We start from the raw sequence: 56,158 nt of genomic DNA, 5'->3' as shown, positions 1-56,158 counted from the left end.
CGGGGACGGTCACCTGCGCGGGCCGGTCGAGCGTCGGTTAACGTGACAGCGCCCACCCATCCCGATCGCCGGAGGTCCCGTGCCGCTGCTCTACACCCTCGGCCAGTACACCGTCGGTACCGCCATGCGGCTCGCCTGGCGCCCCAGGGTCGAGGGCCTGGAGAACATCCCGCCGACCGGCGGCGCGATCTTCGCCGGTAACCACCTCTCGGTCGCCGACGAACTCTTCCTCGGCTCGGTGGTGCCCCGGCACCTCGCCTTCTGGGCGAAGGCCGAGTACTTCACCGGCACCGGCGTACGGGGTTGGCTGACCAGGTCCGTGGTCACCGGGCTGGGCGCGATCCGGGTCGAGCGCGCCGGCGGACGAGCCGCACTGTCCGCGTTCGACGGGGCGATTCCGGTGCTCCGGGGTGGTGACCTCGTCGCCATCTACCCCGAGGGCACCCGGTCGCCGGACGGGCGGCTCTACCGGGGTCGGACCGGCGCGGCCCGGTTGGCACTGGCCGCCGAGGTGCCGGTGATCCCGGTCGGGATGATCGGTACGGAGCGGGTACAGCCGATCGGAGCCCGGCTGCCCCGGCTCGGCACCGGGGAGGTGATCGTGCGGTTCGGTAAGCCGCTCGATTTCGTCGGCCGACCGACCGACCGGACCTCGCTCCGCCGGATCACCGACGAGATCATGACGGAGATCCAGAAGCTGACCGGGCAGGAGTACGTGCCCCGGTACGCGCCGGCCCGGAACGCCGAGGAGAACGGAACGTAGCCACTGCCGGTCGCCCGGCGACCGGTAACGTCGGCGCCGGGCCCGGCGGTGGCTACGCGATGGGCTTGCGCTGGATCATTTCGGTCCGAAGCGTGGTGAGCAGGTCGGAGCTGTCCGCTATGGACAGTCTGGTGAACAGCGCGGTGGCGAGGCTGCCGTGGTCGGCCCAGGTGCAGACGACGACGGTGTCCCCGTCGGCCTGGCCGACGCCGCACCGGCGGAACTCGCCCCGGGCGACTCCGTCCCGCATCGGCTCGACCGTGGTGATCGCGTACTCCTCCTGGAGACGGGCGAACTCCTTCTCGACGTCCGATTCGGGGCTGAGTCGGAACCCGGTGCTGCCATAGATGACGACCCGCTTGCCGGCCCCGTCGCGGTAGACGGCGGCGAACGGCTCACCACCGAGCAGGTTCCGCGCCTGCACCTCCTGTTTCAACTGCTCGGCGGCCCGCTTGCCGTCCCGGTTGTCGAGCAGGTGGAGGTCCCGTACCTCGGCGGGCAGCGGGTCCTCCGGCGACGCCGGGTACTGGTCCCAGATCGGCTTCGCGAAGTACGCCGGCACACCGCAGCAGCAGGCGATGCTCAGCAGGGTCAGCGTGAGCATGACCCGGGGCCAGCGTCGACGTCGTCGTGCCGGAGGCGGAGGGTAGCCGCGCGGTGGCTTCTGCGGCGGACTGTCCGGGCGACCGCGTCGCTGCCGAGGCGGCCGGGGTGGAGCCACCGGTGGTGGTGGCGGCGGGGCTTTCCGCGCCGGTGGAGCCTTCTGCGGTGGCGGTGCGGGTGCCGTCCGCGCCGACGGCGGGGCCGGCGGTCGTGCCGACCGTGCCGGGGGTGACGGCGTCGGCCGCGCCGCGCGCGGCGGTGACGGCGATGACGGTGGCGGTCCCGTCGGCGCGGGGAAGCGCCGGGTCACCGGCAGTTGCCGGGCCGGGGGAGGACTGACCGGTGGGTCGTATCCGACCGACGCCGGGCCCGGTGCCGCCGGATGGCCGCCGGCCGGCGAGTACGGCTGGGGCATCGCCCAGGGGTCGTCGGCGGCACCCGCCCAGGGGTCGACCGGAGTGGGGATCTCAGCCTCGTCTGCCGGGGCGGCCGGCATCCGCAGGGTCGGGTCGGGCCGTGGCGTCGCCGGAGCGGTCGAACCGGGTCGGGCCGCCGCGTCGGCCGGGTGGGGCTCGGCGCCCCCGCCGAACCAGCGGCGCTTGCGTTGCCGGGGCGGCGGTACGGGCGCCGAACCCGTCCAGCGGGGTACGGCCACCCGGGTGGGGATCGGCGTGTCCTCGTCCTCGTCCACCTGCGCCGATGCGCCGGCACCACCGGGCGCCGGTGGCGGGCCGTCCTCGGCCGCCGCGGGCGACCTCTCCTCGACCGGTTCGACGACGGCCTCGACCGGTTCGACGACGGCCTCGGCGGGCTGGTCGACGCGGGTGGCGTCGGGCGGTGGCGGGTTCTCGGCGGGCTGGTCGACGCGGGTCGCGTCCGGTGGCGACGGGTCCTCGGCGGGCTGGTCGACGCGGGTCGCGTCCGGTGGCGGCAGGTCCTCGGCCGGCTGCTCCACTCGCCGGGTGGCGTCCGTCGCTGCGGGTTCGCCCTCCCCGGGCGCCTCGGCCGCTGCCGTGGCCGCTGGCGGTTGCTCTGCGCTGGACGAAGCGTCGGCGGGTGCCGGCTCCTCGGCGCGGGTGGCGTCGGGGTCCGGCTGCTGATCGACCGATGGTGGCGGCTCGGATGGAGCGGCTCGGCCCGCCGGTTCGGTCGCGTCCGGCTGCGGCTGCGGCATTGTTCGGGTCTCCTCTCGCGCCTGTTCGAGGTTAGTACCGCCTGACCAATTTTCCGGGCGACGTGTGGCCGTCCCGGGTGTCGGCGACGGCGCGGTGACCAGGCGTACTGGATAGGTGACCTGGGGTGATGGCTTCCTACCCGATCGGGCTGGTCCGGCAACGCGTACCCTGAATCGTTGGTCGGTTGTTCCAGCCAGATGTTCCCGGGAGGTTCCATGAGCGCCGCGTCGACCGCCGCGAGCAGGTCAGCGGCGGTGACCGTCTGGCCGCAGCTTGAGCCGCTGCTGCCCCAGGTGAGCAAGCCGATCCAGTACGTCGGTGGCGAACTGGGCGCGGTGGTGAAGGACTGGGACTCGGCGGTTGTCCGCTGGGCACTGATGTATCCGGACGCGTACGAGGTGGGCCTGCCCAACCAGGGCGTCCAGATTCTCTACGAGGTGCTCAACGAGCTGCCTGACGTGCTGGCCGAACGGACCTACGCGGTCTGGCCGGACCTGGAGGCGCTGATGCGGGCCGGCGGTGTGCCGCAGTTCACCGTCGAGGCGCACCGGCCGGTCGGGGCGTTCGACCTGTTCGGGATCTCGTTCGCCACCGAACTGGGTTACACCAACCTGCTGACCGCGATCGACCTGGCCGGCATTCCGCTCCTGGCCGCCGACCGTACCGACGAGCATCCGGTGATCGTGGCCGGTGGACATGCCGCGTTCAACCCCGAGCCGATCGCCGACTTCGTCGACGCGGCCGTGCTCGGTGACGGCGAGGAAGCCGTACTCGAGATCACCGAGATCGTCCGGGAGTGGAAGGCCGAGGGCAGCCCCGGTGGCCGGGACGAGCTGCTGCTGCGGCTGGCCCGTACCGAGAGCGTCTACGTGCCGCGCTTCTACGACGTCGACTACCTGCCCGACGGGCGGATCCAGCGGGTCGTGCCGAACCGGGCGGACGTGCCGTTCCGGGTGCACAAGCGGACGACGATGGACCTGGACGCCTGGCCGTACCCGAAGAGGCCGATCGTGCCGCTCGCCGAGACGGTGCACGAGCGGTACGCCGTGGAGATCTTCCGGGGTTGTACCCGGGGCTGCCGGTTCTGCCAGGCCGGCATGATCACCCGGCCGGTCCGGGAACGGTCGATCACCACCGTGGGACAGATGGTCAAGGAAGGGCTGGAGTACTCCGGCTTCCACGAGGTGGGCCTGCTGTCGCTGTCCTCGGCGGACCACTCCGAGATCGGCGACATGTGCTCCGGCCTGGCCCAGCAGTACGAGGGGACCAACGTCTCGCTCTCGCTGCCGTCGACCCGGGTCGACGCGTTCAACATCGAGCTGGCCCAGGAACTGTCCCGCAACGGCCGGCGGACCGGGCTCACCTTCGCCCCCGAGGGTGGCTCGGAGCGGATCCGCAAGGTGATCAACAAGATGGTGACGGAGGAGGACCTGATCCGCACCGTGGTCACCGCCTACACCAACGGGTGGCGGCAGGTGAAGCTCTACTTCATGTGCGGGCTGCCGACCGAGGAGGACGAGGATGTCCTGCAGATCGCCCGGCTCGCGCACGAGGTGATCAAGGCTGGTCGGGCGGCCACCGGTTCCAAGGACATCCGCTGCACCGTCTCGATCGGCGGGTTCGTACCCAAGCCGCACACCCCGTTCCAGTGGGCCAGGATGGAACGGCCCGAGGTGATCGACAACCGGCTTCGGCTGCTCAAGCAGGCGATCAACTCCGACCGTTCGCTCGGTCGGGCGATCGGCTACCGGTACCACGACGGTGAGCCGTCGCTGATCGAGGGACTGCTGAGCCGGGGCGACCGCCGGGTCGGCGCCGTGATCCGGCGGGTCTGGGAGAACGGCGGCCGGTTCGACGGCTGGAGCGAACACTTCTCCTACCAGCGCTGGATCGACGCCGCCGCGGAGGTGCTGCCGTCGTTCGGGGTGGACCTCGACTGGTACACCGTCCGGGAGCGGGAGCAGGCCGAGGTGCTGCCCTGGGACCACCTCGACTCCGGCCTGGACAAGGACTGGCTCTGGCAGGACTGGCAGGACTCGAAGTCGGAGTTCGAGCAGGACGACTGCCGGTGGACGCCGTGCTTCGACTGCGGCGTGTGCCCGTCCATGGACACCGAGATCCAGATCGGGCCGACCGGCCGGAAACTCCTGCCGCTGACCCCGGTCAATGCCGGCCTCCGGATGCCGGCCGACCCCGCACACACACACTGACCCGCGTTCGGGACAACCCGCCCGGTGTCGGAGCTGTGACCCGCCTCCGGGACAGTCGTCCCGATACCGGACACTGATCCCCGCCGCAGCGTGAAGCGGCTCGACGTCACCGGGGTGCACCACCGGCCCCGCCCACTACAGGAGCACCACGATCAGCAGGAAACCACAGCCGGAGGGCGGCCAGGCGCCGGTCGTGCAGCGGATCCGGATCAGGTACGCCAAGCGCGGCCCGTTGCGGTTCACCTCGCACCGTGACTTCGCCCGTGCCTTCGAGCGCGCGTTGCGGCGGGCCGGCGTACCGGTGGCCTTCTCCCAGGGCTTCACGCCGCATCCCAAGATCTCCTATGCCAGTGCGGCGCCCACCGGGGTCGCCAGCGAGGCCGAGTACCTGGAGATCGGACTCCAGGCGCCGGTGGAGCCGTCAGACCTGCGGACGGCGTTGGACTCGGCGCTGTCCCCGGGGCTCGACGTCCTCGACGCCGTCGTCGCGGGGAGCGGAAGCCTGGCGGACCGGATCGACGCGTCGCGGTGGCGGATAGAACTGCCCGGGATCGAGCCCGATGTCCTGCGCAACGCCGTGTCGGCCTTCCTGGCCGCCGCCGAGGTGATGGTCGAGCGGATGACCAAGCAGGGCCGACGCGTTTTCGACGCCCGTGCCGCCGTGAGCGGTATCGATGTGATCGAGAGGACCGGGGCACCTTCCGGGGTCGCGGGCGTACCGTGTGCGATACTCGAAATGGTCGTCCGGCAGGTCACCCCGTCCGTACGACCCGATGACGTCCTTTCTGGCCTCCGCGTGGTGGCCGACCTGGAGCCGCCGGTGCCGCCGAGGGCGACCCGGCTGGCGCAGGGCACGCTGACCGCGCAGGGGGAGATCGTGGATCCGTTGGAGGCGGACCGCGACGGGGCAGCCATCGGCGAACGCTAGTCGGAAATCCGGCCGGCGGCAGGTAGGCAGACTTCGGCGACCCGGTCACCTTGACGCGTCACCGGAAATACTTTGCGGCAACCCTGCGTGGCAGCGCTCACCCGCGCCCGGGGAAGCCAGAACTGGAGAACGTCCATGCTCGAGAACGAGCCAGAGGGCGGGGAACGGACCGGCGCACAGCCGGCCGACGCCGCCGAGAACACCGGCACCGAGGCGCCCGTGCGGCGTGTCCGCGCCACGCGTCGCCGTACGTCGGCGGCGAGCGAACCGACGCCGACCGGCGCGCCGATCGAGGCGCCCAGTACGGCCCGGTCGGGCAGCGGGGAGGCGGCCGACCCCGAGGTGCTGGCCCCGGTGGCCGGTGACACGGAGCCCGCACCGAAGACAACGCGCAGACGGCGAAAGGCCACTACGGCCGACAAGAAGGACGAAACCGGTCTTCGGCCGGCAGACGGCGCACCAACCGGTGACGCCGGTACGACCGCCAGCCCGACCGACGGTACCGAGGCGCCGGCTCCGGCCGTCGAATCCGTACCGCCGGTCGATTCCGTACCGCCGGTCAAGGTGACCCGGACGCGGCGGAAGAAGGCGGCTCCGGCGCCCGCCCCGCCGACCGAGGCCGTGGGCGAGCCGACCGAGGCGGCGGGCGAGCCGACCGGTGGTGCGATAGCGGCCGGTGCCCCGGCTGCGGCCCGTACCGGTGGCGACCCCGAGCCGACCGGCACCGTCGGCGCGCCTGGTGCCGTCGAGCCGACCGCCGGCGGCGGTCAGCCGGGTGCACAGCTCTCCGGCGGTGACGGCAGCGCGAGCCTGCTGGAGCCGGCCGACGTCCCCGAGGAGGCGCCGCGAGGCCGCCGACGGCGGGCCGCGCTCTCCGCGCCCACCGTGTTGTTCATGGCGCCGGAGCCGGAGACCCCGCCGACCCGGGCCGGCGCGCCGGTCGAGCCGGTCGCGGTCGTCCGGCCCGTGGAGGTAGAGGTCGAGGCCGAGCCGGGCGAGCCCGCCGAGACGCTCCGGAGGCGTCGTCGCGGGCGCCGGACCACCGAGCAGGCGGTCGAATCCGAGGTCGAGGTCGAGGCCGAGGCCGCCACGGACGAAGAGGCCCTCGACGCCACGGACCAGGACGAGGACGAGGAGACGGCGGCGGCCCGGCGCCGACGCCGCCGGGGTCGTCGGGGTCGGGGCCGGGGCAAGGGCACGGCGGACGACATCGAGGACGCCGAGGACGAGGAACCGGCGGCCGAAACCGAGGCCGAGGCCGAGGCGGAGGAAGACGAGGACGACGACGCGGAGGCCGGCGACGGGGTGACCCGGCGCCGCCGGCGGCGCCGCCGCAAGGGCGCCGGGGACGCCGACGGTGCCGCCGACGACGGCGTACACACCGTGATCAAGATCCGCGAGCCGCGTAAGACCGTCGACGAGGTGCAGGGCGTCTCCGGCTCGACCCGGCTGGAGGCCAAGCGCCAGCGCCGCCGGGACGGCCGTGAACAGCGGCGCACCCGGCCGCCGATCCTGAGCGAGTCCGAGTTCCTGGCCCGCCGCGAGGCCGTCGACCGGGTGATGGCGGTGCGCCAGCGCGGCGACCGGACCCAAATCGCCGTCCTGGAGGACGGGGTGCTCGTCGAGCACTACGTCACCCGCGCGTCGGCCGGCACCATGGCCGGCAACGTCTACCTGGGCAAGGTGCAGAACGTGCTGCCCAGCATGGAGGCGGCCTTCGTCGACGTCGGGCGCGGTCGGAACGCGGTGCTCTACGCCGGTGAGGTCAACTGGGACACCACCGGGCTGGAGGGACGGGCCCGGTCGATCGAGCACGCGCTGCGCTCCGGCGACTCGGTGCTGGTGCAGGTCACCAAGGACCCGATCGGCCACAAGGGTGCCCGGCTGACCAGCCACATCGCGCTCTCCGGCCGGCATCTGGTCTACGTGCCGCACGGCAACGCCTCCGGCATCAGCCGGAAGCTGCCCGACACCGAGCGCAAGCGGCTGCGGGACATCCTCAAGAAGCTGGTGCCGGACGGTGCCGGCGTGATCGTCCGGACCGCTGCCGAGGGCGCGAGCGAGGACGAGTTGGCCCGCGACGTCAAGCGGTTGCAGGCCCAGTGGGAGGACATCCAGGCCAAGGCCGCCGAGGGCGGCGCGCCGGTGCTCCTCTACGAGGAGCCCGACCTGGTCATCCGGGTCGTCCGGGACCTGTTCAACGAGGACTTCCGCGAGCTGGTGGTGCAGGGCGACGAGTCGTACGACATGGTCGAGTCGTACCTCTCGCACGTCTCGCCGGACCTGGTGCCCCGGCTGCGCCGGCACACGGGCAGCGCGGACGTCTTCGCCGAGCGGCGGATCGACGAGCAGATCCTCAAGGGCCTGGACCGGAAGGTCTTCCTGCCCTCCGGCGGTCACCTGGTGATCGACCGTACCGAGGCGATGACGGTCGTCGACGTCAACACCGGCAAGTACACCGGCGCCGGAGGCAACCTGGAGGAGACGGTCACCCGGAACAACCTGGAGGCGGCCGAGGAGATCGTCCGCCAGCTCCGGTTGCGCGACCTGGGCGGGATCGTCGTGATCGACTTCATCGACATGGTGCTGGAGTCGAACCGTGACCTGGTGCTGCGCCGGCTCACCGAATGCCTGGGCCGGGACCGGACCAAGCACCAGGTGACCGAGATCACCTCGCTCGGCCTGGTCCAGATGACCCGGAAGCGGATCGGCGCCGGGCTGCTGGAAGCGTTCAGCGAGACCTGCGACTGCTGCAAGGGCCGTGGCGTGATCATCCACACCGAGCCGGTGTCGGAGAAGTCCCGGCCGGCTGCCGCGGACAAGGTCAAGGCCGTCGCCTCGGCCACCTCCGCCGCCACCGCCACCGGGGCCCCGGCCCCGACGTCGGAGGCGCCGGCCGCCGGTGCGCGACGGCGTGGCCGGAAGGCCGCCGCACCGGAACGGGTCGTCGTCGAGGCCACCGACCTCGACGACACCATGGGGTACGACCTGTCCCGGTACGAGACGGAGCTCCCGGTGAGCGACGACGTCTCCGACGCGGAACCGACCGAGCCGATGCGGTTGGCCGGCGCGGGCGATCCCGATGGCATCGAGGACACCGGGGAGCTGGACGCGGAGACCGACCCGACGGAGGCCGGCGGCGGTCGGCGCCGGGCCCGGCGTGGGGGAACGCGACGGCGTACCCGCCCCTGAGACGCCGGAGCCGCCCTCGGGCGGCTCGGGAGCGTGCGGCCGGGAACGCGTTGACGAGCGGTCTTCGGCACGGGCTGCGATGATGGCGGGGGATGTGGCTAGGCTGGTCACTCCTTCGCGATCATCGATCGGCCGGCACCCGTGCCGGCCGATCGCGCGGAGGGCCACCCGTACCTCCCGGAGGAGAAGAACATGCGACGCCTGCTGGTGACCGCCGCCGCCATCGCCGTGCTGTTCACGGCCGCTGGCTGCTCGGCTGAGCGGGACCGCGCCGGCAGTCCCAACTCGTCCGGCGCCGAACCGTCGGGCCGTGTGCCGTCCTCGGGCGCCCCGTCACCCGGTGGCACCGCGCCGGGCCCGACCGGTTCGCCCGGCACGGACACCGGCCCGGCCGGGGGCAACGGCAAGGAGGTCTGCGAGGCCGCCACCAAGGCCAGTACGACCTCCGTGCAGACCTTCGTGGCGGAGTTGGGCAAGTCGTTGCAGGCTGCCGGCGCCAACGACACCGCAGGTGCCCAGGCCGCCCAGCGCAAGGCGGAAGCGGCGTTGCGGACCTGGGGTACGGCGATGCAGGAGCAGTCCGCCAAGGCCACAGACGCGCGGCTCAAGGCCGTACTGGCCGAGATCGCGACCGAGGTGGGCACCATGAAGGCCAGCGTCGACTCCGTCGACGAGAACAAGCTCGACCAGTTGCAGCAGCGGCTCGACCAGCTCTGCGGGACCTGACCGCCGCCTCTGCGGGACCCGACTGCCGCCTCCGTGGTGCCGACGGGAGGCCGTCCGCCGATCTGGTGACGGGGCCCGGTTTGGGCGCCGACCCCGACATGGCGTACGCTAACCTGCGGCGCGAATTACGTGCCAGGTTCTCCCGTGCCCGCCCCCGCACCTCGTGCGGTCGAGCGGGCCTCGCGAACACCATCAGCCTCAACGACAGGGAGTCCGCGTCCGATGTACGCGATCGTCAAGACCGGCGGCAAGCAGTACAAGGTTGCCGAGGGCGACGTGATCGAGGTCGAGAAGCTGGTCGGTCAGCCCGGCGACGCGGTCAAGCTCACCGCCGTACTTCTCGTCGACGGTGACGACCTGGTGACCGACGCGGCGAAGTTGGCCAACGTCGCGGTGGCCGGCGAGATCGCCGCCCACACGAAGGGTCCGAAGATCCGGATCCACAAGTTCAAGAACAAGACCGGCTACCACAAGCGCCAGGGTCACCGCCAGCCGCTGACCCAGGTCAAGGTGACCGGTATCACCAACGGTAAGTAAGCGTCCAGCGGAAAGTAAGGTCGTCCTCAGATGGCTCACAAAAAGGGTGCGTCCAGCTCGCGCAACGGTCGCGACTCCGCGGCGCAGCGGCTCGGCGTCAAGCGGTTCGGTGGGCAGGTGGTCAACGCCGGTGAGATCCTGATCCGGCAACGGGGTACGAAGTTCCACCCCGGTGACCTGGTCGGCCGGGGCAAAGACGACACGCTGTTCGCGCTGGCCGCCGGTGCGGTCCTGTTCGGCAACAAGCGCGGCCGCAAGGTCGTCAGCATCGTTCCGTCCGAGCGGTAACGTCAGCAACGTCAGCTTTCCGGCGGAGCGGGCCGCGGACCAGGTGTCCGGGCCCGCTCCGCCGTTTCATGTGCGGGGATCGTGGCCCTCCGGCCCTGGCCGGTCCGCGTCCGCTGTCCCCGGCTCGGTTTCTGGCACCGGTGCCCGGTGCCGATGAAAGGATTGGCAGCGTGACCACGTTCGTTGACCGGGTCGTACTGCACCTGCAGGCCGGTGACGGCGGGCACGGTTGCGTCTCGATCCACCGGGAGAAGTTCAAGCCGTTCGGCGGACCCGACGGGGGCGACGGCGGACACGGCGGAAGCGTGTCCCTGGTCGTCGACCCGCAGGTGCACACCCTGCTCGACTTCCACTTCCGGCCGCACGTCAAGGCCGAGAACGGACGCGGCGGCGCCGGCTCCAACCGGGACGGCGCGAACGGCGCCAACCTGGTGCTCAAGGTCCCGGACGGGACGGTCGTACACGCCGCGGACGGTACGGTGCTGGCCGACATGATCGGCCCCGGCACCACCGTCGAGGTGGCCCGGGGCGGTCGCGGTGGCCGGGGCAACGCCTCGCTGGCCAACGCCCGCCGTCGGGCCCCCGGCTTCGCCGAGTTGGGCGAGCCCGGCGACCAGCTCGACGTCGTACTCGAACTCAAGAGCGTGGCCGACGTCGGCCTGGTGGGGTTCCCGTCCGCCGGCAAGTCCTCGCTGATCTCGGTACTGTCCGCCGCCAAGCCGAAGATCGCGGACTACCCGTTCACCACGCTGGTGCCGAACCTCGGCGTGGTCCGGATCGACGAGCACACCTTCACCGTCGCCGACGTGCCCGGCCTGATCCCGGGAGCGGCCACCGGCAAGGGGCTCGGCCTGGAGTTCCTGCGCCACATCGAGCGGTGCGAGGTGCTGGTCCACGTGGTGGACGCGGCGACCATGGAACCCGGGCGGGACCCGCTCGCCGACATCGACGCCATCGAGGCCGAGTTGGCCGAGTACGGCGGTCTGGCCGATCGCCCCCGACTGGTCGTACTCAACAAGATCGACGTGCCGGACGGGCGTGACCTCGCCGACATCGTCCGACCCGACATCGAGGCGCGTGGCCTGCGGGTCTACGAGGTTTCGGCGGTGACCCGGGAAGGGCTGCGCGAGCTGACCTACGCGTTGGCCGAAATGGTCGCGGCGTCCCGGGCCGCGGCCCCGATCCTGGAGCCGACCCGGATCGTGATCCGCCCGACCGCGGTCGACGACGCCGGCTTCGTCATCGAGACGGCCCCGGACGGCGCGTTCGTGGTGCGCGGCCAGCGGCCGGAGCGCTGGGTGCTGCAGACCAACTTCGACAACGACGAGGCGGTCGGCTTCCTGGCCGACCGGTTGGCGCGGTTGGGCGTGGAGGACAAGCTCGCGAAGGCGGGCGCCGAGCCGGGCAGCCTGGTCCGGATCGGCCAGCGGGAATTCGACTGGCGCCCCACGCTGTACGCCGGAGCCGACTACGTGCCCAGCGCCCGGGGCACCGACAGCCGGCTGGAGGAGAAGATCACCCGGGCGTCGGCGGCGGAGCGGCTGGCGGCCCGGAAGGCCCGTCGGCAGCGTTCACCGGAGGAGACGGCCTCGGGAGCGCCGACCCTGGGGGACCCCGGCCTGGTAGAGCTGGACACGGACGAGTCGGCCCCGGCGGACCCGGCCCTGTGGGAGTCCGACCCTACCCTGGAGGAGTCGACCTCGGCGGAGCCGATCGACCCGGCCGTGGACGGGACGGCGGACCGAGGGGCCGGCAACGAGGCCCGGCGCGCGGAATAGTCCTCCACGCTCCGTATCGGGTCCACCCGGGCGAAACCTTGTTGAAACGCCCCCTGGTTAACGTCGGTAGGGTGCTGATTGAGTCACGTACGTCGTCGGATCCCGAGTTGGCCGCCCTGCTGGTGGCCCAGCAACGCGAACTCCGGGAGGCCGACGGCGGTCTCGACGGGCAGGTCTTCGTGCCGCACGACGACGCCCGCTACCTGGTAGGTGTGCTGGCCGGCAGGGCGGTCGCCTGCGGGGCCATCCAGGCGCTGGAGCGGGACACGGCGGAGATCAAACGGATGTACGTCCGTCCCGCCCACCGTGGTCAGGGCCTCGCCCGGCAGCTCCTCGGCGCCCTGGAGGAGATGGCCCTCCGGGCCGGGCACAGCGTGCTCCGGCTGGAGACCGGCAGCTACCTGCCCGCAGCGATCCAGCTGTACATCTCGTCGGGCTACGCCGAGATCCCGGTCTACGGCGAATACGTCGACAACCCGTACAGCGTCTGCTTCGAGAAGCGGCTGCCGGTCCTGGCCTGACCCGGACCTCCGTTCAGAGCAGCAGTCCCATGGCCCGCCTCGTCCGGTGCACCGTGTCGGCGGTGCTCTCCCGGGCCCGGTCGGCGCCGTCGGCGAGCACCCGTCGGACGTAGCCGGGGTCCCGGGCGAGTTCGTCGTGGCGGAGCCGGATCGGCCGGAGCATCGCCTCGACGGCCTCGATCACCGCCGCCTTGAGCTGGGCGTACGACCCGTAGTCGGCGGCCAGCGCGGTGGGCGAGGCGCCCAGGCAGGCCGCCAGGATGTCGAGCAGGTTCGCCACCCCGGGGCGCCGCTCGGGGTCGTACTCGACGGTCCGGCCCGGGTCCGTCACCGCCCGCTGCACCTTGCGGCGGATCACGTCGGGCGGGTCGAGCAGGAAGATCGTCCCGGCGTCGCTGTCGTTGGTCTTACCCATCTTGGCGGTCGGGTCGGTCAGGTCCATCACCCGGGCCGACACCGTCGGGTGCACCGCCCGGGGCACGGTGAAGGTGTCGCCGTAACGGGCGTTGAACCGGGTGGCGACGGCCCGGGTGAGTTCGAGGTGCTGGTTCTGGTCGTCGCCGACCGGCACCTCCTGGGCGTCGTGCAACAGGATGTCGGCGGCCATCAGCACCGGATAGCTGAGCAGGCTCAGCCGGACTTGTTGCTGGTTCGCGGATTTCTCCCGAAACTGGATCATCCGGCGTGCTTCCCCGTAACTGGTGCTGGATTCGAGCAGGTAGTGCAGTTCGGTGTGCTGGGGCACGTGGGACTGCACGTAGAGGAGCGCCCGGTCCGGGTCCAGCCCGGCGGCGAGCAGCACGGTGGCCTGTTCCAGGGTGAGCGCGCGGATCTGGGCCGGCTGGTGGGGCACGGTCAGTGCGTGCAGGTCGGCGAGGAAGACGATCGTCTCCGCCCGGTACTGGGTGGCGACGATCGGCCGGATGGCACCGATCAGGTTTCCCAACTGCAGATGTCCGGTCGGCTTGAGCCCGGTGATCCGGCGTACGCCGCCGGCCGGGGTGTGCGTGCCCACCGGGGTGGTCGTGCGGGTCGGGGTGGTCGTGCTGACCGGACCGGTCGTGCCGACCGGGGTGCGCGGGGTCATGGGATGTGCTCCTTACCGGGTACGGCGACCGCCTCCGGGTGAGCGCATGCGAAACGGCCGCCCCGGAGGGCGGCCGTTGCTGAATTCGGGTACGCGGATGCGATGGCCGCCCGTCAGGGCGCCCACCAACCGTTCAGGTGCGTCCGCATACCTCCACGGTAGCAGGGCGGTCGGCCCGCGCGGACGGTTGATCGACGGCTAGTCGGGCTGCTCGGTCGGGTGCTCGGCGTCCCAGCGCTGCCGCGCCGTGGCGATCGTGTCCTTGTGTGCGGCGGACCAGTCGGCGAGGCCGAACACGGTGTCGGCCAGGCTCCGCCCCACGGCGGTCAGCCGGTAGTCGACCTGGGGCGGGATGGTCGGGTAGGCGGTCCGCTCGACGAGGCCGTCCCGGCAGAGCCGGCGGGTCGTCAGGGTCAGCATCCGCTGCGAAATACCGGGGATCGCCCGCTGCAACTCGCGGAACCGTCGTACCCCCTTGGACAGCTCGACGAGGACCAGCACGGTCCACCGGTCGCCGATCCGGTCCAGGACGTCCCGGATCCCACAGTCGCCCTCGCCACAGGGCCCGACCGGTTCGGCCGTGCTGACCTGGGAGGTTATGCCGGTGTGCCCGACGGACATGAGAGTGCCTCCTTACGGCCGGGGTCAACGGTAGCGACGCTGGCGGGGTCAGCACACCGCAGCACAGCAGGGGGTACCTCCATGATTCTCGTCACCGGTGTCTCGGGCGCGCTCGGCGGCCTGATCCTCGACCGGCTCGCCGCGATCCCCGGCCTGCCGGTGGTGGGCGGTACCCGCGCGGCGGTCACCACCCGACCCGGCACCGTCCCCGTGCGGCGGGTCGACTTCGACGAGCCGGGGACCCTGGTCGACGCCTTCACCGGCGTCGACGTCCTGGTCTTCGTCTCCGCCGGTTTCGGCGAGGACGACGAGGTGCTCGCCCGGCACGGCGCGGTGGTCCGGGCTGCGGTCGAGGCCGGCGTCCGGCACGTGATCTACACCAGCCTGGTCGGCTCGGGCGGCCAACTCACCATCGCGCTGCCGCACCGCTGGACCGAGGCCCGCCTCGCCGAGTCTCCGCTCGACGTCACCATCCTGCGCAACGGGTTGTACGCGGAGCTGCTGGCCGGCTTGGCGCTGCCGGCCGTCGCCCAGACCGTCGCCAGCGGTGTCTTCGCGGCACCGTGGGGCCAGGGTCGGATGTCGGTCGTCGCCCGTGGAGACCTCGCCGACGTCGCGGTCCGGATCGCCGTCGAGGCCCACGCCGACCTGGCGGTGTCGTCCGGCGGCGGCACCGCGCCGGCCCGGCATGCGGGGCGTACGTACGAACTGGCCGGGGTCACCGCCGTCGGCGGGAACGAGATCGCGGCGTCGCTCACGGGTGTGCTCGGCACCGGGATCCGGTACGAGAGCACGTCGTTGGGGGCCGCCCGCGCGGCACTGACCGGGGCCGGTCTGCCGGCGTACCAGGTCACGCACACGCTTTCGATCTTCTCGAACCTCAACGCACAGTTGCTGGAGCAGCCGGAGACGGATCTGCCGGCCCTGCTCGGCACGGCGCCCCGCTCCGCCCCGGACCTGATCGCCGACGTGCTGCGGTCCGGCCGCCCGAGCCGGGGCGAGCCGGCCGGGTCCCGGTGACCAGGTAGTGGCGCTCCACCCACGAAGGCGTACTGCCTGGTCACCGGAATGCCGGTCAGGATCAGCCGGTGGGAACCACCCCGACGTTGAGTTCGGCGACCGAGGTCCAGCGGTTGCCGCCGACCTCGCCGAGGGCGCGCAGCCGGATGTACCGGCCACTCGTCGGCGGAATCGTCACCGTCTGCTCGGCCGCGCTGTTTGCGAAGGTGCCGGTCGCCACCGGATTACCCCAGGTGGTGCGGTTGGCGGAGACGTACACCTCGTATCCGGTGATCCGACCGCCGGTGTTGGAACCCTGCCGGGGCAGGTAGTACAGCCGGTTGACGGTCCGGGTGGTGGTCAGGTCGATGTCGATCCAGTGCGGGTGGGCCGGGTTGGACAGCAACCGCTGGGTGTGCCAGATCGACGACGAACTGCCGTCCCGGACGTTGTTGGCCCGGCCGTTGACCAGGAGCGTCTCCTGGCTGTCCGCCCCGGCCACGGACCACTGGGACTGCGGCAGTCGGGTGCTGCCCGACTGCGGGTTGTAGTTGGCGGTGTAGCTGGTGGGAGTGGCCGGGGCGGTGATCACGTGGGTCTGGGCCCCGCCGTCGGACCAGGAGCCGAAGACGTACGGGACGCCGCCGAGGCTCTGCGGGGTGACCGCACTGACCGTGTTGCTCGACCCCTGGATGACGGTACGGGTGAACGGCGTGGCCTGGGGCCCCGAGCCGAACACCAGTTGCAGGCCGGACGGGCTGGAGTTGAACGTCAGGTCCACGGTCTTCGGATCGAGTCGGACGCTGGTGCTGTGTGCCAGGCCGCCGCTGTCGGTGGCGGTCAGCACCAGCTCCAGATAGGACGGATACTCGTGGTCCGGGCCGAGCATGCTGCCGCTCGTACCGGTGAAGTCCTGGAGGCTGTGGGTGTGGCAGTTGTCCAGTGTGTAGCAGTGGTGCAGCAGCATCCGCCAGTGCAGCGCGCTGCCCGGCAGGGTGCCCTGGTCGGGGTCGGTCGCGTGCCCGGTGAAGCTGATCGGGTCGTTGACCGCCCAGGTGAAGCCCTCGGCCGGGGTGTCGATCACCGCGGTCGGCATGCTGTTGCCGGTCTGGATCGGCACCGTCTGGGTGGCGGAGGCGTTCAGGGTGTCGTAGACGGTCAGCCGGGCGGTGTAGGGGCCGCCGGCCGGATAGGTGTACGAGGCTGTGCCGGTGGTCGCGTCGACGGTGCCGTCGTTGGTGAAGTCCCACTCGTAGCGGAGTCGACCCTCGTCGGCCGGGTCCGCGTCGGAGGAGCCGGTGCCGTCGAAGTTCACGGTCAGCGGCGCCGTACCGGAGGTGGGGGAGGCGGCGATCGACGCGACCGGTGGCTGGTTGCCCGGGAAGTACCGGATCCGGCGTACCGATCCGGCGTGGTCGACGTAGTAGAGGTCCCCGCCCGGACCCATCGCCAGGTCGACCGGGTTGGCGGCGGCGCTGCCGAAGGTACGCCGGCTGGTCGCCACCGGCAGCCCACCCGGTGCGCTGGGCATCATCGCCCAGATGCAGTCCCGGCTGTAGTCGGAGAAGAACAGCGCGCCGGAGTACTCGGCCGGATAGCTGCCGCCGGAGGCGGGGTAGAACGCGGCCCCGGAGACGGAGGAGCTTCCGGTCGGGCAGGCCTCCCCGTCGACGACCCGGGCGGCGTGGTCGTACGTGTAGAACGGTGCCGTCTGCCCGGCGCCGGTGTAGAGGCTCTCGCAGAGGTCGAGGTTGGCGCCGTCGTACCCGCCCTGGCGGGCCGCGCCCTCGTAGCACGGCCAGCCGAAGTTGGCCACGCCGCCGGTCGGGTCGACCACCCGGTTGACCTCCTCCCAGCGGTTCCAGCCCACGTCACCGAGCCACACCTCGTTGGTGCCGGGTCGGATGGTGAAGCGGTACGGATTGCGTAGCCCCTGCGCGACGATCCGCTGGGTGTTGGGGTCGGCGCTGGCCGCGCCCGGGTTGCCCGGGGCGGCGGCGCCGGTCGCCGGGTCCAGCCGCAGCACCGTACCGTCCAGGCTGGTCGGGTCGGCGGTGGTCCGCAGGTCCTGGGAACGCAGCGCGCCGCCCTCGGCGGTCGGCGGCGTCATCGTCCCACCCGGAGGATCGGCACAGGGGTTGGCCGGGTTACCCAGCTGGCCATAGTCGACCAGGTCGTAGCTGGCCCCGTCCCCGGCGGTCGCGTAGAGCATGCCGTCGGCGCCGAACCGCAGGTCGCCGGTGGCGTGGCTGGCCCACTGCTGGCACCAGTCGGAGATGAACACCTGCTCCGTCCCGGTCATCGTGTTGCCGGCGGCGGTCAGCCGGGAGAGCCGACCGGTGACGATGCACCGGCCGCCGTTGGTGCCGCCGACCGAGGCACAGTTGTCGTTCCAGTACGGGGCGGTCTGACCGGGCGGCGCGTCGTAGGCGTAGAGCACGTAGACGTACGGCTGGGTGGGGAAGTTCGGGTGCAGGGCCAGTCCGAGCAGCCCTCGGTCGTGCTGGTTGTGCACGTTCGCCGACAGGTCGGCGAAGACGGTCGCGGTGGTGTCGGCGAGGTCGTCGTACACCTTGATCCGGCCGCCCTTCTCGGCGACGAAGACCCGGCCGTCCGGGGAGAACTCGATGTTGGTCGGCTGGTTGAGGCCGGTGAACACGACCTGTTCCTGGAATCCGGTGGGTAGCACCACCGCGGCGGCGGGTGTCGTACCGGAGATCGGCGCGGTCAGTGCCGCCAGCAGACCGACCACGAGACCGGTACGGAGAATAGATGTGATCGATGACGGTTGTGCGGGTGATGGCATGCCACTGTCCCCCAACTTGGCGCAGCTCCAAGTGCACAAAGGATCTGTCACGCTAGGGGGGCTGGCGACGGACGGCACTCCCGCCGCGTCCGGAGTGAGCATTCCGTAACTACGGGCTAACGGCACGTCGTGCATATCAATGGGGATGATGTCTCCCGGACCCCGACGCACCGCCTCGCCGGATCGTCGGAGAGTGGACGACCGGTCGGGCGAATCGGCCCTGCCCGACCGGTCGGATCTGCGATCGCCCCTTGACCGTCGCTGTCTCGGTCTCTGTCTCTGTCTCTAGTCCCGGTCGCTGTCTGTCGCCGTTCCGTTCCCGGCGTCAGCCCTTGACGGTCAGGATCGGCCGGAGTTCGACCACCGGTTCGGCGACGTCGGCCCGGCGCAGGCTGTCGACGACCGCGCCGACCTCCTTGTACGCCCACGGCGCCTCCTGCTTGAGGTCGCGCCGCCACGCGTCGACGATGTCCCGCCGGGCGGCCACCGCCGGATCGCGGTGGTCCAGCGGGGTCACCACCCGGAACTCCCGCAGGAACGCGTCCAGTTCGGCGTCGCCGCCGCGGGCCGCCGTACCCCGGGGGATGCTGCGTCCGGCGCCGTGGCAGGCGCTGGTCAGTGCGCGGGTGTTGCCGAGCCCCCGGAGCAGGTAACTGGGCGCGCCCATCGAGCCGGGCACGATGACCGGTTCGCCGTACAGGTCGATCGGGCGTTGACCGGCACCGTCGGCTCCGGCCGCCGGGGTGGCACCCTTGCGGTGCAGCACGGTGCCGTCCGGCTCCGGCCACATCAGGTTGTGCGGTGCGTCGTACACCTGCCGGGACCGGAGTTCGCCGACGATGTCGGCCAGACCGGCCCGCAGCATCAACGCCAGGAAGAACCGGTTGCCGAGGGCGAAGTTCGCGGCGTTGGCGAACGCGGTCAGGTACCGCTGCCGTCCGGGCGCGGACGCCTCGTCGAGCAGCATCGGCAGGATCCGGTTCCGGGGCGTCGGCACCGCGCGTGGCCAGGCCGCCTTCGCCTGGTCCCGGCCGGTGGCGTTGGCCTGGTGGCCGAGCGAGAGCGAACCGCTGTGCACCATCAGCACGACCTGGCCGGGAGCCAGACCCCAGGCGTACGCCGCCGCGCCGTCGTGCACCGCCGAGACGTACTGCAACTCGGCGAAGTGGTTGCCGCCGCCGACGCTGCCGATGATGCTGTCGTAGCTGGTTCCGCCGCCGCTGGTGATCCAGTCGCGGAACCCGTCGGCGGAGGAGACCGGATAACCGCTGGAGTGCAGCCGGCCGTCCAGGTCGGTCAGGTCGTCGGGACCGACCTGACGCCACGCGCCGCCAGCGACCCCGGCGCCGTCCCCGCTGGCCGCCCTGGACTCGGCCGGTACGCCGTCGGCGAGCAGGCCGGGGAGCCCTTCGCGGAGCAGCCCTTCGCGCTGCCGGGCGGTGAGTCCGATCCGCCGGCCACCCTCGAAGAAGAGGTGCCGCAGCCGCCGCTCCAGCCGGTCGAGGTGGGGACGGATCTGGTCGACGGTGACCGAGGTGGCCTCCACCCGCATCCCACAGTTGATGTCGTTTCCGACCGCCTGCGGGATCAGCGCGCCGGTCGTACGCAGCACGGTGCCGATCGGGATGCCGGCGCCCTTGTGGAAGTCCGGGGTGCAGACGACCCGGTCGATCCGGGGTTCGGTGTCGAGTCCCGGGGTGGCGCGGGCGAGGCTCCGCAGCGTGTCGGCGGTTTCCAGCACGGTGAGGAGTTCGTCGATCGCCACCGACTCGATCGGTACGTCCGGCCCGGCGCAGATGTCGACGGGTATTCCGGACGGGTTGGGCAGGGTGAGCCAGGAGTCGTCGACCCGGACCAGGCGTGGATCGGGCCGCTTGGCCGCTGGTGTGGGCATGGAGGGACCTTTCGGAGCTGCTGCGAGGAAGGGGCACGAGCCATCGACACGCGCGTCGGCGCGTGCGGGCGGGGGCGGGACGGGATCCCGCGATGTCCGGTTGTGTGCTCGACGGTTCAGCAGCCGCGAGGTCAAGATCAGCCTAGATGTCCGGTCGAGCGGGCGGCAACCGGATAAGCCCGCCGGGACCGGCGGCTGGCCGGTGCACCCGACAGCGGTCGCCGCCGGGCCGGCACTACACCGGGTGAACCCCCGGTCTACCAGGGGTTCCATCTTCCCCGTGTCGACGGCCATCGCTTGGTGCGGCGGAGCCAGCGGCCTAGGGTCGGCGGGTGAGTGCGAACCAGATTCGCGTCCCGGGGGTGGTGGCGGGGCATCCGACCAGCGGGGACGACGGCCCGGGCCGGCACGGTGACGGGCGGCCACGTGCGGGGGTGCTCCTGGTCGTCGTCACGGTACTGGTGGCGCTCCTCGCCGGCCTGACCGGCTGCCGTGGCGGCGGATCGGCACATCCGTCCGGCGGATCGGCACACCCGCCCGGCGGATCGCCGCACCCGTCCGGCGTCGAGGCTCCCGCCGCGCCGGACCTGCCCACCCCGACCGGCCCGTACGCGGCCCGGGTGCCAGGTTTCCCGGATGCCCCGACCCCGAAGCCGGTGACCGTGCCGGCCGGGCCGGAGGCGGGCTGGTACAGCCACATCCCCACCACCCAGCCGGTGGCGTTCCTGACCATCGACGACGGCTGGGTCAAGAAACCGGAGGCCCGGCAACTGCTCCTCGACGCCCACGTGCCGGTGACGCTCTTCCTCACCATCGACGCCGTCGAGGGCGACCCCGACTACTTCCGGCACCTCCCGGCCAACGTCGTCATCGAGGCGCACACCCTGACCCATCAGGTGTTGCGGGGTAAGCCGTACGCGACGCAGCGGCGGGAGATCTGCGGGTCGGCCGACCGGCTCGCGCAGTGGTACGGCCGACGCCCCGTACTGTTCCGGCCGCCGGGCGGCAGCAAGGACGCCACCACACTGCGGGCGACCCGGGACTGCGGCATGAAGGCGGCGTTCTTCTGGAAGGAGACCGTGGACAAGGGAAAGGTCCGCTACCAGGACGGCCCCGGGGTGCACGCCGGGGACATCATCCTGATGCACTTCCGGGAGCGGTTCGTCGACGACTTCATCGCCGCGTTGACCGCCATCCACGCCGCGGGGCTGACCCCGGCCCTGCTCGGGGACTACGTCCGCTGAGCGACTGGTCAACCGCCCCGCCACCGTCAACCGCCCCGCGACCGTCGGCCGCCACCAGGTGGGTGGCACCGGGCCGGGCCGGCCCGGTCAGTCGAGGTCGAACTCGCCGTCCTGGGCGCCGGCCACGAAGGCGTCCCACTCGGCCTGGGTGAAGACCAGCACCGGCCCGTCCGGCTCGGCGGAGTTGCGCATGCCGATCAGGTCGTCGACGAACGCGATCTCCACCGCGCCCTCCGAATCGTCGCCCTCGGCGCGTTGCCACACGGCGCGCGAAAGGTCGAAGTCGCCTTTGGGGTGCTGCGCCATCGTCGGTTCCTCCATACACAGATTCGGCCCGGAGCCCAGCCGCCCGCGGACCCATCGTGCAGGATATGCGGATGCCGAGCCTGACCCGGGTAGCTGCGACGGAACGCGCCGCACTGCTCACCGTCGAGTCGTACGACATCGAGTTGGATCTGACCGGCGGTGAGGTCGTGTTCCGATCCGTCACCCGCATCCGGTTCCGCTCCACCACCCCGGGCGCCGGCACGTTCGTCGAGGTCAGACCGACCAGACTCCTCGGCGTGCGGCTCAACGGCAGGGCACTGGATCCGGCCGCGCTGGACGACAACCAGTTCGCCCTGACCGGGCTGCTCGCCGACAACACGCTGGTCGTCGAGGCGGAGATGGCGTACTCGAACGCCGGGGAGGGGCTGCACCGGTTCGTCGACCCGGCCGACGGGAACACCTACCTCTACGCGATGTCGGGTATCGACAACGCCCAGCGCATCTTCGCCTGCTTCGACCAGCCCGACCTGAAGGCGCCGGTGGTCCTCTCGGTCGTCGCGCCGACGGACTGGACGGTGGCCGGCAACGGCGAACTCGCCGCCACACCGGCGCCGGGGAGGTGGGAGTTCGCCGCGACCCCGCCGCTGGCCACCTACCTCGTGTCGCTGATCGCCGGGCCGTACCACCTGCTGCGCGGCGAGCACGACGGCATTCCCCTCGGCGTCTACTGTCGCCGCTCGCTCGCCGAATACCTGGACCGGGACGCGGACGAGATCTTCACGGTCACCCGGCAGTGCCTCGACCGGCTGCACGAGCTGTTCGACGTGCGCTACCCGTTCGGCAAGTACGACCAGGCGTTCGTGCCGGAGTTCAACATGGGGGCGATGGAGAACCCCGGTCTGGTCACCTTCCGGGACGAGTTTCTGCACCGTTCCGCGGTCACCGACGCCGAACGGGAGCAGCGGGCGAACACCATCGCGCACGAGATGGCGCACATGTGGTTCGGCGACCTGGTCACCCTGCGCTGGTGGGACGACCTGTGGCTGAACGAGTCGTTCGCCGAGTACTTCGGGACCCGGGTGACGGCCGAGGCGACCAGGTTCGGCTCGGCGTGGACGACCTTCGCGCTCCGCCGCAAGGCCTGGGGGTACGCCGCCGACCAGCGTCCGTCCACCCATCCGGTGGCGCCGTCCGAGGTGCCCGATGCCGCCGAGGCGCTGTCCAACCTCGACGGGATCTCGTACGCCAAGGGTGCCTCGGTGCTCCGCCAACTCGTCGCGTGGCTCGGCGACGAGGCGTTCCTGGCGGGGCTGCGGGGCTTCTTCGCCACCCACCGGTTCGGCAACGCCACCCTGGCCGACCTGCTGGCGGCGCTCTCGGCAAGCAGCGGCCGGGACCTGACCGGCTGGGCCGAGGTCTGGCTGCGGCAGCCACAGTTGAACACTCTGCGTGCCGAGATACGGCTGCGCGACGACGGGCACTACGCCGAGGTCGCCGTGGTGCAGAGCGCGCCGTCGGGTCATCCGCTGCTGCGTCCGCACCGGATCGGTGTCGGACTCTACGACCTCGCCGACACCGCCGACGGCGATCCCGGTTCTGCCGGTGCCGGGCCGGGGGTTCGGGTGCGGCGTCGGATCGAGGTGGACCTCGCCCCGGTTGTCGACGGCGGGCGGACCGTGCTCGACGAGTTGACCGGCCAGCCGGCCGCCCGACTGCTGCTGTTGAACGACGGGGACCTGACCTTCGCCAAGGTGCGACTGGACGCCGGCTCGGCCGCCGCCGTACCGCTGGCCCTGCCCGGCCTGTCCGACCCGCTGGCCCGGGCCCTGCTCTGGAGCGAGACGCTGGACGCGGTGACCGACGGCGAGCGTCCGGTCTCGGACCTGGTGGCGTTGATCGTGGCGGCCCTGCCGGCCGAGCCGGAGCTGATCGTGGTGCAGGACGTGTTGAACCGGACCCGTCCGCTGCTGGACCGCTATCTCGACCCGGACGTCCGACCCGCCGCGCTGGAGCAGTTGGCGGGCGCCTGTGACCGGTTGCTGGCGACGGCGCCGCCCGGTGGCTCGCGCCAGCTCGCGGCGGCGCGGAGCCTGATCGGGGCCACCGTCGACACCGCCGTGCTGGCGGGATGGCTGGCCGGCGAGGACGTTCCGGACGGGCTCGTGGTCGACGCCGAACTGCGCTGGGCGGTGCTGCGCCGGCTGGCCGTACTCGGTGCCGTCGGCGAGCCCGAGATCGCCGCCGAGCAGGCCGCCGACCCGAGTGCCAGCGGGGCGGAGCGGGCGGCGACCTGTCGGGCCGCGCTGCCCGATCCGGAGGCCAAGGACCGCGCCTGGCAGGTCGTCACGCGCGACACGACGCTGTCCAATCGACTGCTGGAGGCCAACGCGGCCGGGTTCTGGCAACCCGAGCAGGTCGAGCTGACGGCCTCCTATGTGGAGCGCTACTTCGCCGAGATGCCGGAGGCGGCGGGTCGGCGTACCCCCTGGGTGGCCGACCAGGTGGCCGGGCTCGCCTATCCCCGGTACGCCGTGGCCGGGCGGACCCGGGAACTGGCCGCTGCCCTGCTGGCCCGCGACGACCTGCCGACCGGTCTGCGCCGGGTGGTCACCGACGCCGACGATGATCTACGCCGGGCCCTGCTGTCCCGGACCGCCGCCCGGTAGCCCGGCCGATCGGGCCGACGGTACTCCCACCCGCGGCGGGAAATGCGATCTGGCTCATGCTCGGGGGATCCGGGGGCGTGACCAGCCTACGATCAAGGAGTGGATGACGACATCCGGCGGATCGGGATCATGGGGGGTACCTTCGATCCGATCCACCACGGGCACCTTGTCGCGGCGAGCGAGGTGGCCGACCGGTTCGCGCTGGACGAGGTGGTCTTCGTGCCCACCGGACAGCCGTGGCAGAAGGCGGACGAACCGGTGAGTTCGGCCGAGGACCGCTACCTGATGACCGTCATCGCCACCGCCTCGAACCCGCGATTCCAGGTCAGCCGGGCCGACATCGACCGGGGCGGCCCGACCTACACCGTCGACACCCTCCGGGACCTGCATGCCGAGTACGGCCCGAAGGTCCAGTTGTTCTTCATCACCGGCGCCGACGCACTGGAGAAGATCCTCTCTTGGAAGGATCTCGACCAGATGTTCGAGTTGGCCCACTTCATCGGGGTGACCCGGCCCGGCTTCGAACTCTCCGCCGCGCACCTACCGGCCGACACGGTGAGCCTGGTGGAGGTGCCGGCGATGGCCATCTCGTCGACCAACTGCCGCAACCGGGTGGGCGCCGGGGAGCCGGTCTGGTACCTCGTGCCGGACGGTGTGGTGCAGTACATCGCCAAACGACGGCTGTACCAGGGGTGATTTCGACCGGTTTGGTGCTTGCCGTTCGTTAACCGCCAGGCCGTACCGTGCCGCCGTGTGAGAGGCTAGGAGGGTCCGACGGTTGATCGAAGGAGAATGGTGACAGCTTCCGAACGCGCCCGCGAGCTGGCAACGGTCGCCGCGCAGGCCGCCGCCGACAAGAAGGCGCAGGACATCGTCATCATCGACGTGGCGGACCAGCTCGTGATCACCGACGTGTTCCTGCTCGCCTCCGCACCGAACGAGCGCCAGGTGACCGCGATCGTGGACGCGATCGAGGAGGCGCTGGTCGGCCTGCCGGAAAAGGCGAAGCCGGTCCGTCGCGAGGGCGAGCGGGCGGGCCGCTGGGTGCTGCTCGACTACGTCGACCTGGTGGTCCACGTCCAACACACCGAGGAGCGCGAGTTCTACTCGCTGGACCGGCTGTGGAAGGACTGCCCGACGATCCCGTTCGTGGACCGGGACCTGGTGGAAGCCGAGGCGGGCATCGCCGAATGACCCGGCTGATCGTCTGGCGGCACGGCAACACCGACTGGAACGCCGTCAACCGGGTGCAGGGGCAGCTCGACGTGCCGCTGAACGACCTCGGCCGGGAGCAGGCCGCGAGCGCCGCGCCGTTGCTCGCCGCGCTGCGGCCCGACGCGATCGTCGCCAGTGACCTGCGCCGGGCCGCCGACACCGCCGCAGCCCTGGTCGCGCTGACCGGGCTGCCGGTCCGGACGGACCCCCGGCTGCGGGAGCGCTACTACGGGCGGTGGCAGGGACTCACCATGACCGAGGTGGCGCAGCGGTTCCCCGCCGAGCACGCCCGCTGGCGGGCCGGTGAGCAGGATCCCGGCTGCGAGGTGGAGAGCCTCGACGAACTCGGCAAGCGGGTCGGCACGGCGCTCCAGGAAGCCGCCGACGGCGTGCCGGGCGGCACGATCGTGGTGGCGACCCATGGCGGCGGTGCCCGGCAGGGCTGCGGCTATCTGCTCGGCTGGGACTCGACCGTGCTGCGCGCCGTCGGGTCGCTGAACAACTGCCACTGGACCGAACTGCGGCACGACGAGGTACGCGGCTGGCAGTTGCGCGGGCACAACGTCGGGCTGATCGCCCAGGGCCCGGGTGCCGGCCTCGACCACCCGCCGCCCGCCGCCATCTGACGCGCCGTCCTTCCGGGCGCGTGATCGGCTACCGTGCCGGCATGCCCGTCGCGGTCGTCACCGACTCCACCGCCTACCTGCCGACCGAGTTGGTCGATCGGTTCCGGCTCACCGTAGTGCCGCTCGCCGTCGTGCTGGACGGGGTCCAGGGCCAGGAGGGCGTCGACGTCTTCCCGGAAGACGCCGCCCGGGCGCTGAGTGGTCGGCGGGTGTCGGTGAGCACCTCCCGGCCGGCACCGGAACAGTTCGCCCGGACCTACCGGGAGTTGCTCGCCGGCGGTGCGACCGGGGTGCTCTCGGTGCACCTGTCGGCGGAGCTGTCCGGCACCGTGGAAGCCGCGCGGCTGGCAGCGGCAGAAGTGGGGGAGCGGGTCAGCGTCGTCGACGCCCGGTCGACCGGGATGGGTCTCGGCTTTCCGGCGCTGGCCGCCAGCGCGTCCGCCGCGCTGGGGGTCGGGCTGCCCGAGGTACGCCGGGCGGCGGTCGACGCCATCGAGCGGACCAGCACGTTCTTCTACGTGGACACGCTGGAGTTCCTGCGTCGGGGCGGCCGGATCAACGCCGCGGAGGCGCTGCTCGGCACGGCCCTGTCGGTGAAGCCGATCCTGCACGTCGTGGACGGCGCCATCGTGCTGCGGGACCGGGTCCGTACCTCCGGTCGAGGGCTCGCCCGGCTGGTCGACCTCGCCGTGGAGGCGGCCGGTGAGGACGAGGTCGACATTGCCCTGCACCACCTCGCCGTACCCCAGCGGGCGGCAGATCTCGCCGACGCGCTGCGCGTGCGGCTCGGCTCCCGGCTGCGTGCCTCGTACGTCACCGAGGCCGGTGCGGCGGTCGCCGCGCACGCCGGCCCCGGCCTCGCCTGTGTCGTCGTGCACCGGGTGTAAGGAAGGGCCCCCTGTTATCGCTTTTTGTATAGGAAGGGCCCCTTCTTAACACCTCAAGGCGTTGACTGAAGTCGATCTGGATGGTCCTATTGGTTAGGAAAGCTTCCTAAGAGTTGCTTTTCGGGAGCCCCAACATGCCCGAGCAGGAGGAGCGCTGTGTCCAGGTCACGTCTCCACGTCACGATGCCCCGGGTGGTCGCCCTCGGCGCACTGCTGCTGACCACCGTGGTCGTCCCGCAGTCGGATGCTGGCGCAACTACGGCGGTCGCCGTACCGGTAGCGCAGGTGGCGGAGCGGCAGATCGCCGCGCCCGCCACGTTCACCCATCCCGGCGTACTGGTCAGCCGTCCACAACTCGACTTCGTCCGATCCCGGGTGAACGCCGGAGCACAGCCCTGGAAGGGCGCCTACGACCAGATGATGGCGAGCGCCCTCGCCTCGCTGTCCCGTACGCCGAAGCCCCGCGCCATTGTGGAGTGCGGCTCGTACTCCAACCCCAACAACGGCTGTACGGACGAACGGCAGGACGCGCTGGCCGCGTACACCCTCGCGCTAACCTGGTACGTGGGCGGAGACAGCCGGTACGCGGAGAAGGCCATCCAGATCATGGATGCCTGGTCGGCGACGATCCGGGACCACACCAACAGCAACGCGCCGTTGCAGGCCGCGTGGGCGGCGTCGAGTTGGCCCAGGGCGGCGGAGATCATCCGCTACACGTACAGCGGTTGGTCCTCGACCGGCGTGAACCGGTTCGGCACCATGCTGCGCAACGTCTATCTGCCCGAGATCATCAACGGCAACGCGACCAGTAACGGTAACTGGGAACTGAGCATGATGGAGGCCACGCTCGGGATCTCGGTGTTCCTGGAGGACCGGGCCAGCTACGACCGGGCGGTGGCCAAGTTCCGCGACCGGTTGCCGGCCTTCCTCTACCTGACCACCGACGGTGCGTACCCGCGTGGCCCGGTCGGCAGCAGCATCGACACCCGGGCGGAGGTGGTGTCGTACTGGCATGGGCAGCAGCAGTTCTCCGACGGCCTGTCTCAGGAGACCTGCCGCGACTTCACCCACACCGGGTACGGCATATCGGCGATCTCCCACGTCGCGGAGACGCTCCGGCACCAGGGCCAGGACATCTATCCGGAGATCCAGGACCGACTGCGTCACGCGTTGGGCTTCCACGCGAAGTACGAACTGGGCGACGCCGTGCCGTCCTCGCTCTGCGGGGGCAGCCTGACCCTGGGGCTCGGCCCGGTCACAGAGGTCGCCTTCAACGCGCTGAGCAACCGGCGGGGCATCGCGATGACCAGGACCCAGCAGCTCACCGAGCGGCAGCGACCGGCCGGCACGAACTACCTCTTCGTGGCCTGGGAGACCCTGACCCACGCGGGCAACCCCAGCTGAGGCCGGTGGTGCCCGCCGGTCGGGGATCGGTGCCGGCCGGTCGGGGATCGGTGCGGGCCATAGCATAGACGGGCATGATCAGGGCGTTTTCCACACGAGGGCCGGTTGTCCACAGCCGTGGACTTCCGGCCCTCGTGCCACGTACGCCGTTGGCAAGCTTCGCCGCGTGTCCGACGAGGAAGCAGTGGTGCGGCAGCGGCTCTTCCGGCTGCTCGGTGGGCGCGCCTCGCAGGCAGTTGGCCGCGCTGGTGGCGCGTCCGGAAGCGACGCCCGCTCAACCGGAGGCCATGCATGGTCGGCTGGAAGCGATGTCTGGTCGGCTGGAGGCGATGTCCGCTCACCCGGAGGCGATGTCCCCTCCACCGGAAGCGGTATTCGGTCGATCGACGACGACGTGCTGTCGACTGAGGATGATGTTCCGGCGACCGACCTGGCTGCGCCGAATCGGTTGGCGGGGCCGGGCGCGTTCGACCCTGGGCGGCGCGGGGTCAAGGCGATGGCGGTGGTGGCCGTCGTGGTCGTGCTCGGTGCGGCGGGCTGGGCGTGGACATCCCGCCCGCGCACGGAGCCGGTTTCGCCGTCCCTCGGGCCGTCCCCCGCATCCTCCGCGCTACCGACGCCGTCGGGCTCGGGGCCCGTATCGGGTGGCGCCGGGCCCGTCGTGGCCGGCGCCGAAGTGGTGGTCGCGGTGGCCGGCAAGGTGCGCCGGCCAGGTCTGGTACGACTGCCCGCCGGCGCGCGGGTGGCCGACGCGCTCGACTCCGCCGGTGGTCCCCTGCCCGGGGTCGACGTCTCCCTGCTGAATCTGGCCCGCCGGGTGACGGACGGAGAACTCATCCTGGTCGGGGTGACGCCGCCGCCGGGAGCAGCACCGGCCGCCGCCGCGTCGGCCCAGACCCCCGCCGGAGCGGTCGACGGAAAGGTCAACCTCAACACCGCCACCGTGGCGCAGCTCGACGCCCTGCCCGGGGTGGGCCCGGTGCTCGCCCAGCGCATCGTGACGCACCGGGAGCAGCATGGCGGCTTCCGCTCGGTAGGCGATCTGCGACAGGTCAACGGCATCGGTGACGCCCGGTACGAGGACCTGAAGGATCTGGTGACGGTGTGACCTCCCCGGATCTGCGGCTGGCCGGGCTCGCCACCGGAACCTGGCTGTCCGCACTGGCCGCGCTCCTTCTGGACGCCACGGCGGCGCTGCTGATCGCTGCCGTGGCCACGTCGGCGGTGCTCGCCCTCTCGTACCGGCTGATCCGTCGTCCGACGCCCGAGCGGGAGCGGCAGGCTCTGGGGCAGCGCGGGCTGGAGCGGTACGGGTGGGTCGCCGTCTCGGTACTGCTGGGGGTGCTCTGCGGCAGCGTGGTCACGGCGGCTCGCCTCGGCGTACGGGACGCCGAGGCGATCGGTCGACTGGCCGACGCGCGGGCCAGGGTCACCGCCGAACTGGTGGTACGGGACGATCCGCGACCGGTCGCCGGAGCAGCCGGTCGTCCCGCGATGTATCTGCTTTCGACCCGGCTCGACTGGCTCGAGGGACCCGAAGAGGGTCGAATCAGGGCACCGGTCCGGATTCTCGTGCTGGCGGGCGATGCCGGTTGGCGGCAGGTGTTACCGGGCCAGCGGTTGACCGCCACCGGCCGGCTCGGCGCCTCGCGCGGGGGAGACCTCACCGCCGCCGTGCTGACGGTCAGCACGCCACCGGTGTTGCGTGGCGACCCGTCCTGGGCGCAGCGGACCGCCGGCTCGTTGCGGACCGGGTTGCAGCGAGCCTGCGCGCCGTTGCCGCGCGAGCCGGGCGGGCTGCTGCCGGGGCTGGTGGTCGGAGACACGAGCCGACTGGAACCGGCCGTCGAGGACGACTTCCGGACCACCGGAATGACCCACCTCACCGCGGTATCCGGATCGAATGTGGCGATAGTCGTCGGCCTGGTGCTGCTGCTGGCCCGTTGGGCCCGGGCCGGACCATGGCTCTCCGCCGGCCTGTGTGGGGTTGCCCTGGTCGGATTCGTGATACTGGCCCGCCCCTCGCCGAGCGTGGTCCGGGCCGCGACGATGGGCGCGATCGGTCTGGCGGCGTTGGCCGCCGGACGGCCCCGGGCCGCGCTGCCGGCGTTGGCCGGCGCGGTGACGGTGCTGGTCGTCGTCGACCCGGAGCTGGCGGGCGATGCCGGATTCGCGTTGTCCGTACTGGCCACCGGTGGGCTCCTGCTGCTCGCGCCACGTTGGCGGGACGCCCTGCGCCGCCGGGGCGTGCCGGCGGGGGCGGCCGAGGCGCTGGCCATCCCGGCGGCGGCGCAGCTCGCCTGCTCACCTGTGGTGGCGGGCCTGTCCGGGACGATCAGCTTGGTGGCCGTACCGGCGAACCTGCTCGCAGTGCCGGCGGTCGCGCCGGCGACGGTGCTCGGGGTGACCGCAGCAGTGCTGTCCCCGTTCTGGTCGGCCGGCGCCGAGGCCGTCGCGTGGCTCGGCGGGTGGCCGGCGTGGTGGCTGGTCCTGGTGGCCCGGCACGGTGCGCGGCTGCCGGCCGGCACGCTGCCCTGGCTGGACGGGGTGGCCGGTGGCCTGCTGCTCGGACTGCTGACGGTCGCGCTCCTGGTGGCCGCCCGCCGGCCGCTCGTCCGCCGGCTGGTGGCGGTGGTCACGGTCGCTGTGGTCGTCGGTGCGCTGCCGGTGCGGCTGGTCGCGACCGGCTGGCCGCCGACGGGCTGGGTGATCGTGGCCTGTGCGGTGGGTCAGGGCGACAGTCTGGTGCTGCCGATCGGGGCCGGGCAGGCGGTGGTGGTGGACGCCGGCCCCGATCCGGTCGCCGTCGACCGTTGCCTGCGCCGGCTCGGCGTACGGGTCGTGTCGCTGCTGGTGCTCAGCCACTTTCACGCCGATCATGTCGGTGGGCTGGAGGGCGTGTTCCGAGGACGGCGGGTGGACTCCGTGGCCACTCCGGAGTGGCTGGAGCCGGCCGAGGGCAGGGCCGCCGTCCACGAGGTCGGTACGGCGAACGGCGTTCCGGTCGGCGCGATCGGCACCGGCTGGACGTACGCGGCCGGACCGGTGGTGCTGACCCTGCTCGGCCCGCCGTACCCGATGCGGGGAACGCGATCGGACCCGAACAACAATTCGCAGTAGCGATACGAAGGTACGATCGGCACATGTTGGCTGAGCTGGTCGAACGTGCTCACTGGGGCGACCTGGCGGGCATGAACTTCGGTGGCCTGGTGCGGCTGTCCTACGAGACGGAGGCGGACAGCGAGGAGCGCAAGGGCTACATGACGGGGCGGGACATTAAGGGGCGTGAGGAGCAGGAGAAGGACTGTGGCACCTACGTCAGCTCCCGCAAAGGCAACTACGTCTTCACCTACGAGGAGCCCAACACCACGGCGTACAAGCGCCGCCGGATAGTGCTGCCCGACGGCCGGTCGGTGTACCGGGTCGTACGGCCGGTCTTCGAAGGCGCGCTGAACGACCTCAAGAAGGGTGTTGCCCCCAACGGCCAGCGGATTGACGGTCTGATCGTCTACGACATCGACCGGCTGACGCGGGACAACCGTCACCTCGAAGACTGCATCGAAGTGGTGCAGCACTTCGGGCGGCCGATCATCGACATCACTGGCACGCTTGACCTGCTCACGGACAACGGCCGGACGGTGGCACGCATCGTGGTAGCGACGAACAACAAGCAATCTGCGGACACCGCCCGACGGGTGCGGCGGAAGCACGTTGCCATGCAACAGGCAGGCATCCCGGCCGGTGGTCGCCGTCCCTTCGGCTGGAACAAGGACAAGCGGACGCTCAACGTAGCGGAGGCCGAAGTGGTCAAGGCTGGCGTGCTGCGGCTGCTCAAGGGCGTGCCAGTCGGTGGTGTGCTGGCTGAATGGCGGGATAAGGGCATCGTCACGCCGACGGGCCGGCCGTGGGTCCGGGCAACGCTCGTCGGGATGTTGCGCAACCCCCGCCTGTGTGGCTACCGGGCGCGCCTTGTCCACGGCGTCAGCGAGACGACCGGCAAGAACTACCGGGACTGGGAGATCGTGCGTGATCCCGCTGGTAAGCCGGTTATCGGGCAGTGGAAGCCGATTCTGGAGGTAGCCGAATGGGAAGCGGTGGCAGCGGTTGTCGGTGAGCACGCCAACCATGCCCACGACTTCAACACCCGCAAGTACCTGTTGACGAGCGTGCTGCGGTGCGCCAAACCGGATTGTGGGCAGCCGCTCAAGGCGTCGAAGGTGCCAGCGAAGCAGGCCAAGAACGAGGGGGACTTTCACTACATCTGCCGCCTGAAGAAGGAAGGCGGTTGTGGCGGCATGTCGGTCTTCGGACCGAAGACCGACGAATGGATTACCGAGGCGGTTATTGCTAAGTACGTGTCGGAGGCACGGCGGCGGCGAGCCAACGTTAGGTCCAAGGCGTGGCCTCGTGAAACCGAATTGCGCGAAGTCCGTGCCAGCATTGCGGACCTCACTGCGGCTTGGCGCGCTCGACCGCAGAAGATTTCCAATGCCCGATACTTTGCTCTCCTACCCGAGTTGGAGCGGGAAGAGAAAGACTTGGCCAGCGGGCGTGAGCAGTGGCTTTCGCGCCAGTTTGGTAGCGTCAGCAAGCCCCCACGACTACAGGCAGACTGGCCGGGCCTGACCCTGGCGGAGAAGCGGACGTACATCAAGGAAGCCCTCGTGTGTGTTCTCGTTCACCCCGCCAAGCAGGGCCACCGCTCCTGGGACCCAGATCGCCTAGAGCCCGTCTGGCGGGAGGAGTGACCGTTGCAGCCTCCGCAAATCAACTGATGGAGGTCTACGGCTGAGGCGACCGTCGGGTGTTGGCCCAAATCTTCTGCAGCGTGCGCCCCAGGCGGTCTTGGTACCAACCTCGGCTCGCAGAATCGGCTTTCTTGGTAAGTGTCTCGATCGAGACACCCGATTCGAGTAGCATGCAAATCCGGACAACGGCGAAGACGGACTCGGTGAGGGATAGTAAATGGCGGCTATCGAACGATCGTGAGCCGGATCCCAAGTGGGTCAATTCATTGCGAACCCTTGAGATGATGAACGCCCATCGCCCCTTTTCTCCGATGATGGGACGGGTTGCTGCTGCGGATCTCGTTGCGAGTTGGTGCAGGCGCTTCCGGAGCGGCGGTTCATTGCCGTACTGGACCTTTCCCAACAACCAGTCATGATGCATAGCTGGTGTATTTGCAAGGTATGTCTCTAGGAGTGCCTGGAACTCCGCATCCTCCATGTAGGGGCTACCTTGAGTAACTTCGTGAAATGCCTCAGCTGCGAACGTGACATTGAGGAATCGGTTCTCGGTGAACATCTGCCCGGCGTGCTTCGTACTCATGAAGGAATCCAAGGGCCGCTGGAAGCGCTCGGATGCGTCGAGCCACCTTGCTATAGCCGCAATGCCGCCGAGTTCCTTATAGCCGACTAGCATTTCGAACCGATGGCGCGGTTTACGCTCTGCAGGATCTATGTATCGAAGGAGAGGGGCAAGGAATTCGATGGCTTGCTCACCTGCATCGTCACCACTAAGGAATCTAGTTCTGACGTCAGGTCGGTTCAGTACTAGGGCGTCTACTGTCGTTCGCTCATCAATACAAAGCGTCACGAGGCTTTGTATCCGGCCGACATCCTTCTGAATGACTCGAAATGGCTGGAGTTCGTCGTACTCGATTTTGATGATAGGCCACTGCTTGAAAGCGATGCCGTGAATTGGATCGCCATCCTCTTTCCAAGAGTAGGCAATTGATAGGCGGCCCCGAGAGAATAGATGTGTCTCGGTCTGTGGCGGGACAAAGTTCATCTCGTACTTCAGCCGAGAGACGTCGGGCCGGTCGCTTTCGTGGTTCCAATGGTACGTTATACCACTTGTCTCGACCCAACTGTCCAAATCACTTATAGCGACTCTGACTGTCTTGAACGCTAGTTCGCCGGCTTCGAACTGGTGGCCGATGAATAGCCGGTTCACTCGGTAGCGGGTCTCCGACACACCCGAGCTTGGTCGGCTGTTGAAGGTCAAGAAAGCCTGGTCCAGCGTCACCCGGTCTGTGCCAAGCCATCCGAGGATGCGTTCGGCCGGTTCACCGTTCAAGTCTTGGGCGTGGCCGAACGCTCCGACGAGAGCAAGGTCTATGCCGCCTGTTGGGTCGAGCCGCAGACGCCCAGACAGTCTGTCCTCCGGATGTCCGTGTAGCCAAAACAGCCCGAGCTCGTCAATCTTCCTCATGATCGCTCCTAGCGGACAAAACCGGCGAGAGGTGTGGGTGCAGACGCAGGATTTGAGGGTGCCTTCACGAGGCTACGGCGTCTCCCGGCCCTGGATGGTCATCCATCTGGGTCTCTCCTGGCGGGGCGGCCCCCGATTGGGGTGTTGCAATCTCGAACCGCAAAATTGCGCATATACGCTGCCATTTCGATTCCGACCAAGGAGGAGCGGCTTCGGCTTGGCGCTTGCCCCACTCCCGAGCTGACTCCGTGGAGCTATCTGGCACTGCATGACGTCTCCTCGAATTGACGGCTAAATTTGACGGCAACGCATCCAAATACCCACGCGCGCCCACGTGTTCGTACAGCCGTGTTTATAGAGATAATGCGATCCGATAGGCTGGCATCGGTCGTGCTGAAGAGCCTTGTGTCCCCAGTTCGAGTCTGGGAGGAGCCACCAAAGAAAACACCCCACCCAGGCATTGCCGGTGGGGTGTTTTCTTGACCTGACGGCTGATTCTGACGGCTAACGCTACTGCCAGCGACAACCAGTGAGCCAAACAGGCCTTGCTCCATGGATTCGAGGGCCTTTCGCTTGTTCGACATATCCACGTGCTGGTAGATGCCGGTAGCCTGTAAAGTGCTCTGTCGGAGTACGGCTTGAATATCCCGATCGTGTACGCCGTTGTTCTTCATGCCCGTCGCATTACTGTGACGCAAACCATGAGGTGTGATGCGAGACAGACCAACCCGCTCACGGATCCGGTGGAACGAACGCTCAATGTTTCGAGGATCGACCGGTCGGCCGTTCCTGGTAGTGAAGACCAACTCGGTGTCCGTTCCGGTGCCTTGCCAGGTCTTGCCAGATGAAGCGCAGGCCACGACCTGCGCAGCCTGCTCCTCGCGTCGCTCCAGCAGCACCTGCCGTGCGGTTGCTAAAAGCGGTTCGTCGCCTTCGCTGGAGTCTGTCTTGAGCTCGACCTGTCGCAGTGTGCGGTTGATGCATTGTACTTGCTGCCTGATCCGCAGCACGTTATGCGTAAAGTCCACATCGCACCACCTGATGCCCGCGACCTCACCCTTGCGCAACCCGTAGAGAGCAAGGAGTACGAATGCGGGATAGAACGGGTCGCCCTTCGCGGCGTCGAGAAATGTAATCGTCTCCTCGAAGCTCCAATGGCGGGCTTCCTTTGGCCTGTAGCGCGGCAGTTCGACCAATCGGGCGACGTTGCGGAACAGTAGTTCCTGCCGCATGGCGTACGTGAGTGCTGCGCTGAGCACCTTGCGTACCTGGTGAATGGTGGCGGGCGGTTTGCCGTCCGCGAGTAGCCGGTCCAGGAAGTTCTGTACGCTCTGGACCGATAGCTGATCAAGCCGGTAGTGGCCCAGTCCTGGTTTGAGGTGAAGGCGGACGATTGATTCGTGACGATGGTAGGTGAGCGGTCGTCGCTTGGCACGCGTCAGCCAGTGGTCCAGGTAATCGCCGAGCCGCCAGCTCCGCTCTGGTGCCGGTACTCCTCTCTGTGCCTGAGCCTTGGCCTCGATCAGCTTGGCATGCACTTCCTTGCGAGTCTTGCCGTACATGCGCCGGCGCTTCCGGATGCCGCTCGCCGTAGTAACCCACAACGCGGCCTCGTACCGGCCGTCCTTGCGCAGGTAGATGCTCCCCTCGCCGCCGCCATTCCGCCCGGCCATTGCTATAGCGCCTCCTGAGCACTAAGCCGGTCGAGAAGCTCGTTTATCGCGCTGGCGGGTATGAGCCTGCGGCTCCCCAACTTCACGCTCCGAAGCTGGCGCCGATTGATGAGCTGCTGGAGCATCCACTTGCTGATGCGTAGCCGTTGGCAGGCCTCGGCCACTGTGAGGAGTACCTGCGACTCCTGTCTTTCCGGTTGGTGGGTGTCCTGCCGCCCCGTTGTGCTGGCTTGACGCAGTAACAGCCTGCGGGTGGCATCCGGGTGGGGTCTGAACCAGTCGCGGGCGAGTCGGCCGCGCTCAAGGGGCACGGCGCGCCCACATGCGTAGATAACGCTGGACTTCATTGTTGTATCTGTCATCGTTCACCTCCTTTTAAAGCAATTTCCAGTTCATAACGTCCGTAGGCGGGAGTTCGGTAAAACATCTCCTTAGTTAGCCCACTCCGGATGAGACCCACGGTTCGCAGCCGTATCCGCATGGCGTCCTCGGAGACGCCAAATATTCCGGCGAGTTCTGCGAGCCCGCGCACCGGTAGGTCCCAGGCCTTGCACAGCAGACCTTTCGGTACGAGCAAGTTGGCGGCAAAGTGATCGGCGACCCGTTCGATGCGGCGCTTATGAAGCTCGCTGTCGCCGTGTCCGAAGTCGCTAAAGATCTCTGACTCGAATGGACCGGTAATGACATGGAAGAGTTCGTGGCATAGTGTGAATCGGCAATGCGTACGGCTGTTGTTCTCGGCGATGTAGATGCGGTATGACCCGTCCTCGCCGATGGCTGTGGCGCCGCTGGAGGCCGGGGTCTTGGTCCGTCTTTCCATGTCGCTCGCGGTTACAAGCATAACGCTGACGCCTGGGATCTGCTCGATCCAGTCGAGTGGCAGGGTCGGTTGGCTGAGTCGCAGCGTTTTACGTAGGCACCCGGCCTGCATTTCGGCAACGATACGTGCCTGGTTATAATTCATAGGATTTTTTGGCAGCAGTTTGCGTACCTGTAACAGAATGTCGCTTGGAACGGGGATGTTTGTGCTGGTCATAGGCCTCCTTCATATAGACTTTGCGTAGCTTCAAGTGAAGAGTCAAGTTCTTGCTGTCATATTTGCTCCTTTCTGTCGTAGTGGGCCGCTCAGTAACGGCGGTCACTCAGCTCTGCAGCGATGTCCATAGGAAGGCGCTCGCCTCGTCATGCTGCACAACGGCAAACAGGGCGTGGGCTGGTGACGGCAGGCGACGCACCAGAGCCTCCACCGCCTCCGGACGCCCTTCCTTGGTACAAGACACCAGCACGCGCGGCATCACTCCATGTGTCCGGAGCTGGCCGCCACGACGTGCGAAGTCCAGGTAGGCCGTGAGCTTCCGCCGAAGCGTTGTTTCCAGGGCTTCGGTGGAGCGGTCCACCTCGATTGCCCAATGGTCGACGACGTCGCCTAGCTCCAAGCGCACGTACGCGTCCGGTCCGAGCTGGCCGCCGACGCCATCCGGCCACCGCGGTTCAACGCTGTACTCGGCGACCATGAAGCCCTGGAGGCGGCCGAGACAGATGAGGCGTACGTACAGCTCCGAGACAGCGAGCGCGTGCCGCAGCGAGCGCTCGGTCGGTGTGCCCGGCCGCCGGACGCGTCTGGCCTGCCCTTCGGCCTGCTGCCGATGAGTGAGGAGCCGCTGTCCGAGACTGTCGAGGGCGAACACTGATTTCGATGAGCCCCGCCCAGGGCCACCGATGCGCCGATCCAGTGGGATGAGCACATGCCACGCGACCAGGCGCCGCAGCACGCGGCCCCGGCTCACGACCCGGCTTCGCGCCGAGGCGAGATCGGCGAACAAGAGCTTCTCGATATGCTCGCCGGTTACTACCCGGAGCTGGTCGATGGCATGGATGATCTGCCAGTCTCGCTCAGCAAGCCGTGCCCGTACCCACTCCACCTGCTTGAAGCTGATTCGTTTCGTCGCGGACGCGCCCTCAGGGCGGTCTTGGGGGAGCGGTGCGGGTAGCGCTGGCGGCTTCATGCCATACCTCCATGGGAGGTATGGCTTGTCGTTGGCGATGGGGTGGAGTTGACAGAGGTCAGGGGGCTTGTGAGTCGGCAGGCGAAAAGAACATCGAAAACAACAGCTTGCTCGATCATTTGTCGCCCCCCTTCCGTTGACGGCCGAACCCTTCGCGAGACGTTGGCGGGGTCACGCGCGTCTGGATGGCGGCCTCAACCTCAGCCCTGGGGACGCCGTACCGCGTTCGGCTGGCAGCCGCCAGGGCAGCACCGTCCGTCGCCGGTTCGGATAGCGGCAAGGTTCGGCCAGTGACGGGGGCATGGGTGCTGTTGTCGATGCAGGGACGTACGGCGATCTCGTAGGCGGGCAGCCCGGTCAAGTCCTCCTTGGCAAGCGGTGCGAAGCGAGCCGCAAGGGATCGAGCATCGTCCATTTCCACCTGGAAGGCCACCTGAGTCCGGGCCGTTCCAAGAACGGCCGTCTTCACGTCGTCGGTGAGTTGGCCAAGGTACTGGTGTGCAAGCACCAGGCCGACACCTAAACCCCGGGCCTGGGCCAGCATGTCAGCAAGATCGATTGGGAGTCGAAGGAAGTCTTGAAACTCATCGAGATATATGAATGTCGGGTGCCGCTTGTCGGCCGGGACGGTGACGCGCTCCAAGGTGGCTTGCCACAGCCCGGCCATGATGAGCGAGCCCAGCAGTGCCGCGGTCTCGGTACCCAGCAGCCCCTTGGACAGGTCGAACAGGAACACCCGTCGCTTGGTGAACAGTTCGTCGAGCCGCACGCCTTGGGACTGGCCCAGCATTAGGCGGAGAGCTGTTCGGGTCGTGAACGATCTCAATTTGTTGAGCGACGGTCCGATGACCTGAGCACGGGCTGTGTCGGTCATCTGGTCATAACTGGCCCAGAACGGCCGCACCATCTCCGGCACGGTGGGCTGGGCCAGGATGAACGTACGGAACTGCTGATGCATGAGGACTTCGGGCAGCTCCAGCAGAGTGTTGGCGCGACCGTCGGCCGACGTGGTGTGGGTCAGTGTCAACAAGGCGTTGCGTAGCACGTCAGCCGTGCGGGGGCCGAAGGAGCTGCGCCAGAGGCTCGCCATGAGGTGCACCAAGGCGTCGACCGCCAACTCGCGGGCATGCTCGCCGTGGCCGGCATTGAGTACGTTTAGGCCGATGGGATGAGCCGTTTCGGACGGCGAGACGACCACGATGTCATCGCGGCGTGTCTCTGGGAGACGGTTGAGTACGTCGGCCACCAGGTCTCCCTTCGGATCAAGGAGAGCGGCGCTGCGCCCGGCCCGGACGTCTTGGAGGATGAGGTTGGCAAGCAGCGTTGACTTGCCAACGCCCACCGGCCCGATGATCCACATATGCCGGAGTCGGTCGTCCGTTCGTAGCGCCAGCGGCCTTCCGGTCATACCGACGTACGACGCAGTTGCGACGACCGTCCCGTGCGTTGGCATGCTGGTCGGCGGCGGCAGTTGCCGGGCGACGGCCCGCGGCAGGCCGGGAAGCTGCACGCCCGCCAAGGGAAAGCCCAGCAGCCCTACCAGCTCGCGGGCCGAGAGCAGCATCGGCCACCGGACGACGGGGAGCGCGAGTTCAGCCATTCGATGAGCTGCCCAAGCTGCGGGTATCCACCAGCGGCGGACGATGAGGACTCCGGCGGCGTTCTGGTTGCGCAGCGCGCCCCAGACTCGGCCAAAGGCGGCCCGGGCGTCCTTGGCCCGGACGGCGACGACGCCAACCCGCAGGCAGCCATCCAGTAGCGGGTCACGCTGCTTCAGGCGCGCGGCACGGACATCATCGGCATCACGGGATGACTGGTCCTCCAGCCACCACGGCAGCTCTCTACCTGTCTGTCTGCCCGTCGGCTGGCGGACAGGCGCCGGGGTGCCGGCGCTCGTCAAAATCCAAGCGACATAGACGGCAACGCCGGGACCGAGGGGTTGTAGCGAAGCCAGCAGGGCGCGGCTGGTTGTCTCGGCCCGCTCACCCGCCAAAGGCCGGTGGTAGCTCGTCATCACGGCCTCGGCTGCGAGTCTGCAACGTGGCCGAGTGCGCAGGTACTCGTCGTCTTCGGTCAGGCGAGCGGAGGGGATGGTTGCCCGGAGGTTGCCCAGGACGGCACCGCGCAGCGTTCTCGGAACGAGGAGGAAATGCTCGATGCCGCCCTGGCCGGTGGCGCGAATCTCCGAAACAACCGGCGGAAGCGGAAGCAGCGCCCAGCGCTGCGCATGGGTGCTGGCCGCTGTTGTGCCAAGCCATGCGGCAACGTCGTCCACCGAGAGATTCGTCGGAAGGACGATCCGGTACGCGACCAAGCTCCGGCGCCACGCCCGCGAATCCAGCCAGCGGGCGGCTATGACAATGGCGATTACGGCCAAGCCACTGCTGAGCAATAGCAGAAGAATCGATGTCGTCATCCCGGTGTCTCCAGCATCCGGACATCTTGAACAGAGATGCGCTGCCGCATAAGTCCTCCTGTGCTCCTTAGGTCGTTGGTATATCGTTCAGGGGAAGCTGGACGGCTGAAGCGCCGCACGCGGTTGCCCGTTCTTGGGCGTCGGTGTTGACGACCCCTACTGATCCTTATGCCCGGCCAAGACAGGCCTGTCAAGATGCTTTTGTTGTGGAATGGTCAGCGTTCGTACAGCTCGAAATCCGGATCCACCTGGTTGCCCCAGACATCCCAACCGGGCTGCTTCCGTCTGGCGAACAGTTCAGCGTAGGGTCCGGGTGAACAGCGTTCGATGATGGCGTACTGCTCCTCGGGCTTGTGGCTGTGTTCCTGGAGCGGTGCGTAGAACCACGACCCTTGACCGCGAAAGAGCACTGGCGCCCGACCGCGGACGCCCAATAGCAAGTGCTCCGTTTGATTACGAAGGTAGACGCCAAGCCCAAGCCTTGGTTTGATCCACGTCAAGCAGGATCGGTACGAGAACCCCCAGGAGCGAATGACTTGTTCGCCTACGTGAATGGTGGCGTTGGTGACCCATAGCCACAGGTGTGAGTCGTCCTCGGCTAGCTGTTCTACAGGCAAGCGACAGATTCTTTCTAGGAGCATGAGCCGGTAATGCTGCGCGGCTCCGCGTGTCCCTTTTTGCTGAAAATCCCACGGCGGATCGGCAAGAATCGTGCGGTAGCGTCTGGTCAATGCAAATAGTCCTCCTCAAGGTCGTTGTGGCAGCCTGCCCGGAACCGCACTCAACCCGGCTCCGGGCAGGTCGCCCTCAGCGCTTCTTCTTTTCGTTCTTGCGTCGCGTCCATTCCCGGCGCAGGTCCAGTAGCAACGCCCGCAGCTCTTTCTCGCGGTACGCCTGTTCAATGGTGGCCCACTTGCCGACGATGCGGCGTCTGCCCTTTCGGGCCATAGAAGTCCCGTCCACCCTTTCGTGGATCGTTGTGTTCCAGGAATGTCCTACTACCGGCGTCGGCCGATCACCAGCCAGCCCATGACGCACAGCATGGCGATGATGATCAAGGCCGGGACAAGCGGTGCCACGATGTCCGCGATGATGCGGGCGGCAATGGCGATGACGAGCAGCAGCAGAACGGACTGGAATACCTTCTGCCGCCATGAGTCCGGCGACGGCATATTGTTCATCGCGGACTGGGCCGTCGGTGCTGGGTAGTCCGCCGTATCCGTTCCTCTGCCCGGCGCGTCTGAGCAGCGATGTCGGACATTGTGTCGCGGACAGATGCCGTTGGCCCATCCATCTGTCGGCCAGCTGCCACCAGCTCGTCCTTGAGCCACTGGTAGAGCCGCCCGAGGGTGAACCCGACGACCAGCAGCATCATGACCCACACGAAGATCATCGGCCGAACTCGCTGCCGAACTGGCTGACCGACCGGGCTATGCCCTGGATAGTCGTGTTCACGATGAGGGCGATAGCGTCGGCCGCATCCGGGTTGACCTGTTCGTACTCCCGCTGTATGGCCTTGAGGTAGCCGACCTCACTGAGGGCGAACTCACCCACGGCGCTTTTGGCGTGGATGTATGTCTGCGCGACCTTGGTCTCAGCGCCAATGCGTACGACCGCCTTGAGCGCGCGGCTTTCGATGCCGAAGCCGATGGCTCGGCGTTCCAGCTCTCCCGACATTTGTTCTGCTCCTGCCTTTCATGCAGACACAGGGTGTCAACGGATTGGTAGGTGCTTAATGGAGCACTGCTATCACCAGAACACAATCCGCATTACTAGTGAAGCGCTTGCTTTGAATGGGCCGTTTATTGACCGTCAGGGAGGCGATCGGCCAACCATCGGCCAACGCTGCTCGGCGCTGGCCAGCTACTGGCCACCGCTGACCGGTGCCCGCCTGCCGAATATGCGGCCCAACTCGTCCGGGATTGCCCGCTATGTCGGTTCTATAGCTGCTTGTACCCACTGGCCTACATCTAGTAGCGTCTGCCTACTTGATGGTGGGGGACAGTGTGAGGTGTTCCGGCAATGACGCCGATAGGTAAGAAGTTGAAGGCACTGAGTCATAATGAGGGCGTACGCCGGGTTGATCTTTATTCATTCCTCGGCGAAGACCTGCGCGCCTTGTGGCATATTAAGCCATTTGATGGCCCCGAGCTGGTGCGCAAGAAGGTGGCCTGGCAGCTAGACCGGCTGATTAAACAACTGCCTAGGGAAAAGCACAAGGTAGTGGCCCGCGCCAGCTTTAACATCCACGATGATCCGACAAGTTGGTTGCCTGATCTGACGGATCGCCAGGAGTGGCTTTCTAGGCGAAAGACAGAACCGCGTCCATCAGTGCGCACGTCACGCCGTTTGATGAACCGTATCCTTGCTGACTTTGAGGCCAGTTTGCGCGCTTCCCCGCCTCCGGTGATGCCGGTTACTTCGGACGGCGCAATGCAGGAAACGGAACTGCCGGACGATGGCGAACAGCCTTCCCTCGATAGTCAGCTCGACGTTGAGACGCCACTGGTACCCGAGCCAGGCATCATGCCTCTCGTGCGTGGCCCGCGCGGCTGCCTGCTGGCCGTAATCCTCGTATGTTTGGCGGCGGTAGCAATCCCCCTGCTTATATTTGTGATTCGGGCGGGGACGGCGGACGACGCCCGCAACATTCCGAGCCCGCCAGTAGCAACAGAGCCATCGCCTACCGTCGAGGCCACGGCATCGGGTAAGTTGTATGACGCTATGCAGGGCTCGAAAGGTGCGAGTGTCTACAGCGATCCGCGAGGCCCGTCCGGCAATGACGGCCCTAAAGTAAAGCCGTGGCAGAAGGTGAAAGTAAGTTGCAAGCTGTACGCGCCTTCCTTGCCGAGTCTAGACCCCGACGGCTATTGGTATCGACTGGCAAGTGAGCCCTGGAATAACGCTTACTACGCGCCAGCAAACACATTCATGAACGGCGACAAGCCCGGCGAGAACAATCATCACACCGATTGGAGTATCCCTGATTGCCCTTCGTAGGCTCGCGTTACGGCTGTGGTCGAGGTAGCGGGGACAACTCGCTGTCTGGGCCTAGTTCGGACAATAGGGCCGCTTGTCCAACGATCTGATCCCGAACACGGAGGGCGGTGCCTTCGGGATTGCAGGAGGCAACGCGAGTACCGTCAAGATATACGTCGGTTCCACGTTGCAGTACTTGCTCTTTCGGTGGCATCGCCTCAACGGGCTTGTTCCAGGAGCTTGCCCACTGATCACCGGGTCCGCTCATTTTGGTCAACGAGATATTCACCCGCGAACCGTCGGCTTGTGTGGCCTCAAGGTTGAGGGCTACGACGGTATGCGGGTCGGGTTTTCCGTCATCCCGCTTTGTCGTGGCCTGAGCTTGCAGTACTACTTCGGTCGGCCCGGCAGTATCGACGGTGACGGCAATGCTATGTGGTGGCTTGCCGGTGAGTTGCCTATCAACCGGGCTAGCTTTGCCGTACTGTGCCAGGATGCGTTGGGCAATTGCCTCTGCGGTCGCCTGAACGGAGAGAGGTGATCGGGGAGCAGCTACGGTGCAGGTAGCCTTGGGTTCAGTATCGTTGCTGCAAGCACCTAAAAGCGCCGTAACTGTCATGCCTCCCGCAACCAGTAATTCTGCTGCTGACTTGCGCATCTCGTTTCCAATGTAACAAAGAATATTTACAAGATCAACTGTGCCATGCCCGCCAAAGTCCGAGGTCAAGGCGCTTTAACTCGTGAAGCCCTCAACCTTCGACCGGCTCAGCCACACACAACAGCGGCGCATCCGCATCGGGTGACTGGCAGAGGTAGAGGCCGGGACGGTGCAGCCAACCCCACTGCCGGTAGTAGGCAATCGGTCGCCCGCACCAGCGGCAGGTTGCAACCTTGAGGGCACCATCAGGGCTGGACATCGCTGGCGGGTTCCGGCTCACTGTCCGGCTCGGGGCCGGGGATGAGCAGCTCCGTCAGGGTCAGCAGGGCATCGACCGTCATGTCCCGTTGCCAGGCCAGCTCGGCCAAGCACTGCATAGCTCGGTAGAAGCGGTGCTCAAGCGCCAGATCTTGCACCGAAATGCCCTCGGTTATGTCCATGTGGCTGCCTCCTGGTCGTCCTGGTTGGCCGAGGCCGGGTGGAAGCACCCGCAGGCCGCTGAGCTGTACGAAAATCTCCCGCCGTCCACATACCTCGCCGGTCATGTCCAGGACGTAGCCGGTCAGCCATACCCAGCCGTGGTACGTCGGCTTGTGGCACACGCTGGGAAGGCGGAGGACGAAGCCGCGGGTGCCGCCGACCTGGACACTGGCTGCCCTACCGATGGCCAGGACTGCACCCGGCTTGAGGTCGTCGACGCGCATCGTCCGTCCTCTTACAGTTGCGCCCGATGTTTCGCGGCCCGCACCCGTGAGCCGCTGTTACAGGCCAGGCAGCCGAGGGTGTTACCGCAGGCGGTGCACCACCTGGTCTTGACCTTGAACGCGAACAGCCCGGCACAGAAGCCGAACAGGGTGCAGCCGACGACCGCGAAGAAAAAGCCGACCACCTGAGCCTCCTAGCTGTGGGAGGCCAGCAGGCAGTTGCCGCTACCTGCTGGCCTCGGCCTGGGAGAGCAGGGCCGGTGCAGCGTCGGGGAGATGACTAGCGCCACACCGGCCCTGATGTCACGGGCTGGACACGCCGTGTGACATGCTGTCATGGTCGCGCATCAAGTGATGCTTGGCAAGCCCTTGCGGGGAGCGTCCACGTAGCATCAGCCGTGACCCTGGCTACGATGGAGGCCAGCAAGTGCGGGAGGATTTAGGCATGTCCCGCTTCACACCGCCCACGCCGCGATCACGACGGCTGGGCCGGGAGCTGCGCAAGCTGCGCGACGCCAAGGGTCTGACGCTTGACGATGCGGCCAAGCTGGTGCGTTGCTCGCCGTCACGCCTCAGCCGGATCGAGTCCGGCGAGATCAAGCCCCGCCCCGGCGACGTGATGGAGCTGTTGGTGGCCTACGGCCACCCCATCGACAGCGAACCCGGCGCTTCGCTCCTGGTGCTGACGCGTGACCTCAAGGAGTCCGGCTGGTGGCAGCGGCTGGGCGCGCTGTCCAACCGCTACGCCACGTTCATCGCCTACGAGGAAGAAGCGGCCGAACTGTACAACTTCGAGCCTACGCTTGTACCGGGCTTGTTGCAGACCGAGCGGTACGCCCGCGAAGTGGTCGCGGTCGGAAGGGAGACGGATGGCGAGGCCATACAGCAACTGGTGCGGGCACGCCTGACCCGCCAGGAGGTATTGCACCGTAAGCCAAAGCCCTTGCGGCTGCACGCCATTATCAGCGAGGCTGCGCTGTGCGTCGATGTCGGCGGGCCGGAAGTCATGCGCGGCCAACTCGCCCACCTCGTAGAGCTGGCCAAGCTGCCCAACGTCACGCTTCAGGTGTTGCGCTTTGCGGCTGGCGCGCACCTCGCGGCCAGCGGCGGGCTGCAAATTCTCACCTTCGATAAGAACGAACCGGCGCTTGGCTACCTCGAAACCCTGGCCGGTGAGCTGTTCCTCGAAGCGCCGCGCGACATCAGCCGCTTGCATCAGGTGTATGACCACCTGCGTACGTTGGCGGTCTCGCCTGCCGAATCGGTCAAATTGATCAAGGAACGAGCCAAAAATGCGTAAGAACGTATGGATCAAATCAACCCGTAGCGGCAACAACGGTGCCTGTGTCCAGGTACGTGACCAGCATGTAGCAGTGGGCGTGCGTGACAGCAAAGACCCGGCAGGGCCGGTGCTGACCTTCGGCCCGGCGGCGTGGGATGCTTTCAGCACAGGCATTAAGGGCGGCAAGTTCAGCCGGTAATGCCGTCGTCATCCAATGGCCGCCCTGCTGCCGATGTCCGGCGAGGGCGGTTGCTAGCTACTGTACTTCACTAGAAGGCCACCCCTCGGCATTGCCTCTTGAATTGCCGCAAGTTCTGCTGGCCTCGGATTGTACGTCAAATAGACTGTATGCCATTTGACGGGTGGTGCCAAGAAAACGCTGTAGGGCGAAAAAAAGACATCAGCGTACGGTGCTTGCTGCGGTGGCTTGGATGTGAACCGAAGGCGCCGCATCCAAGTAAGTTGTTCGGTAAGCGTCCTGATACGGTTCGAATTCAGTGTCTGGTTCTTGTCCCGTTCGATCTGGCGTTCAATCCTATGCCATTGCTTTCCTACTGCCGCACGAAGACCCTCGGCTTTTGTGGTCACTACTATGGCCTTACCTTCGTACTGCCTCATGTAAAAATGATGTGCGATGTCCCAAGATAGGCTCTTCATTCCTCCAATCAAACGATGCTCGGTATGGAAGTCATCCATCTATATCTCCAGTTACAATTGTTTCGGCAACGGTCGGCCCTGCGCGGCTAGGAAGTCGGCTAGTCCGTATACATAATCCCTACTATTGAGGAAGTGGGAGTTGCAGACAAAGCGCTGTGCAGAATCTGACCCAAGCGGCCCGGCTGCTGTGTCATCCATGGGTACCCAGGTATGGCAAATGATGCAGAGTACGCTTTGTCGGCGAGGGTTCGAAAGGAACCAAGTCGCTACTTCCCTGGAAGACTGGCTGTCATCAGTCTCTGGTAGGTGCGTTCTGGTGTTAATAGTCGCCGTCATCTTCCCGTCGTTCCGCCGTTACTTTACATGGAATAGTGCTGAAGTTATGGAGATGGTAGAAGAGGACGTAACGGGTGGTACCCGTTAGCGAGGATTGCTCTAGGGATGACCCTAGATACTCGCCAATCTCGGGCTCAGTCCTCAGGTCAAAGCGTGGCTGGCGATCTGATAACGAATATGACCCGAGGGCCAATTGTTTCGTTCCTCCTGGTTCGATACTTATTGTTTTGCTCGTAAAGCGCTTGCGCGCTTCGTTGGCTGGTCTTTCGTCTGACATTGCTGTTGCCCTTTCTTTAGTTCCCTCTATCGACGTAGAAGCGGAACTCTTTACAATACGTGCTTCGAACCCGATGAAGTTCCTATTTTCGCAACGTTATCGTATAATGGTTACGCGGCTTTTGGCGACACCCAAAAGCCCTTGCTTATTCATTATAGAAATGTTACGTTTAGTAACAGGAACATCTGTTTGTTGTGAGTAAGCTTGCTCAATTTGTATGGTACGGTTAGTTACCGTATCGTGTCAATAACAAAATTATGGCTCCGCCTTTGAGTGGAGTTTTGGATATTTACGCGCAATGCAATTTTTTAGAAATGTCGATATAGTCAAGCGGTACAAGGTTGACGAGTCAACTGTACGCAAGTGGATTAGAGGGGCGCGCGAGGGCAAGCTAGACCTTGCGCTGCATGTTGAGGGCAGCCGGACATATATCGCCAACACGACCCGCAACACCACCTTGATTGCAGATCTCATTCAGGAGCGGCGGAAGTTTCGGAACTCAAAGGCTGCGAAGGTAGTTCGCCCTCGGCCTGAGTTCTACAAAATCTATACCCAGTCCCAAATCTATGAGCTGTTGACGAACCTTGAGCTGCACCACGAAATACCCCGGCAGTACAACTATTTTGATGGTGGCGCAATGAGCTGGGATGAATATGCTCAGCGCCTGGCGAATGAAGACGCCCCGAATGTCATGAACAGGACTATTAATCTTCTTGAGATCAGCCAAAGCTTTCTCGATTACCTGGTGTCGGGTTATAGGCGAGTCAATATTGTCGATCTTGGCGTAGGTAACGCGTTGCCGGTAAAGGCTTTCTTGAGTAGGTTGTTGGAGCGCGGCATTCTAGGCCGATACATCGCCCTCGACATTAGCGCCGAGATGCTTGAAATTGCGAGGCGCAATATAAAGAGCTGGTTCGATAACCAAGTAGTGTTCGAGGGTTACGAGATGGACATCAGCCGGGAGCGGTTCACGAACATTCTTGCCGAGGAGTACCTGAAGCCGGATGCCGATGAAACCATTAACCTTGTCTTGCTACTCGGCGGAACACCCTATAACTTCCGTAACCCCGATGGAGTGCTCCAGTGTATTCACGACAGCATGGGAGCCAAGGATTATCTGGTGCATACGATGAAGCTTGACACCGAAGTGACGCGTCAATACTTCGACTTCAATGCCAATCGGGCAAAGTCGCCGCTACCTCCTATTCACCGATTTGTAATCGACATACTTAATATTGATCCGTCTCTTTATGAGCTGGAGCTTGGCTTCGATGAGGTTCGGAAGCAGCGATATGAGCGCATTCGCTTCACCACGGCACTTACCATTGAATTCGAATTTGATGAAGGGCGACGAGCGGTAAGCTTCAGTAAGGGTGAGTCGGTGCTTGTCTGGCGAAGCTGGCAGCAGACGGTCAAGGACCTTACCCGCCAATTCGACCGCAATGACTTCTATATTCTGACTGCTGTCCAGACTGTCGATATGGAGTACGTGCTTACGGTTTCTCGCGCCAAAGAAGACTAGGAGGCGGGCATCCGCATGCGAGGGCCGTCCCGGCTAAGGCCCTGCCGTCCGCCTTGTCGGGATGTCATGCTCCGGGGCCAAGGATGGCCACTGAGCTGGTCATACCTCTGCCGTGGTATTGCTCCCTGGTCGTGGCCGTACGTGCGTCCAAGGCTGCTTACCGGACGCCCAGCTCCTTCTTAACAGCCGTAGTGAACGTCTGTACCTTCACGGTGTCGCGGGTGAGCGGTTGCTCCTTCAAGGCCTCGTCTACGACCGCAATTGCTTGCTGGAAGAAGTCCAGAGCCTTCGCGTCGTTCCAAAGAATCTCAGACAGCTTGTTCGCGTAGGCCTCGGCCTTGTTGGCCGTGAGCGAAGGCATGGGAGTGCCGCCGGCGAGGTATCGGAATGCCATAAGCAAGTGGAAGCGGGACGGCTTGTAGTAGCTGCTGAGGTTGCCGTTGCGGAAGAAGAACTCCAGCTTGTAGTAGGCGTAGGCGGCCACGTAGTACGGCTCAAGCTTGTGATCTTCGTTAAGAATGCCCTTTCCAACCTGCGCTTGGAGATCTTGGTAGTACCTGCTCGCCCGATGTGGGCTGTCGGTAAACATGGCGCCGAAGGCGCGGATGAGCTGCGATACTGTGATGATCTGTACCTTCTTGATGCCTGGCACGGCGTTGTACTGCTTTGACCGGCGCTCGTAGTAGAGGCGCTTCTTGCCAGGGTATGAGGCGAAGAAGGATTCGAGTTTCTTCTGGAAGCTACCGAGTGCGTAGATGTTCTCTGTCGTTACCTGGGTCTGCCGGTTGGTGGCCGTGATCACCGAGTTGATGACATCCTCGTCCTCTGTGGCAATCACCTTCAGCGGCACGTACACCGAGGGGCCGATCTGGTTGCGCTCGTGAAAGAGCACGTGGCTCGTCTGGCAGCCGTTCACGACCTGGTAGTCGGTCATAATGAACTTATTGCCCACCGTCTGAAGGCCACGCGCCACGATGGTCACGCCATTATTCAACACAGCGAACCGCCCTTGGGCCTTCGAGTCCTGCAAGGTCTTCCGGATGTCCGCATTCACCGGGTTCTGGAAGTCCTGGAAGTCGCGAACGTTGTCATAGAACAGCGACTTCCGAATGCTGCCCGACTGATCTTCGATAAGCTTCAAGAACTCGGTGGCCGGGACGACACCCAAGTAGGACTCGGACACGCCCTCAATCTCGGGAAGAACCGTCCGGCTGGCGAACTGAAACTCGCCGACAACGCTGTTCTTGCTGCGTTGGTAGCTCTCGTGCAGCTCGTCTGCGCCCATTGGGACGAACTTGACCGCTGAAAAGAGGCCGTTCTTACGGAGCGCCGCCACCCGCTTGTCGGTTTTCTTGACCAAGTAGTTGTCGTTCTCCCACTGCCCAGTCGTGACGTAGTGGATGGTGACGGTCGGCTTCGGGCGGAACTTGATGCTGTGGTTGTAGACCTCCTGCATGACCTCGTGCAGGTTCTGGACTGTGCCGTTCATCGGGAGTTCCGGCTCGTCTTCGAAGAACTCGTCCACGCCGTCGAACAAGGTCATCATCAAGCTGCCGTTGAAGGTGCTCGACGTCTTGGCCTGCACGAAGATGAACCGCGCGTCGATGTAGCCGTTGACGTCCAGGAGGTCTTGCACCTCCTCGGGCGAGGTCACCAGCACCCCGTTGACGATCACGGCCGCGCCATCGATGCCGAGGTCGTCCCCGCCGCCGAGGTGCACGTCGTTGATGTCGAACTCCTCGTCTATAGAGTCAGACACGGCGCAGAAGGTAGCGAAGAGTTCGAAGGCGTCGGCCTCCGCGAGGTCGCCCAGGCTCTGCTCAGCCCGGAACGCCTCCATGTTCGCCTTCGTGATGCGGTCCACTGAGTTCCCTCCTCGACTATGGACAGCGTAGGCCAGACCGAGATCGTCCGGTTGCGCGACCTTGCGTGCTGGGAGGTCCGCCAGCAGACAAGAGAGATGTGGTGTGGGCGGAGCGCAGGCGGGCTGTCGTACTGGCCCGAGGTTGCCTGAGGCGAGCCGCAGACCAACGCCGCCCGCCTAGAGCTTCAGCGCGGTATTGCGCAGGGTTGCCGCGGTAGACGCCGGGGGCCATCACCGGTCGTCTGGCCAGATCCTGGTCGATGCCGGAGGTGCGGTAGACGATCGTGTCGCTGTGGTTGTCGGGTTGCGGGTCCCCCGGCTCCTGGGCAGATCATTGCTGGTCAAAGCCGCGCGGCTGGTAAATCTAGCGTTCATTCACGTTGGGGCTGTTGCTGACCGTGGTGTGGCCGATGCATCCTGTTGTGTTGGCTCGCCAGGGGAGGCAGCGTGTTGGAATCTGTATCACCGAGCAGTCCGGAGATCCTACGGTTGACCCGCGGTGTGGTCTCCTACCTGCAGGAGCAGGTAAGGAGCTCCCGCCGGCAGGTGCGCGACGCTGTTGGAGACAACAAGGTTCACTGGTTCGTCGACGTCATCCGGCAGGGCGAGTCGTCGGATTCGAGGGCGCTATTGGAGGTTGAACCGCTGCCGTCGCTGGACCCTCCGGTGCCACCGCCGACACTCCAGAGATGGCTGGATCCGGAGGAATGGACCCAGCCGAAGCGGACAAGACCGCGGATCAAGGCACGTGCTGGATTGCGATCTCCTGAAACTCCAGTGCCCGAGGAGGTTTTGCGTACCTACGACGTCTGGATCGAGGGCTGGCAACAGTGGGCAGACGAAGAGCGTGATCTGGCCGTGCACCGGACCTGGTACGCGCAGCTCGAACTCCTGGAGCGGGAAGCGCTCCAGCGGATAGATACACATGAGCTGGTTGTCGGCGTCGGCCTGCTCAGCGCGTACGCAGAGGAACGCTGGAGCGTCCGCCGGCATCTGCTGACTTGGTCCGCGAGCATCGATCGAGACGAGCAATCCGATGTGCTCAGGCTGATGCTGCCCGTTGACGTGCAGGCTCGCGTTGAGGATCGTGGCTTCCTGAATGCGGGCGATGGCTTCAATCTACGGCGGGGCCGCTCTCCCTGGCGTGAGGAAGAAATCAGCGGATTGCACCCGTTTTCGTCCGATGCGGTCCGCTGGCTTGAGGATTGGAAGAAGCGCTGCTGGGATGGACCCCTCAGCCTCGACGCCGGGCGCTGGGCGCCGCCGGAAGCTGGCGATGACGAGGTCGCCCAGCTAGCCCTGGCACCCGCGTTATTTCTGCGCGAGCGCGACCGCAGTGGACTGGCGGGATACTACGACGCTATCGCTGAGAGCCTCGATAAGCCGGAGGCTGAAGCCCCGGTCGGGCTGGCCCAGCTCGTCACTGACCTCGACGCAGACCAGCGGCAGCACTGGCTGCGGGAGTTGGCTCCTGATGCGCGGGCAGTCGTCAGCGCCGACCCGTTGCTGCCACTAGCCACCAATGGGGAGCAGCGCAGAGTTCTGGACAAGCTGCGGGCTGATACCGCGGTCGTCGTGCAAGGGCCGCCGGGCACGGGCAAGACACACACCATTGCCAATCTCATCTGTGCCCTGCTCGCCGATGGTCAGCGCCTCCTGATCACTAGTGAGAAAGACCAAGCGCTCCGCGTGCTCCGTGATCAGTTGCCGCCAGAGGTGCGCCGACTCTGCGTGCTGTTGACCGGCATGCGGCGCGGCGCGGCGGACGAGCTTGACCGGAGTATCACCGCTTTGTCGGAGCTGTCGGCGGCCACGAGTGTCGAGCAGTTGCAGCTCGACATCGAGCGGCTACGGCAGCGCCGCGTTGACCTTGAGGCTGATCTACGCCAGGCGGTCCGCGATTTGCAAAGTCTCCGGGAGCAGGAGTACCTGGTGCACCCGGCCCTCGCCCGGCCGTACTCGGGTACGTTGGCAGACCTTGCCCGGTCGATCAACGCGCACCGCGACCGTTACGCCTGGATCGACTCGCTGCCGCCCCACGCCCCGGACCATCCGCCGCTGACCGGGGATGACGCTCGGCAACTCCTAGAGCTGCTTCGTACTGCGACCCCGGAACGTCAACTCCGTGCCGACCAGCACATCCCGGGTCCAGAACTTGTCCCGGCCCCCTCGCAGATATCCACCCTAGTCACCGCCCTTGCCGCTGCCGAGCGAGTCCTAGGACCGGACCGCCGATCGACTGCCTGGGCACTGGCTGGTCTCAGCGACACCGCACTGGTCGAGATCGAACGACACGTGGACGCTGCTGCCGACGCGCTCGCCGATTGCGGATTGCCTGACATTCTTGAGGAATGGGACGCCTCGGATTGGCGGCTGACGGCAGTCCAGGCGCTACTCGGCCGCCGGAACCCAGCGTACTGGCACGCGCTGTTTGACGAGGCCAACGAGGTTGAGGTGCCTCTCCACGCGCTGGCCTCGCTAAACGGTACCGACGTCGATGTCGGGCCCAGGGCCGGCAATAACCTGAAGCGGCTGCTTGGCCAGGCCAAACGCCTGCGCGCCTATTTGGCGCGAGGCCGGAGACTGCGCCGTTTCCTCCCGCCCCAAGTGCAGCTGAGCGCTACGGACCTCCTACAGGTCTGCACCGTCGATGGTGTTCCGCCCGCGACCGCTGCCGAGCTGACAACGCTCATCACCGTGCTGGAAGCCGAAATCGCCGTTAACGCAGCCCTCGATGCCTGGAACACGAACGGCGTGCCGATCATGCACGGACCGCTTCGCCGGCGGATCGCACAGCTCGACGACATCGCCCACAACGTCACCGCCATCAAGAGGCTCATAACGGCCCGCGAGGCCATCGAGCAGCTGCTGCGGCGGCAGGGAGTCCGGCACGCGATTCGTAGCGCTGCGGATTGGGACCTCATCGTCGGGCTTGCCCGCAACTGGCCGATCATCGCAGCAGCGAGGCAAGCGGCGGCGAACTTGAACGCCACTACTGAGACACTAGACGCGTGGAGTGATCAGGAGCGGGCGGCGCCGGAGATAGCCGAGCTGGTGACAGCGCTCGTCGACCGCGACCTCGGCCGCTACGCGTCGGCTCGCGCCCGGCTGGATGAGGCTCGTACCGCTCAGGCCGCACAGAAACGCTGCGACAGTCTCGCCGACTGGCTCGTCCGAGCGCATCCATCACTTGCTGAGCGGTTGAACGAGACTCTCGATGACCCGAGTTGGAGTGAACGCTTCGGAGAGTTTCCTCAGGCGTGGGCCTGGGCTAAGGCGGTCGCTTACCACCGTGTTGCCAGGCAGGCGGGCGCTGATGAGGTCTATCAGCAGCGGGTCGACGAGACGGAGCAGCGGCTTCGGGAGGTGACTGCCGACCTTGCCGGCAAACAAACTCTCTTGCACTGCCTGGCGAGCATGACCGAGCTGCAGCGGAAGGCCCTCCAGTCATACAGGACCGCGATGGGCGCTTACGGCCAGGGCCAAGGCCGACACAAGGAGCGCCAGCTGGCCGCGGCGAGGGACGCGATGAAGGAGGCGCGCAGGGCGGTGCCGGCTTGGGTGATGCAGTTGTCGATCGTCGCTGAGTCCATCCCACCGGAACCGAACGCATTCGACGTGGTCATCGTCGATGAAGCGAGCCAGGCGGAGATCGACGCCCTGTTCCTACTGTGGCTGGCACCGCGGATCATCGTGGTTGGCGACGACAAGCAGTGCGCTCCAGGTCGCAGTTCGACGACCGGCCTCAAGACTGTTGAGGAGAGCCTTGACCACCACCTGCCTGGCCTGCCACTTCACCTGCGCAACAGCTTAAGCCCGACCTCGAACCTCTACGAGCTCCTATCCACGCACTTCCCAGACGTCGTCCGGCTCTCCGAGCACTTCCGCTCGATGCCGGAGATCATCGGCTGGTCGTCGGCACAGTTCTACGACAGCCGGCTGGTCCCGCTGCGCCAGTTCGGCGCCGATCGGCTCGACCCCCTCAAGGTGGTGCCGGTCGACGGTGCTGAGGAGGAGGGCCGCGACGCTAGCCTCCGTAACCGTGTCGAGGCGGAGAGGGTTATCGAACAGGTTCAGAAGATCATCGAAGACCCTATGTACCGCGGCAAGAGCATCGGGATCATCGCACTCCAGAACGGCAAGCAGGTTCAGGTACTGGAAAGCCTGCTGACCGAGCGAATCGATCCCGCCGACATCAGGAAGCACAGGGTCCGGGTGGGGAACCCGCCGGACTTTCAAGGCGACGAACGCGACGTCATCCTGCTCTCGATGGTGGCCACCCGTGCGAAGCAGGCCATCACGGGCCGCACCGCCCAGCGCCGGTACAACGTCGCGGCGAGTCGCGCGCGGGACCAGATGTGGCTGTTCGTTTCCATACCGCCAGAAACCCTCAAGGCCACCGATCTTCGCCACTCGTTGCTGAGCTACATGCGCCACCCGCCCCTGGCGCTGGCCACCGACCGGGACCTCGACGACGCCACGCCCGACCAACTCCAGCCGCCCTTCCAGTCGCTGCTTGAACAGCGACTCTTCCTTGAACTCCGGCGGCAGGGCTACGCCGTCGTACCGCAGTACCCGGTGCACAACCGCCGCATCGACCTGGTCGTTGTCGGCGACAACGGCCGCCTGGCCGTCGAGTGCGACACGCCCGACCTGCCGATGACCCCGGACGAACTGCAGCACGATTTGCAGCGTGAACGTGAACTTCGTCGTGCCGGCTGGCAGTTCGTCCGGATCCGCGAAAGCGACTATCTCCTCGACCCGGCAGCCGCCCTTGAACCGCTCTGGCGACAGCTCCAGCAGCGTGGCATCGAACCTCGATCGCTCTCGGCCGCTCCACGGCGGCAGGTCCGCTGGACGCCAGTCACCCTCTCCGACGACGAAGACGACAACTAGGAGACCTCTCGTGCTCGAAGATGTCGACGACAACACCCTCGACGAGATCGCCCGCATAGCCTGCGGTGACCACGACCGCCTTGTCTACCGTCGCGGCGCTGAACTGCCCAAACTCCTCCAGCAGGCGGGGTGGAACAACGTACCTCGCTACAGCGGCGACCACCGTCGTGGCTGGCTCAGCCAGCAACTGCGGGCCCGCCGCGACGTCCCAGGCGCCATTGACGCCGTCGTCCGCCGA

The 56,158-nt window shown here is 67.1% G+C and carries 44 protein-coding genes and 2 pseudogenes (1 of these 46 only partly in view); 27 read left to right on the top strand and 19 right to left on the bottom strand.

The annotated features are described in order from the left end of the window. The first annotated feature begins 79 nt into the window (after positions 1 to 79). On the top strand, positions 80 to 763 hold the full coding sequence (locus ACFP2T_RS37810; RefSeq protein ID WP_377430722.1) for a lysophospholipid acyltransferase family protein: 684 nt from the start codon (positions 80 to 82) through the stop codon (positions 761 to 763). 52 nt (positions 764 to 815) lie between these two features. On the opposite strand, the gene ACFP2T_RS37805 is transcribed toward ACFP2T_RS37810, so the two are convergent. Then, positions 816 to 2,540 carry a hypothetical protein gene (locus tag ACFP2T_RS37805; protein WP_377430720.1) on the bottom strand — a complete coding sequence of 575 codons (1,725 nt, stop codon included), beginning with the start codon at positions 2,538 to 2,540 and terminating at the stop codon, positions 816 to 818. 216 nt (positions 2,541 to 2,756) lie between these two features. Between ACFP2T_RS37805 and ACFP2T_RS37800 the strand changes: the two genes are divergently transcribed. The 8 genes and pseudogenes from ACFP2T_RS37800 (at position 2,757) to ACFP2T_RS37765 (ending at position 12,721) form a co-directional block, all read left to right on the top strand. After that, the gene (locus ACFP2T_RS37800; protein WP_377430717.1) at positions 2,757 to 4,751 is read left to right on the top strand and encodes a TIGR03960 family B12-binding radical SAM protein; all 1,995 of its coding nucleotides are present in this window, start codon (positions 2,757 to 2,759) and stop codon (positions 4,749 to 4,751) included. A 193-nt stretch (positions 4,752 to 4,944) separates the two neighbouring features. Beyond that, positions 4,945 to 5,679 carry a TIGR03936 family radical SAM-associated protein gene (locus ACFP2T_RS37795; protein ID WP_377430714.1) on the top strand — a complete coding sequence of 245 codons (735 nt, stop codon included), beginning with the start codon at positions 4,945 to 4,947 and terminating at the stop codon, positions 5,677 to 5,679. Positions 5,680 to 5,814: 135 nt separating this feature from the next. Then, the gene (locus tag ACFP2T_RS37790; protein WP_377430712.1) at positions 5,815 to 8,871 is read left to right on the top strand and encodes an Rne/Rng family ribonuclease; all 3,057 of its coding nucleotides are present in this window, start codon (positions 5,815 to 5,817) and stop codon (positions 8,869 to 8,871) included. A 192-nt stretch (positions 8,872 to 9,063) separates the two neighbouring features. Next, positions 9,064 to 9,597, top strand: coding sequence for a hypothetical protein (locus tag ACFP2T_RS37785; RefSeq protein ID WP_377430709.1), 534 nt, complete (start codon positions 9,064 to 9,066; stop codon positions 9,595 to 9,597). A 222-nt stretch (positions 9,598 to 9,819) separates the two neighbouring features. Beyond that, a complete protein-coding gene (gene rplU, locus ACFP2T_RS37780; RefSeq protein ID WP_377430707.1) occupies positions 9,820 to 10,134 on the top strand; it encodes a 50S ribosomal protein L21 in 315 nt (104 codons plus the stop codon). Positions 10,135 to 10,164: 30 nt separating this feature from the next. Beyond that, on the top strand, positions 10,165 to 10,422 hold the full coding sequence (gene rpmA / locus ACFP2T_RS37775; RefSeq protein ID WP_192771722.1) for a 50S ribosomal protein L27: 258 nt from the start codon (positions 10,165 to 10,167) through the stop codon (positions 10,420 to 10,422). Positions 10,423 to 10,592: 170 nt separating this feature from the next. Beyond that, a pseudogene (gene obgE, locus ACFP2T_RS37770) lies at positions 10,593 to 12,035 on the top strand (GTPase ObgE); the annotation flags it as partial. Positions 12,036 to 12,271: 236 nt separating this feature from the next. After that, complete coding sequence (locus tag ACFP2T_RS37765; RefSeq protein WP_377430703.1) at positions 12,272 to 12,721, top strand: GNAT family N-acetyltransferase; 450 nt, start codon at positions 12,272 to 12,274, stop codon at positions 12,719 to 12,721. Positions 12,722 to 12,734: 13 nt separating this feature from the next. Here the strand turns inward: ACFP2T_RS37765 and trpS are convergent, their stop codons facing one another. Both trpS and ACFP2T_RS37755 read right to left on the bottom strand, forming a co-directional pair. Further along, entirely contained in the window at positions 12,735 to 13,808 is a 1,074-nt protein-coding gene (trpS, locus tag ACFP2T_RS37760; RefSeq protein ID WP_377430701.1) for a tryptophan--tRNA ligase, read from the bottom strand. Between the two features lie 198 nt (positions 13,809 to 14,006). Continuing rightward, positions 14,007 to 14,429 carry a winged helix-turn-helix transcriptional regulator gene (locus ACFP2T_RS37755; protein WP_377430698.1) on the bottom strand — a complete coding sequence of 141 codons (423 nt, stop codon included), beginning with the start codon at positions 14,427 to 14,429 and terminating at the stop codon, positions 14,007 to 14,009. 81 nt (positions 14,430 to 14,510) lie between these two features. Between ACFP2T_RS37755 and ACFP2T_RS37750 the strand changes: the two genes are divergently transcribed. Further along, on the top strand, positions 14,511 to 15,449 hold the full coding sequence (locus ACFP2T_RS37750) for an NAD(P)H-binding protein (protein WP_377430696.1): 939 nt from the start codon (positions 14,511 to 14,513) through the stop codon (positions 15,447 to 15,449). A 61-nt stretch (positions 15,450 to 15,510) separates the two neighbouring features. Here the strand turns inward: ACFP2T_RS37750 and ACFP2T_RS37745 are convergent, their stop codons facing one another. Together ACFP2T_RS37745 and ACFP2T_RS37740 are read right to left on the bottom strand one after the other, a co-directional pair. Next, positions 15,511 to 18,180: a PQQ-dependent sugar dehydrogenase gene (locus ACFP2T_RS37745; RefSeq protein ID WP_377430693.1), complete on the bottom strand. Its 2,670-nt coding sequence runs from the start codon at positions 18,178 to 18,180 to the stop codon at positions 15,511 to 15,513. A gap of 379 nt (positions 18,181 to 18,559) precedes the next feature. Continuing rightward, complete coding sequence (locus ACFP2T_RS37740; RefSeq protein WP_377430690.1) at positions 18,560 to 20,128, bottom strand: RtcB family protein; 1,569 nt, start codon at positions 20,126 to 20,128, stop codon at positions 18,560 to 18,562. A 332-nt stretch (positions 20,129 to 20,460) separates the two neighbouring features. Between ACFP2T_RS37740 and ACFP2T_RS37735 the strand changes: the two genes are divergently transcribed. Continuing rightward, on the top strand, positions 20,461 to 21,372 hold the full coding sequence (locus tag ACFP2T_RS37735; protein WP_377430687.1) for a polysaccharide deacetylase family protein: 912 nt from the start codon (positions 20,461 to 20,463) through the stop codon (positions 21,370 to 21,372). An 87-nt stretch (positions 21,373 to 21,459) separates the two neighbouring features. Here the strand turns inward: ACFP2T_RS37735 and ACFP2T_RS37730 are convergent, their stop codons facing one another. Continuing rightward, on the bottom strand, positions 21,460 to 21,678 hold the full coding sequence (locus ACFP2T_RS37730) for a DUF397 domain-containing protein (protein WP_101371446.1): 219 nt from the start codon (positions 21,676 to 21,678) through the stop codon (positions 21,460 to 21,462). 71 nt (positions 21,679 to 21,749) lie between these two features. Between ACFP2T_RS37730 and pepN the strand changes: the two genes are divergently transcribed. The 9 genes and pseudogenes from pepN to ACFP2T_RS37685 all read left to right on the top strand — a co-directional run bounded on the left by pepN (position 21,750) and on the right by ACFP2T_RS37685 (position 33,185). Continuing rightward, the gene (pepN, locus tag ACFP2T_RS37725; RefSeq protein WP_377430683.1) at positions 21,750 to 24,305 is read left to right on the top strand and encodes an aminopeptidase N; all 2,556 of its coding nucleotides are present in this window, start codon (positions 21,750 to 21,752) and stop codon (positions 24,303 to 24,305) included. A gap of 99 nt (positions 24,306 to 24,404) precedes the next feature. After that, on the top strand, positions 24,405 to 25,001 hold the full coding sequence (nadD, locus tag ACFP2T_RS37720; protein ID WP_377430680.1) for a nicotinate-nucleotide adenylyltransferase: 597 nt from the start codon (positions 24,405 to 24,407) through the stop codon (positions 24,999 to 25,001). A gap of 99 nt (positions 25,002 to 25,100) precedes the next feature. Next, a complete protein-coding gene (gene rsfS / locus ACFP2T_RS37715; RefSeq protein WP_377430766.1) occupies positions 25,101 to 25,499 on the top strand; it encodes a ribosome silencing factor in 399 nt (132 codons plus the stop codon). Then, the gene (locus ACFP2T_RS37710) at positions 25,496 to 26,146 is read left to right on the top strand and encodes a histidine phosphatase family protein (protein ID WP_377430677.1); all 651 of its coding nucleotides are present in this window, start codon (positions 25,496 to 25,498) and stop codon (positions 26,144 to 26,146) included. Before rsfS ends, ACFP2T_RS37710 begins: the two co-directional genes overlap by 4 nt. A gap of 41 nt (positions 26,147 to 26,187) precedes the next feature. Continuing rightward, positions 26,188 to 27,033 (top strand): DegV family protein, encoded by an 846-nt coding sequence (locus ACFP2T_RS37705; RefSeq protein WP_377430674.1) that lies wholly within the window; start codon positions 26,188 to 26,190, stop codon positions 27,031 to 27,033. Between the two features lie 156 nt (positions 27,034 to 27,189). Then, positions 27,190 to 28,437: an alginate lyase family protein gene (locus ACFP2T_RS37700; protein ID WP_377430671.1), complete on the top strand. Its 1,248-nt coding sequence runs from the start codon at positions 27,190 to 27,192 to the stop codon at positions 28,435 to 28,437. Between the two features lie 394 nt (positions 28,438 to 28,831). Then, positions 28,832 to 29,545 (top strand): helix-hairpin-helix domain-containing protein, encoded by a 714-nt coding sequence (locus tag ACFP2T_RS37695; protein ID WP_377430668.1) that lies wholly within the window; start codon positions 28,832 to 28,834, stop codon positions 29,543 to 29,545. Next, positions 29,542 to 31,551: pseudogene (locus tag ACFP2T_RS37690) on the top strand (ComEC/Rec2 family competence protein); the annotation flags it as partial. The gene ACFP2T_RS37695 and the pseudogene ACFP2T_RS37690, both read left to right, overlap by 4 nt. A 29-nt stretch (positions 31,552 to 31,580) precedes the next feature. Then, on the top strand, positions 31,581 to 33,185 hold the full coding sequence (locus ACFP2T_RS37685) for a recombinase family protein (RefSeq protein WP_377430666.1): 1,605 nt from the start codon (positions 31,581 to 31,583) through the stop codon (positions 33,183 to 33,185). A 34-nt stretch (positions 33,186 to 33,219) separates the two neighbouring features. On the opposite strand, the gene ACFP2T_RS37680 is transcribed toward ACFP2T_RS37685, so the two are convergent. The 10 genes from ACFP2T_RS37680 to ACFP2T_RS37635 all read right to left on the bottom strand — a co-directional run bounded on the left by ACFP2T_RS37680 (position 33,220) and on the right by ACFP2T_RS37635 (position 42,422). Continuing rightward, the gene (locus tag ACFP2T_RS37680) at positions 33,220 to 34,650 is read right to left on the bottom strand and encodes an ApeA N-terminal domain 1-containing protein (protein WP_377430664.1); all 1,431 of its coding nucleotides are present in this window, start codon (positions 34,648 to 34,650) and stop codon (positions 33,220 to 33,222) included. Positions 34,651 to 34,904: 254 nt separating this feature from the next. After that, a complete protein-coding gene (locus tag ACFP2T_RS37675) occupies positions 34,905 to 36,323 on the bottom strand; it encodes a tyrosine-type recombinase/integrase (protein ID WP_377430663.1) in 1,419 nt (472 codons plus the stop codon). Between the two features lie 2 nt (positions 36,324 to 36,325). Further along, on the bottom strand, positions 36,326 to 36,670 hold the full coding sequence (locus ACFP2T_RS37670) for a helix-turn-helix domain-containing protein (protein WP_377430764.1): 345 nt from the start codon (positions 36,668 to 36,670) through the stop codon (positions 36,326 to 36,328). An 11-nt stretch (positions 36,671 to 36,681) separates the two neighbouring features. Next, positions 36,682 to 37,359 carry an ImmA/IrrE family metallo-endopeptidase gene (locus ACFP2T_RS37665; RefSeq protein WP_377430661.1) on the bottom strand — a complete coding sequence of 226 codons (678 nt, stop codon included), beginning with the start codon at positions 37,357 to 37,359 and terminating at the stop codon, positions 36,682 to 36,684. Between the two features lie 106 nt (positions 37,360 to 37,465). Continuing rightward, entirely contained in the window at positions 37,466 to 38,329 is an 864-nt protein-coding gene (locus ACFP2T_RS37660; RefSeq protein ID WP_377430658.1) for a replication-relaxation family protein, read from the bottom strand. Positions 38,330 to 38,444: 115 nt separating this feature from the next. After that, positions 38,445 to 40,745 carry a type IV secretory system conjugative DNA transfer family protein gene (locus ACFP2T_RS37655; RefSeq protein ID WP_377430656.1) on the bottom strand — a complete coding sequence of 767 codons (2,301 nt, stop codon included), beginning with the start codon at positions 40,743 to 40,745 and terminating at the stop codon, positions 38,445 to 38,447. Positions 40,746 to 40,960: 215 nt separating this feature from the next. Beyond that, positions 40,961 to 41,476, bottom strand: coding sequence for an MT-A70 family methyltransferase (locus tag ACFP2T_RS37650; RefSeq protein ID WP_377430653.1), 516 nt, complete (start codon positions 41,474 to 41,476; stop codon positions 40,961 to 40,963). 76 nt (positions 41,477 to 41,552) lie between these two features. After that, positions 41,553 to 41,693, bottom strand: coding sequence for a hypothetical protein (locus ACFP2T_RS37645; RefSeq protein ID WP_377430651.1), 141 nt, complete (start codon positions 41,691 to 41,693; stop codon positions 41,553 to 41,555). A gap of 50 nt (positions 41,694 to 41,743) precedes the next feature. Continuing rightward, positions 41,744 to 41,926 carry a hypothetical protein gene (locus ACFP2T_RS37640; protein ID WP_377430649.1) on the bottom strand — a complete coding sequence of 61 codons (183 nt, stop codon included), beginning with the start codon at positions 41,924 to 41,926 and terminating at the stop codon, positions 41,744 to 41,746. A gap of 208 nt (positions 41,927 to 42,134) precedes the next feature. Beyond that, positions 42,135 to 42,422, bottom strand: coding sequence for a hypothetical protein (locus tag ACFP2T_RS37635; RefSeq protein WP_377430647.1), 288 nt, complete (start codon positions 42,420 to 42,422; stop codon positions 42,135 to 42,137). 345 nt (positions 42,423 to 42,767) lie between these two features. Here ACFP2T_RS37635 and ACFP2T_RS37630 point away from each other — a divergent pair, with 345 nt between their 5' ends. After that, positions 42,768 to 43,745 carry a hypothetical protein gene (locus ACFP2T_RS37630; protein ID WP_377430645.1) on the top strand — a complete coding sequence of 326 codons (978 nt, stop codon included), beginning with the start codon at positions 42,768 to 42,770 and terminating at the stop codon, positions 43,743 to 43,745. 73 nt (positions 43,746 to 43,818) lie between these two features. After that, positions 43,819 to 44,265 carry a hypothetical protein gene (locus ACFP2T_RS37625; protein WP_377430643.1) on the top strand — a complete coding sequence of 149 codons (447 nt, stop codon included), beginning with the start codon at positions 43,819 to 43,821 and terminating at the stop codon, positions 44,263 to 44,265. 362 nt (positions 44,266 to 44,627) lie between these two features. Here the strand turns inward: ACFP2T_RS37625 and ACFP2T_RS37620 are convergent, their stop codons facing one another. Continuing rightward, positions 44,628 to 45,086, bottom strand: coding sequence for a hypothetical protein (locus ACFP2T_RS37620; protein ID WP_377430641.1), 459 nt, complete (start codon positions 45,084 to 45,086; stop codon positions 44,628 to 44,630). An 11-nt stretch (positions 45,087 to 45,097) separates the two neighbouring features. Beyond that, positions 45,098 to 45,271 (bottom strand): hypothetical protein, encoded by a 174-nt coding sequence (locus ACFP2T_RS37615; protein ID WP_377430639.1) that lies wholly within the window; start codon positions 45,269 to 45,271, stop codon positions 45,098 to 45,100. 260 nt (positions 45,272 to 45,531) lie between these two features. Here ACFP2T_RS37615 and ACFP2T_RS37610 point away from each other — a divergent pair, with 260 nt between their 5' ends. The 3 genes from ACFP2T_RS37610 (at position 45,532) to ACFP2T_RS37600 (ending at position 49,160) form a co-directional block, all read left to right on the top strand. Continuing rightward, positions 45,532 to 46,386, top strand: coding sequence for a helix-turn-helix domain-containing protein (locus tag ACFP2T_RS37610; RefSeq protein ID WP_377430637.1), 855 nt, complete (start codon positions 45,532 to 45,534; stop codon positions 46,384 to 46,386). Beyond that, on the top strand, positions 46,379 to 46,567 hold the full coding sequence (locus ACFP2T_RS37605) for a DUF397 domain-containing protein (protein WP_377430634.1): 189 nt from the start codon (positions 46,379 to 46,381) through the stop codon (positions 46,565 to 46,567). Before ACFP2T_RS37610 ends, ACFP2T_RS37605 begins: the two co-directional genes overlap by 8 nt. A 1,369-nt stretch (positions 46,568 to 47,936) precedes the next feature. Beyond that, positions 47,937 to 49,160 carry an L-histidine N(alpha)-methyltransferase gene (locus ACFP2T_RS37600; protein ID WP_377430631.1) on the top strand — a complete coding sequence of 408 codons (1,224 nt, stop codon included), beginning with the start codon at positions 47,937 to 47,939 and terminating at the stop codon, positions 49,158 to 49,160. 157 nt (positions 49,161 to 49,317) lie between these two features. Here ACFP2T_RS37600 and ACFP2T_RS37595 read toward each other — a convergent pair whose 3' ends face one another. Continuing rightward, positions 49,318 to 51,024: an AIPR family protein gene (locus ACFP2T_RS37595; RefSeq protein ID WP_377430628.1), complete on the bottom strand. Its 1,707-nt coding sequence runs from the start codon at positions 51,022 to 51,024 to the stop codon at positions 49,318 to 49,320. A gap of 546 nt (positions 51,025 to 51,570) precedes the next feature. On the opposite strand from ACFP2T_RS37595, the gene ACFP2T_RS37590 reads away from it, so the two are divergent. Together ACFP2T_RS37590 and ACFP2T_RS37585 are read left to right on the top strand one after the other, a co-directional pair. Further along, positions 51,571 to 55,920, top strand: coding sequence for an AAA domain-containing protein (locus ACFP2T_RS37590; RefSeq protein ID WP_377430626.1), 4,350 nt, complete (start codon positions 51,571 to 51,573; stop codon positions 55,918 to 55,920). A 10-nt stretch (positions 55,921 to 55,930) separates the two neighbouring features. Then, positions 55,931 to 56,158, top strand: partial view of a hypothetical protein gene (locus tag ACFP2T_RS37585; protein ID WP_377430623.1) — the start only. The gene runs 591 nt beyond the window's last position; 228 of the gene's 819 nt are visible here — the first part of the coding sequence; its start codon is at positions 55,931 to 55,933; its stop codon lies beyond the right edge, outside the window.

It is taken from the genome of Plantactinospora solaniradicis (assembly GCF_042658085.1).
Classification (GTDB): domain Bacteria; phylum Actinomycetota; class Actinomycetes; order Mycobacteriales; family Micromonosporaceae; genus Plantactinospora; species Plantactinospora solaniradicis.
The sequence above is the reverse complement of the archived record's forward strand: the minus strand, read 5'-3'. Positions and strand labels throughout refer to the sequence as shown.

Coding starts and splice junctions, on each gene's coding strand:
- ACFP2T_RS37645 (WP_377430651.1), bottom strand. CDS start 41,693: ATGGCCCGAAAGGGCAGACGCCGCATCGTCGGCAAGTGGGCCACCATT.
- ACFP2T_RS37620 (WP_377430641.1), bottom strand. CDS start 45,086: ATGCGCGTCGACGACCTCAAGCCGGGTGCAGTCCTGGCCATCGGTAGG.
- ACFP2T_RS37605 (WP_377430634.1), top strand. CDS start 46,379: ATGCGTAAGAACGTATGGATCAAATCAACCCGTAGCGGCAACAACGGT.
- ACFP2T_RS37785 (WP_377430709.1), top strand. CDS start 9,064: ATGCGACGCCTGCTGGTGACCGCCGCCGCCATCGCCGTGCTGTTCACG.
- ACFP2T_RS37600 (WP_377430631.1), top strand. CDS start 47,937: ATGCAATTTTTTAGAAATGTCGATATAGTCAAGCGGTACAAGGTTGAC.
- ACFP2T_RS37630 (WP_377430645.1), top strand. CDS start 42,768: ATGACGCCGATAGGTAAGAAGTTGAAGGCACTGAGTCATAATGAGGGC.
- ACFP2T_RS37685 (WP_377430666.1), top strand. CDS start 31,581: ATGTTGGCTGAGCTGGTCGAACGTGCTCACTGGGGCGACCTGGCGGGC.
- ACFP2T_RS37655 (WP_377430656.1), bottom strand. CDS start 40,745: ATGACGACATCGATTCTTCTGCTATTGCTCAGCAGTGGCTTGGCCGTA.
- ACFP2T_RS37790 (WP_377430712.1), top strand. CDS start 5,815: ATGCTCGAGAACGAGCCAGAGGGCGGGGAACGGACCGGCGCACAGCCG.
- ACFP2T_RS37640 (WP_377430649.1), bottom strand. CDS start 41,926: ATGAACAATATGCCGTCGCCGGACTCATGGCGGCAGAAGGTATTCCAG.
- ACFP2T_RS37710 (WP_377430677.1), top strand. CDS start 25,496: ATGACCCGGCTGATCGTCTGGCGGCACGGCAACACCGACTGGAACGCC.
- ACFP2T_RS37680 (WP_377430664.1), bottom strand. CDS start 34,650: ATGAGGAAGATTGACGAGCTCGGGCTGTTTTGGCTACACGGACATCCG.
- rpmA (WP_192771722.1), top strand. CDS start 10,165: ATGGCTCACAAAAAGGGTGCGTCCAGCTCGCGCAACGGTCGCGACTCC.
- pepN (WP_377430683.1), top strand. CDS start 21,750: ATGCCGAGCCTGACCCGGGTAGCTGCGACGGAACGCGCCGCACTGCTC.
- ACFP2T_RS37805 (WP_377430720.1), bottom strand. CDS start 2,540: ATGCCGCAGCCGCAGCCGGACGCGACCGAACCGGCGGGCCGAGCCGCT.
- ACFP2T_RS37755 (WP_377430698.1), bottom strand. CDS start 14,429: ATGTCCGTCGGGCACACCGGCATAACCTCCCAGGTCAGCACGGCCGAA.
- ACFP2T_RS37610 (WP_377430637.1), top strand. CDS start 45,532: ATGTCCCGCTTCACACCGCCCACGCCGCGATCACGACGGCTGGGCCGG.
- ACFP2T_RS37750 (WP_377430696.1), top strand. CDS start 14,511: ATGATTCTCGTCACCGGTGTCTCGGGCGCGCTCGGCGGCCTGATCCTC.
- ACFP2T_RS37705 (WP_377430674.1), top strand. CDS start 26,188: ATGCCCGTCGCGGTCGTCACCGACTCCACCGCCTACCTGCCGACCGAG.
- ACFP2T_RS37660 (WP_377430658.1), bottom strand. CDS start 38,329: ATGAAGCCGCCAGCGCTACCCGCACCGCTCCCCCAAGACCGCCCTGAG.
- ACFP2T_RS37670 (WP_377430764.1), bottom strand. CDS start 36,670: ATGAAGTCCAGCGTTATCTACGCATGTGGGCGCGCCGTGCCCCTTGAG.
- ACFP2T_RS37740 (WP_377430690.1), bottom strand. CDS start 20,128: ATGCCCACACCAGCGGCCAAGCGGCCCGATCCACGCCTGGTCCGGGTC.
- trpS (WP_377430701.1), bottom strand. CDS start 13,808: ATGACCCCGCGCACCCCGGTCGGCACGACCGGTCCGGTCAGCACGACC.
- ACFP2T_RS37730 (WP_101371446.1), bottom strand. CDS start 21,678: ATGGCGCAGCACCCCAAAGGCGACTTCGACCTTTCGCGCGCCGTGTGG.
- ACFP2T_RS37675 (WP_377430663.1), bottom strand. CDS start 36,323: ATGGCCGGGCGGAATGGCGGCGGCGAGGGGAGCATCTACCTGCGCAAG.
- ACFP2T_RS37800 (WP_377430717.1), top strand. CDS start 2,757: ATGAGCGCCGCGTCGACCGCCGCGAGCAGGTCAGCGGCGGTGACCGTC.
- rplU (WP_377430707.1), top strand. CDS start 9,820: ATGTACGCGATCGTCAAGACCGGCGGCAAGCAGTACAAGGTTGCCGAG.
- ACFP2T_RS37635 (WP_377430647.1), bottom strand. CDS start 42,422: ATGTCGGGAGAGCTGGAACGCCGAGCCATCGGCTTCGGCATCGAAAGC.
- ACFP2T_RS37665 (WP_377430661.1), bottom strand. CDS start 37,359: ATGACCAGCACAAACATCCCCGTTCCAAGCGACATTCTGTTACAGGTA.